Here is a 57,671-nt window from a genome sequence, read left to right as displayed (position 1 = left end):
GGTGGCGTAGCTACTGAGGGCAACAATGATGATAAAACCAAGCAGGATAAGAGTGGTAGACACGTAAACTCCTTGTTTAGACTGCATAAAAACAAAGGCTGAGCGCTTTGTTTTTATGCATATTCTAAGATTTAAAACTTATCTTGATAATCTTTTAGCAGGTCGGCACCGGATTCAAAGCGATCGAACAGGTCATCATCTGAATCGGCTTTAGATTTTGCTGGCGCTTCATCTTCTAGCTCATCGCTGATACCCAATTTAATCATCAGGGCTTCAATCTTGTTCAGCTGCTGATCTAACCACTGTTGGTCGTCATTGCTTAAGTTACGGCCTTCTTCGAGCATATCGAGCAACTGGTTCAGTCTTGGATCTTCTTCCAACTTCAGCAGTTTTTGCTCGTCGGTTAGCTTAGGTTGCTTAACCTTTGGTGTGGCAGGCTTTTCTGTTGCAGTTGGTAAGGCCAATGCCACAGGCTTTTTGCTGCCATGGCGAGGATCTTTGCTCTGCGCAGCCTTTTTCTGTGGTGCTTGAGCATTGATCAGTGCTTCATTATGACGACTGCCAGACTTATTGCCCTTTTCGGCGCGCTTGCCAGTGACTTCTGCACGGTCCTGCTTTTTCACTCTTGGCTGTAATTTAGGGCTATTCTCGCCGCCCTTGCGTGTTTTCTTGCTACGAGACATGATTTTCTCAATTGTTTACAACGTATGGCCTAGCCGATACGGGGTCGACTCGGTACTAAATTCGGTCGGCTGTTATACCAGATTATGATGTTTTTTGCATCAAAACGAGGTCTTTCGCGGCAAATAATAGTTCAAAATCGCTATTACTCGCTAGGTATTCAAAGGTTTGTCTTTGGTAAAAACTCACGTGAGTGAGATTGTTTTTATAATGCCATTTAGCAAAGCCTTCTAAATCAATTAATAAGGGAGTGCTAATCGCTAACCAGCCGCCCGATTTAAGTAAACGGGTCAGTAGACTCCATTCTCTGCTGGGATGCTGAAAATGCTCAAAAACTCGGTAGCAGCAAATAAAATCATACTCTTGCTTAAGCGTTTCGTGGTCTGGCGCGAAGAAAGGATCATACTGCTTGAAAGTGTGCCCCGCCGATTCAATGGTCGCCAGACTGGTTTGATCTAACACGCGGCCAAAATTTAAGCCCGTAAGGCTACCTTTTTGCTGCAATTGTATTTGTGTCAGTAGCGGTAAAATAAATTGCGACAGTTGGCGCTGTTTGGAGGCAATCCGCGAACGGCCATAACGTTGTTTTTCTGCTGCGGGAGGAAGATGACTATTTGCGTCTGCAAAGGTGAGTCCGCATGTCTGGCAAACATAAAAACACCGTTTCTTGTCCTGAAGGAGCAACAGTGTTTGCGTGCTATGACAAAGGGGACATCTGCGCATTGAGTCAACTAGAAAAGTATTAAGGTCTTGATTGTAACAATTATATTGCGGAAGTGCACTTTCGGAGCTAGATGTATGCTGGTGGATTATCACAAAGAAAAACAAAGAAAAAAGGCGGCAGTTAAACTGCCGCCTTACAAACGGTGCATTTTGCACCCTATTCTGATTCCAAGTATCCTTACTTGCTATGCGACTTTCCCGGTCGGTATCCTTCTTTTTTTACTGCTTTCCCTGCATCATTTTAGTTATCGGTCTTCCAGACACTTAATTAGTTTCTGTTGCCATCCAGACCACAGTTTCCGTAGATGGTCTCAAGACACATCTTTATTACAGCGTCATCAATGACGTTAAGTTAACCATCCATGTTGCTTGAAGTACCTTCCAGTGATAACAAGCTTCCAGCCAGTGCATCCAAAGCTATTAGCTTCCTTTGCTACAGTTTGAATCATTCAAACTGTGTCCTGATGGGGCAAGTTACCCTGAGTGTAAGGCGATTTGCTTATCGCAAATTGGCGTTATCGGCCATCCCTTACAAAAATGTACTGACCGGGATTTCAAGGCGAAATCACTGCTCTTATTATTATTAGAGAGTGGTCTTAGTTATATTATTGTTATTGAGAGTCTTTATTCTTATATCTTGAATGTTAATTATACCGAAATCTGCAAGTTATTATTAATTTATTTGTACAAACAGATGGGTTTATCTCGGTACGGGGCTTATTAAACCCAAATCTGTGATCTATGTCAAGCATGAATCTTTATCAGTTTACGTTAACGTAAACTTTGCGGCGATAAAAAAGGGTGAAAGTGCACCCTTTTTTATCGCTAAAACCTATTTCAGGCTAGCAATGTACTTAGATAATGCTTCGATATCACTGTCGCTTAACTTTTTCGCGACATCTTGCATCATGCCGTTGAGGTCGTTGTGGCGACCTGCATCACGGAACTTAGTCAGTTGGATCTTGATGTAGTTAGCGTGTTGACCGGCTAATGCAGGGAAACCTGCTGATTCAGCACCTTTAGCATCTGGACCATGACATGCCATACAAGCTGTGATGCCGCGTGATACATCGCCACCTTTGTAAAGTTTTGCACCTAGCTCAGGAACATCTTTCGCTTCAGCAACTTGGATTGCTTGGCTAGAGAAATAAGCGCTGATATCAAGAATATCTTGATCGCTTAGAGGCATTGCCATACCACTCATGATAGGATCCATACGACCATCTTTACCGCCAGATTGCGCCGCACTACGGAAATCATGTAGTTGCTTTTGGAGGTATGTGGCGTGTTGGCCCGCAAGCTTAGGGTACATATCGATCATACTGTTACCGTCCATGCCGTGACAGGCAGAACAAACGATAACTTTAGTTTTTCCCGCTTCAGCATTACCTTCAGCAATCGCAGGTGAAGATATGGCGGCAACTACAACAGACAGCGCAAGAGCTAACTTTTTCATGGCGTTCCAACTTCTGGTTAAGATTATTATCCTGAGCTTACTAGGGTGACCCGCAAGCGTGGTAAAATATGTTTAATGTGATCGGGGTAATATTTTACACGAAAACGTGGAAAAGTAAGCAATTCTTCATAAATTATGGTATTGCGCAGTAAATATATTGGAGTAAATAGTGACTGAATCTCATATAGATTTTCGCAGGGCGAAGTTTTTAATCAGTGCACCTGACATTGCACATTTGGATCAATATCTGCCCGGCGACGTTGGTGTTGAGATTGCTTTTGCTGGTCGCTCCAATGCCGGAAAATCGAGTGCGCTCAATGCATTAACTGAGCAGAAAAACTTAGCGCGTACCAGTAAAACGCCGGGGCGAACTCAGCTAATTAACGTATTTGAACTCGATGCGCAGCGCCGATTAGTCGATTTACCGGGTTACGGCTTTGCCCAAGTGCCTTTAGCCATGAAATTAAAGTGGCAACAATCCCTCGGCGAATATTTGCAGAAGCGTGCGTGCTTAAGTGGCGTTGTGGTATTGATGGATATTCGTCATCCGTTGAAAGATCTGGATATGCAGATGATCGAATGGGCGGTTGCGAGTGAAATTCCGGTACTCGCATTACTGACTAAGTCCGATAAATTGGCGCAAAGCGCGAAGATGAAAACCGTGAACGAAGTGCGTAAAGCGCTGGTTGAATTTGGTGATTGGGTACAGGTTGAGCCTTTTTCTGCGCTCAAGGGCACGGGCAAACCTAAAGTGCTGAGTATCTTAAATGAATGGTGTCATCCGCAATGGTTGGCCGATGAGTTAGAAAACCAAGACGACGCCGAGTAAGTCATTTGCTTTATGGTCGGATGCCTTGAGTGCATTTGGCCATCTTCCCCTGCGATATCCCGTTATATTCCCTTATAAAACAATCGATTTCCACCCCTCAAATTTTGGGCAAAAAAATAGCCGATAACATTAGTCACCGGCCAAAATTTTAGCTCTTTTGGGGAGAAGCTAAATTCAACAAGACTCAAGCACCATCAAATTACCTTCAATGGTTCTCAATGAAGACAGCATACATCGAATTTACCTTTTATTAAAGTAAATACTCTAAAATTTACTCGCCTTTGTTGAAATCATCCCTAGACTGAAAAAAGAGCAAAAAAAAGCCCCAGCAAACAAGTTGCTGGGGCGCCAGAATTTGGCTCGTCACTATAAGTGAAATAAAGGTCTGAAAGATAGAACATCTTAACCTCTGTACCCTACGCAGAGAATAATACGCTATTTATCTCTAAATGGAAAACAGTTTTTTTGAAAAAGTGATAATTGTGTGCGGTAGATCTCAAGTTTTAGGTGAAAAAAGCAGCGGTGTTTGATCTGATATTTTCACAAAAGACATTTAAACCACTGATTTCGCTAAATTTACCGTATTTTTAGTACAGAACTGATCAATTCGTCAGATTTAATGTTTTTACTCTATTTTGGTGATTGTTCTGGGTTGTATCCATCAGCGAACGATTGTTTAGGCTTGTATGGAGTGTCACGCAGATAGCTGGTTGTGTTTATAGCGGTGTTGAAGCTGCGAGAATTGAGGGGAGATAACATTTAGTGACTGAGAGTATTGTATGGAGAGTCGAATGCTGCTTCCCGCTCTTGAGAGGGGAGCCCATCAGGGGATTCGCCAGAGTAAACAATTTCTCCTCATCTTGTTCTCTGCGATGTCGAGTTTAGCGGCACCTAAAAGTTGCACCAAATACAAAGGCCCATCCTGTAACGGATGAGCCTTAGTACGAGTCAGCAACGAGTGTTAGAAGTTAAAGTCTAGCGTTTGAATGCTAGTGGGCTTGGTCCCAGTTATCGCCAATACCAGCTTCTGCCAGAAGTTCCACATCCAGATTGGCTGCTTTTGCCATAAGTTCACACACCTTGAGCTTGAGTGTTTCGGCTTTATCTGCATCGACTTCGAATACTAATTCGTCGTGGACTTGCATGATCATGGCGATTTCACCTTGGGTATCGGTTTTTATCCAATCGGCAATGCTGATCATGGCTTTTTTAATGATATCCGCGGCGGTGCCTTGCATTGGGGCGTTAATCGCGGCTCTTTCTGCTGCTTGGCGGCGCATAGCATTGCGGTCGCGAATTTCGGGTAAATACAAACGGCGCCCAAATAGCGTAGAGACATAGCCAAGTTCTGCTGCACTGGCTCGTGTTTCTTCCATATACCTTAATACGCCTGGATAGCGAGCGAAGTAAGTGTCGATGTAAGTTTGTGCCTCGTTGCGGGGAATGTCGAGCTGACGCGCCAATCCAAAGGCGGACATGCCATAGATAAGGCCAAAGTTAACGGCTTTGGCGCGGCGACGCTGCTCCGAGGTGACGCTGTCAAAGTCGGTGCCAAATACTTCGGCGGCGGTGGCTCTGTGAATGTCTTTGCCTTCAGCGAAGGCTTTGAGTAAGCCCGCATCTTGGGATAAATGCGCCATGATGCGTAATTCAATCTGCGAATAGTCGGCGGCCAAAATCTTACGTCCTTGAGGTGCAATAAAGGCTTGGCGAATACGACGACCTTCCTCGGTGCGGATAGGAATATTCTGTAGGTTTGGTTCGCTCGAGGATAAACGCCCCGTTGCGGCGTTGGCCTGATGGTAGCTTGTGTGTACCCGACCCGTTTTCGCGTTCACCATTAGAGGGAGCTTGTCGGTGTAAGTACTCTTTAACTTGGTCAGGCTTCTATGCTCAAGGATTACTTTGGGCAGAGGGAAATCCAGCGCCAACTCAACCAGTACTTCTTCCGCGGTAGAGGGGGCGCCCTTAGGGGTTTTTTTGATGACAGGATAACCCAGCTTTTCAAAAAACAGCACTTGTAGTTGCTTTGGTGAGCTTAAATTGAATTTTTCACCTGCAATATCATAAGCTTTTGTTTCTAACTCATCGATTTTACGGGCAAGTTCATCACTCTGTTGGCCGAGCAACATACTATCGATAAACACACCTTGGCGTTCAATATCGGACAGTATTTGGATCAGCGGCAGTTCAATATCGGTAAAGACTGAGGCTAATTCGGTCTCTTTTTCGAGTCTTGGCCACAAATGTTGATGTAGGCGTAGGGTAATATCGGCATCTTCCGCCGCATAGGGCGCAGCTGTTTCCAACGGAATTTGGTTGAAGGTCAGCTGTTTAGCACCTTTACCTGCGATATCTTCAAAGGCGATATTTTTATGGCCTAGGTATTTAAGCGCCAACCCATCCATATCATGGCGTGAGGCGACCGAGTTAAACACATAGGATTCGAGCATAGTGTCGAATATCACGCCTTGGAGTTGTATGCCTGCATTGGCCAATACGCTGATGTCATATTTCAGGTTTTGACCGACTTTTTTGAGCTTGGCGTCTTCGAGTATCGGGCGCAGTTTTTCGAGTGCAGTTTGCTTGTCTAATTGTTGAGGCGCGCCAACATAATCGTGGGCTAAGGGCAGATAGGCGGCTTTACCCGCTTCAAGTGCAAAGGACAGGCCAACCAATTCCGCAACCATATAGTCGAGGCTGGTGGTCTCGGTATCCACGGCCATTAATGGCGCTTGCTTGAGTTTGGCAATCCACTCATCGAGTTGAGCTTCGGTCAGAATCGTATCATATTGGGTTTCAATCGTGACGCTGGGCGTTGATTCTTCTTGGATTTCTGCCGTTTCGACTTTTGCTGTGGCTGTCGTTGGTGCCTTATTATCTAAGACTTCGGCAAGCCAGCGTTTAAATTCCATCTCGCCGTAGCACTTGATCAGCTCATCCCTGTCTGCGGGTTTGGCGGTAAGTTCGTGCCAATCTTGTTCGAGCTTAACATCGGTTTTAATGGTGGCAAGCTCATAGGACAGTTTTAGCATGTCGGCATTGTCGATGATTTTTGCCGCCATGGTTTTTGCGCCCCTAAAGCCTAATTCGGTGACTTTTTCGGGCTCTGCAAGCAAATTGGCGACACTGCCCGCCCCTGTGAGCATAGCTAATGCGGTTTTTTCGCCTACGCCGGGTAAACCGGGAATGTTATCTGCCTTGTCGCCCATCAGCGCCAAGAAATCGATGATTCTGTCTGGACCAACACCATATTTAGCCGCAACCTCTTCAGGGCCCATGATGGTATCTGTCATGGTGTTGATCAGCGTGACATTTTCATCAACCAGCTGCGCCATGTCTTTATCGCCAGTGCTGATAAGTACGGCGCGGTTTTCGCGGCTAGCCTGGCGAGCGATAGTGCCGATAACATCGTCCGCCTCAACACCGGGAATAGAGATTAAGGGCAAGCCCAAGGCACGGATAATACGGTGTAGTGGTTCAATTTGTGAGCGCAGGTCATCCGGCATAGGTGGGCGATGCGCCTTGTATTCTTCATATAAGTCATTGCGGAAGGTTTTGCCTTTAGCGTCGAACACCACAGCGATATGGCTAGGTTGATAACGGCTTAATAAACTGCGAAGCATATTCACTACGCCATAAACAGCACCAGTAGCTTCGCCCTTTGAGTTTGTCAGGTGAGGAGGCGCATAATAGGCGCGATATAAATAAGAAGATCCATCCACAAGGACAAGTGGGTTATTGGCTATGGTAGGCATAAGTAATTTTCGTTTATCGATGACTTAGATGGCGGTAAGCATGCCACAGATACGGTATTTCAGCCACGGCAAATTGACTCTCAGCCTGTGGATAACTCTGTGAGTGAAAAAGTCAACTGTGAATAATGGCGATGTTTACGGCTTGGTGCGATATTTTTAAGTTGTTGATTTTTATATTTTTAAAATATTTGTGTGAGTTCAATACTGTTTCTTGAAAAATCTTCCTGATTTGTGGATTTTTTCTTGACTCCGTAAAATACCTAAAGGCTGCGTTAATTTTCACCGACCCTTAGATTTGACGAACTAAGTTAGCATGATTTTTAAGCAGATCAACCATTTTGTTTACAGTTTGTTAAAACCAAATGACATAAGAAGGATATTTATAATGAAAAAAATCGCAGTATTGCTCAGTGGGTGCGGTGTTTTCGATGGAACAGAGATCCATGAATCGGTTTTAACGTTATTATCTCTGTCGAAAGCGGGTGCTCAATATCAATTTTTTGCTCCTGATATCAATCAGATGCATGTTGTTAATCACTTCACGGGCGAAGTAGACAAGACGGCGACACGAAATGTGCTAGTTGAATCGGCACGTATCGCCCGTGGCGAAGTAAAAGCAACCACCGAACTCGATATTACCGATTTCGATGCACTGATTATCCCTGGCGGATTTGGGGCGGCGAAAAATCTGTGTAACTTCGCCACTAATGGCAGTGAGTGTGAAGTGAATCCACTCGTTACTGATTTTATTAATGAATTTATTCTAGCGAAAAAGCCTGTCGGCTTTATTTGTATTGCGCCAATGATGATCCCGCGTTTATATGGACACGGCGCTAAGGGCACTATCGGTAATGATGTGGATACGGTAGCAGCCTTTAATCTGATGGGCGGCCATCATCAGGCGGCGACTGTGCATGATATCGTGGTGGATGAGGCGAATAAGATTGTCAGCACGCCCGCTTATATGCTGGCGGGGAACATTGCCGAGGCGCACTCTGGTATCGAGAAGCTGGTCGCCAAAGTATTAGAGCTGGCCAAGTAACAGCACCTAAATGCAGCAGGGTAAGCCTTAAGGCTTACCCTGCTTTTTAATCGAGCATGTAAGCAATCGCGGTAAGTTAGCGAGTGGCTTTACTGCGACTATCGAACCAGCCTTGGGCGAGACCTATCAGTAATCCGCCAATATGGGCGCCATTCGCAACTGACACGCCTAAAAAATCCGTAAAGCCTAACACTAGCCAAATCAACATAAATCCCATGTAGGAGGGCGGTAAACCTATCCCTGCTGCGGGTTTGCGGATCCCCATGACCCAAGTGTAACCGGCGACGGCATACACTACGCCCGACAGCCCGCCAAAGTTGGGGCCGCTAACATAGTATTGGACGACATTGGGTAAAGTACCGGCGACCAGTAGCAGGATTAGCAGCGGGGCTGTACCTGTGCGAGTCTCGATTTTTCCACCCAAATACCACCACCAGAGTAAGTTGAAGATGATATGCATGGCCGAAAAGTGCATCAGGCTTGGGGTAAACACGCGCCAGAATTGACTAACACTGGTGTCAGGCACCGCACCGAAATAGGAGAGTGTTTCATAAACCGGGCCGCCGAAGCCTAAATTCATCGCGGCATAAATCAGTACACAGAGGCCAAAGATGATAAGAGTAACTGGGCCTGCACCTGTGATAAATTGCGTAAAAAGCTGTAAAGAAGGGGCGCCATAGTCGAGCTTAGTATGAGTATCACCATGCTCCCACGAGGCTTGTAAGTATTTGTTATCGTAAGGATGAGCGATAAAATGGGCAAACTCTTTACGGGCTTGCTCGGCATCTTGATCGCGGATAACCAGAATAGCGACTCCCTGCGGCAATGGCTGAATCTGGCAGTCTATCTGTTCACCTTTGAGGTAATCGACAAAGGCCTGCGCGGCTCTGCTGTTGGGGAGTCTGCCAATCTCTATCATGCATTGGCCTCATGCCAAGCGCTAAAGCCACCATCTAGGCTATAGACATCATCAAAGCCTTGTTCACAAAGGTATTGCGCGGCATTTTGGCTGCTGATGCCATGGTAGCAAACCACCACTAAAGGACTGTCCATATCCGCTTGGCCAATAAAGTGCGCCAGATTCTCGTTATTCAAATTAAATGCGCCATCAATGTGGCCGTTGTTAAAGCTGTGACCATCGCGAATATCGACGATTTGTACTGGCTTTGACTCGGTCATTTGCACTAATTGATTCACGCTAAGGTGTTTAAAGGAAGACATAATAAAACCTGAAATAACTGAAAAGGGATAAGCGATGGGATAAGTGTGCAACATGGGGCTGCATGTGTACAGCCCCGTGATTGGCATAGCTAAGAGAATTAATCCCAGCTGAGGATGACTTTACCTGATTGGCCCGAGCCCATAGCGTCGAAGCCTTTTTGGAAATCATCAATTTTGTAGTGGTGCGTGATAATAGGCGAAATGTCTAAGCCTGATTGGATCAAGCTTGCCATCTTGTACCAGGTTTCGAACATTTCACGGCCGTAAATGCCTTTGATGACCAGACCCTTGAATATCACTTTGCTCCAATCAATCGCCATTTCGCCACCCGGAATGCCGAGCATCGCGATTTTACCACCGTGGTTCATGGTATCTAACATGGCGTGGAAGGCTGACGGTACGCCAGACATTTCGAGACCCACGTCGAACCCTTCGGTCATGCCGAGTTCTTTCATCACGTCTTTCAGGTTTTCCCGAGCCACGTTAACGGCGCGGGTAGCACCCATTTTACGAGCTAACTCTAAGCGGTATTCATTAACGTCGGTAATGACCACATGGCGAGCACCAACGTGGCGACATACGGCCGCAGCCATAATACCGATAGGGCCCGCGCCAGTGATTAACACGTCTTCGCCCACTAAGTCGAATGACAGCGCAGTGTGCACTGCGTTACCGAACGGGTCGAAGATAGACGCTAAATCATCGCTGATATCATCGGGAATTTTGAAGGCGTTAAAGGCTGGGATCACTAAGTACTCGGCAAATGAACCTTCGCGGTTTACACCCACACCTGAGGTGTTGCGGCATAAATGCGTGCGACCTGCGCGGCAGTTACGGCAGTGGCCGCAGGTGATATGGCCTTCGCCAGAAACGCGGTCACCAATTTTAAAGCCACGAACTTCTTGACCGATATCAACCACTTCACCCACATATTCGTGACCTACCACCATAGGTACAGGAATGGTTTTTTGTGACCATTCGTCCCAGTTGTAGATGTGCATGTCGGTGCCACAAATGGCGGTCTTTTTAATCTTGATCAGCAGATCGTTGTGGCCCATTTCAGGCTTAGGCGCATCGACTAACCAAATGCCTTTTTCGGCTTTTAACTTGCTTAGTGCTTTCATTTTGTAGGGTCCTAAATAATCGCCATTTCTTTAGCGATACGGGTAAAGGCTTCAATCGCTTTGTCGAGTTGCTCACGGGTGTGTGCCGCCGACATTTGAGTACGAATACGGGCTTGTCCCTTTGGCACGACAGGGAATGAGAAGCCGATAACGTAAATATGTTCTGCTAATAAACGGTTAGCGAAATCGCTCGCCAGTTTGGCATCGCCAATCATCACTGGGATAATCGCGTGGTCGGCGCCGCCTAAGGTAAAGCCTGCCGCTGACATTTTTTCGCGGAAATAACGGCTGTTTTCCCATACCGCTTCACGCAGTGCTTGGCCCGATTTGAGCATCTCTAATACATGGATAGAGGCCGTTACAATCGAAGGCGCCAATGAGTTAGAGAATAGGTAAGGGCGAGAGCGTTGGCGTAACCAGTCGATGACTTCTTTTTTACCTGAAGTGAAACCGCCCGATGCGCCGCCTAAGGCCTTGCCTAGGGTGCCAGTGATAATATCGACACGGCCCATCACGCCACAGTGTTCGTGCGAACCACGGCCGTTTTGACCAACAAAGCCCACGGCATGTGAGTCATCAACCATGACTAATGCGCCGTATTTATCGGCTAAATCACACACGCCTTGCAGATTGGCGATGACGCCGTCCATTGAGAATACGCCGTCGGTGGCGATCAGAATATTGCGCGCGCCAGCGGCTTTTGCGGCGATCAATTGCGTCTCTAAATCCGCCATATCGTTGTTGGCGTAACGGAAACGTTTGGCCTTACATAAGCGCACGCCATCGATAATAGAGGCATGGTTTAGGGCGTCGGAGATAATGGCATCTTCGGCATCTAACAGGGTTTCAAACAGACCTGCGTTGGCGTCGAAGCAAGAAGAATACAGAATCGTGTCTTCCATGCCGAGGAACTCGCTCAGGCTGGCTTCGAGTTGTTTGTGGATGTCTTGGGTTCCACAAATAAAACGGACCGACGCCATGCCAAAGCCGTGGCTGTCTAAGCCTTGCTGTGCGGCTTTAATCAGTTCTGGGTGGTTGGCTAAGCCTAAGTAGTTGTTGGCGCAAAAGTTAACAACTTCTTGGTGATTAACTTGAATGGCAGTCTGTTGCGGTGAGGCAATAACACGCTCGCTTTTATATAAACCTTCGGCTTTAACATCGGCAAGCTGTTGATTAATCTGTGCGTAGAATGAGGTAGAGGCCACCTGATATCTCCTTAGTTAACTTTATTCTGATTCTGGGAGTTGCGGCATTTTAACGCTAAACCCTATCGGCCTACAGCCTTTTTTTCATGCAGGTTAGCTAGATAAATTAGTTTAGGGCTAAAGGGGTTGTTACATTATAAAAACTAATGTGCAACATGGTCGGCTACGCTGCACTTTGAGGGTTGCATCACCGCAGAGGGTATAAATTGAGCCCGCATTTAGCACCTTTAACCTGTTGAGTTTAGTGCTAAATGCGACGGCTTGGGGCGATTAGAGCGAATCTTGGGTCGCTAGCTCGTGGTAGTGCTGCTCTAAACGGCTGAAGGTCGCTTGAGATGTTGGGGTGGCGTAGGCCTTAAAAATCATCAATACCCGCAATACACCTTCGTACAGAATGCCTTTAGTGATGGTTGAGGTGCTGGATTGGGTGAGTTGATAACCAATCCAAAAACTCACAATCATCTTAATGGTGTCGGCAAGTTGGGTGATTTTGTCATTGTCGATATTTAAAAAACCGTCCTGCTTGAGTTTATCCAGCACGTGGCTCGAACGCGTTAATACTTGCTGCTGCGCCTGCAGATAACGGCTTTTTAATTCTTCATCGCGGGCGAGAATATCGGCCAGATTGGCGTACATAAAACGGAATTGCCACAGGGTATAAAACATCGCGTCGAAATAGCCGATCAATTGCTCCACATTGACTTGCTCGCCTTCATAGGGTTGGAATCCCGATTCGAGGTGCGCCTCGTAGAGACTGAAGATCGAGCGAATAATGTCTTCCTTATTACGGAAGTGATAATAAAGATTCCCGGGACTCATATTCAGGTGAGCGGCAATATGATTGGTGGTGATATTTCGTTCGCCGTGCTCATTGAATAGCTCAAGGCTGGCATAGATGATTTTGTCGCGGGTTTTCATATATTTTCCAAGTGGCTAGTGAACGCTACAAATTGATTAAAGAAGGCTAACCAACGACCGCTACACTGCTGGTAAATTATCCCTAATTTAAAATCGTATGGATTCATCTCAATGAACAAAAATTCAATACGATTGATATCCCCAAACAATCTCAAGAGGCTGAAACTCGTATCTTGAGGTCGCTTGGGGATATTATGCTAACATTGCCACTATTCATCAGGCAAAAACTCATAAGCACGATTTTTATGAATCGATTTTTTTACAGTGTGCTGCTTTATCTATTATCCCCTCTGCTCATTGTTTATTTGGCGTTCCGTGCCATTAAAAGCCCTGATTACCGTGGCCGCTGGGGCGAACGTTTCGGATTAACACGACTGGCACCAACGGATTTACTGATCCACTCGGTTTCTATGGGCGAGACGCTGGCGGCGATTCCATTAATCCGCCAGATCCAACAGGCGCATCCACAGCTTAAGATTACGGTCACAACCTCAAGCCCGACGGGTTCTGCTGAGGTGCGTAAAGCCTTTGGTGATCAAGTGCAGCATTGCTACTTACCCTTCGATTTGCCTTGGTGTGTGAACCGCTTTCTGCGCCAGTTATCCCCTAAATGGTGCATCATTATGGAGACTGAGCTGTGGCCGAATCTCGTGGCGCTGGCGGCTAAGCGCGGCGTGCGCTTGATGCTCGCTAATGCTAGGTTGTCGGCTAAATCGGCGGCGCAATATGCCAAGCGTCCACAGTTGAGTCGCCCCATGTTGCAACGTTTAGATGTGGTTGCGGTGCAGACGCAAGCCGAGGCACAGCGGTTTATCGACCTTGGGGTGCCTGCTGATAGAGTCACAGTCTGCGGCAGTTTGAAGTTTGATTTAACTATCACCCCTGAACGATTAACCCTAGCGCGAGAGCTAAGGCAGACTTGGGGGAAAGAGACTGCGCCCGTATGGGTGGCTGGGAGTGTTCACCCCGGTGAGTTTGATGCAGTGCTGAGCGCCCATAAGCAGCTGCTCGCTAAATGGTCAGAGGCGTTATTGGTGATTGCACCGCGTCATCCTGAGCAGTTTGCGGCGGTGGCCGATGTCGTTGCCAGCCAAGGTTTTGAATTTGTGCGCCGCAGTGAGGCTCAAGCGATTACTGCCACGACGCAGGTGCTGGTGGGCGATACCATGGGTGAATTGTTAACCTTCTATGGCGCAGCCGATCAAGCCTTTGTGGGCGGGACGTTAATTGAAAATGGTGGCCATAATCCCTTAGAGCCCGTGGCCATGGGCGTACCTGTGATGGTGGGGCCGAATCATTGGGACTTTGCCCAAATTACCCAAATGTTGGCTGACGCGGGCGGCCTGCGAATTGTGAGTTCAGGCCAAGAGTTGGGTGAGAATTTAATTCAGTATTTTGAGCTGCCTGCATTACGCCAACAAGCCGCTGAGGCAGGCCTTGCCGTAGTAGAGGCTAATCGTGGCGCCTTGCAGCGCCAGTTTGCTCTCGCCGAGTCGTTACTCTCGCGCCAAACAGCCTAACGCTATTCAGGTCACTAGGCTTGGGGAATAACTGAGTGATAGCCCGCGAGCAGAGCCGTCCAGTCGGCGGGCGTAAAGGCGAGCGTAGGCTGTTTTCCTTGTTCTTTATTGAAGGAGCGTAGCAACCTATCAAGGTTCGCCTTCTGCCATTGCGCATGGGGCGTTTTGATTTCACCCCTGTCAAAATCAATCAGATAGAAACGTTCTTGTACGCCATCCGTTTGCTGTGGTTGCCACAAAATATTCTTTGCGTTTAAGTCGGCATGGTAAACGCCGCGGCGATGAAATTGGGCAATGGTGGCGCCTAATGCTTGCCACTGCTCTGGAGTCATAGCGCCTTTGGTTAACTTAGCGACCAAGTCTTCGGCGCCATTGACCCGCTCGATAATAATGTCGGCACGGTAGAACAAGCCATCGCGCACAATATTGGCGGCAATAGGTTTAGGCACCGCAAATTGCTCGCGGTAGAGCAAGTCAAGTAGCCTTAATTCGCCCATGGCGCGGGTATTTTCAAGCCCGGTATAGAAGTAGGCATCCTTACTGAATTTCTCCATCAGGCCACCACGCCAGTAATGTCGCAACACCCAATGACGCTCGCTAAAGGCCACAAACCAAGTGGTGTAACGTCCCTTGGATGATCCCACTACCGCGGCTTTTTCACGCCAGAAATCCACCGAAAACCAAGCCGGAGTAATGTCTTCAGGCGTATCTTGGCAAAGTGCCATATAGCCATCTGCGGTATTTATGATTTTGATTTGTGCGTTCATGGGAGATTTGTTGACTTAAGCGTGGCACCTGCGGCCATTCTACATTAAGATCCTTAGCTTGCGCCAAATAACCTTAAGAGCTATTCGCTTGAGTTTAAATCCCAACACCATGAATTCTCTCTGCCTGCTTAGGCTATCGGCTATCGGTGACGTCTGTCATGCCGTGGCTATGGTGCAGGCGATTCAACGCCAATATCCCCAGCTCAAAATCACTTGGGTGATAGGCAAGCTCGAATACCAACTATTAAAGCACTTGCCCGGTATTGAGTTTGTGATTTTCGATAAATCCCAGGGCTGGCGCAGTTACCTTAATCTGCATAAGGCGCTGAAAGGCCGTCGCTTCGATGTCTTGCTACATATGCAAGTGGCGCTACGTGCTACCTTGGCCTCCCTCGCGATTTCGGCAAAGGTTCGGGTCGGATTCGACCGTGCCCGCGCCAAAGAAGGTCAATGGCTGGTCACCAATCATAGAGTCGAACCTTTAGCAGAGCCCCATGTGCTGGACGGCTTTATGGGATTCGCCAAGGCGATTGGCGTGAGCGACATCACCCCGAGTTGGAATATTCCAGTCCCTCAAGCGGATACTGAATTTGCCCAGCGCCAGATTGCCGATGGCGAGAAGGTATTAGTCATTTGCGCGGCTGCCAGTAAAGCCGAGCGAAATTGGCTGCCCGAGCGCTATGCCGCCGTGGCGCAACATGCGGTGAATAAGGGTTATCGAGTCATTCTCTGCGGTGGCCCAACAGCACTTGAAAAGACATTGGCCGACGATATTACCAATGCATGTTCTGCCAAACTCGATAACTTAGTCGGCAAAACCAGTTTGACTCAATTGCTGGCTCTGCTGAAACGCGCCAGCCTAGTGTTAGCGCCCGATACTGGCCCTGCACACATGGCGGTCACGCAAGGGACGCCTGTCATAGGTTTATATGCTCATTCCAATCCAGGTCGCACCGGGCCTTATTTATCGCAGCAATATGTGGTGAGTGCCTACCAAGAGGCTATCGCCTCACAGCAAAGCGGTGAGGTGAAATGGGGCACCCGTGCTAAGGGTGAGCACCTTATGGCGCTAATTAGTGTCGAAGCCGTGATAGAGAAATTTGATCAGGTTATTCAGCAGACACACAGTTAACCACTGTTAGCCTGTCACCCTGAGTTTTAGATTATCGTTTAGGAGAAAAATCATGCGGATAGCCATAGCCATCGACAGTTTAGCGGGTGGTGGAGCCGAGAAGGTCATGATTACCTTGGCAAAGCAGTTTATTAGCCTAGGGCATGAGCCGCATTTTTTGGTCATGGAAGATAATCGTTATTACGAAACGCCAGACAATTTACCTGTTCATCAATGCTTTGCCGACAAAGATAAAGATTATGATCACTTCGGACGTCTAGGGGCGTCGGTCGATAAGTTACGGGCAAAGATTGCCGAGATTGAGTCCCGAGTCGGTAAGTTCGATCTGTTTTTATCTAATCTTGATAAAACCAATTTGATGATGACCAAAACTGGGGTGACACCACTCTATGTGATTGTGCATTCATCGGTTGAAGAAGAGTTGAGTCGTCAGTTTAAGTTAGGTCCCTTCGCCTACTATAAGAAACTACGGGCGAAAAAAGCGCTCAATGGCCAGCATTTGATCACTGTGTCCAACGGCATCGCCAAAGAGATACAAGCTAAGGGGCGTTTGCAGCCTGCATCAATGCGAACTATCTACAATCCATTTGAATTTAATGAGATTGTTGCTCTGTCACAGCAAGATAATCCGCAAATCCCTCAGGGTGACTATCTGATCCACGTGGGACGTTTTGCTAAGCAGAAGCGCCACGATGTGTTGTTTGAGGCCCTTAAACAGACCCAAAATCAGTTACCTGTGGTGCTGTTATGCCATAACCACAAGAAGGCAATTAAAGCGGCGAAGAAATACGGCATCGAGAAGCGCTTAATCATTCCTGGATTCCAGAGTAATCCTTTTCCTTGGATCAAACGTGCGAAAGCACTGGTGCTGAGTTCCGATTTCGAAGGATTGCCGACGGTATTAATCGAATCCTTAGCCTGCGGCACGCCAGTGGTCAGTACCGATTGCCCACATGGGCCGAATGAGATTTTGACCGGCAATTTGGCTCCCTATCTTGTGCCCCGTCGTAATCCTGCGGCCTTGGCCAAGATGATTGACGCCGTGGTCGCCCAGCCGCCATCCCTCGACAATGTGGAGATTTTAGCTAAGGTGGATGCGACTGCGATTGCCGAACAATATCTCGCGTTAGCGAAATAATTTACCCGAGGAGAAAGCGGTGGAAGCGCGCAAATCAAACAAAAGACGTTATTTGTTCTACATAGCACAGAACTATTCCTATGCGATGCTAAGGCCGCTGCAGCAAGTGATTCTGGCGCGTGGCGATGAGGCGTGTTGGTTCCTCGAAGGCCGTGAGGTCGACCCCAAATTCCTTAAAGCGGATGAAAAACGCTTACCCGATATTGATGCCGTTAAGGCATGGAAACCCGATGCCGTGTTCGTGCCGGGTAACGTAGTGCCAAGCTTTATCCCTGGAGTAAAAGTGGGTGTGTTCCACGGTTTTAATGCGGGCAAAATGAATCATAAGGGGCGAGAAGATCACTTCGAAATCCGAGATTGCTTTGACTTGTATTGCACCCAAGGGCCGGCGACGACGCTGCCTTTCCTTGAGCTAGAGAAAAAAATCGGCACCTTTACCGTGGCCGAAACGGGCTGGCCAGCGCTCGATCCTTTATTTATTGAAAATAAAGATAACCCTTACATTAAGCCCGATGATCCTCGGCCTGTAGTGCTGTTTTGCTCGACATTCTCCCCCAGTCTGACCTGTGCGCCTGAGGTATTCGAGCAGATTAAAGCCCTGTCGCAAAAGAGCCAGTGGCGCTGGCTGGTACAATTCCATCCTAAGATGAAGCCAAGTATTGTTGAGCAATACAAGACTCTCGAAAATGAGAATCTCCAGTTTGTGGAAACCGACAACGTGATCCCGCTTCTGCAGGCGGGTGATGTGATGCTCTGCGATACTTCTTCGATTTTATTGATGTTTTTAATGCAGCGTAAGCCTGTGGTGACCTTTAAAAATCAGTCACCGAAGGCGCATTTAATCGATATTAACCGAGTCGAAGAGATTGAACCTGCACTCACTAGAGCGCTTAGCCGCCCCGATGATTTGATGGCGCATATCCATGATTATTGCAATCAAATTCACCCCACGGGAGATGGTCAGTCTAGCCAGCGTGTACTCGCGGCGACCGATGCCTTGATCGATAAGGGAACCGCTTGGCTTAAACCTAAGCCATTGAACCTACTGCGACACTTTAAAATGCGCCGCAAGTTAGGCTATTGGAAATTGTTTAGCTAATTGTTTCATGAATGTCTGATTTGTGTTTTTTACTTGGTTTTGTGATGGCGTATATAATATAGAACTGTATTATCATAAAGTTTATTTTTATGTTATTTTACTGTGCTTGAATAATTGAAAAGACGTCTTTAGGATTGAAGTGAATATGGAAATTTCAAATATACACCCTGTAATTTCTGTTATTATTCCAGTTTATAATGTTGAGAGGTTTTTAAGAAGATGTTTGAAAAGTGTTGTGTCGCAGACATTTAAAGACTTTGAAGTTATTTGTGTTAATGATGGTTCACCTGATAATTGTGATGTTATTTTAGATGAATATAAAAAATACGATGCAAGAATTAAGATTGTAAACCAGAATAATCAAGGTGTATCAGTCGCTCGCAATACTGGCTTAAACGTAGCTCTAGGTGATTACATTTTTTTTATCGATCCAGATGATGCGATACAACCGCAAACATTAGAGATAGCCTATTATTTTGCGCAAAAAAATAAAGCGGATTTGGTTGTTTGGCAGAGTGTTTATTCTGATGGATTCGATCATCCAGATAAAAAGTTTGAAATTGAAAAAATAAATTATAAAGTAATCTCGGACCCTTTATATCATAAAAATAAAAAGCCTTATAAAATTGGATCGGTTGTGTGGAATAAGTTATATAAGAAACAGCTTGTTAAAGGGCTTTATTTTATTCCTGGAGTCAACTATGAAGATATCTCGTACAGTTTCTCCATTTTAGCAAAACGTCCAAAGACAGTCGTTATTCCAACCCCATTATATCTATACACAAGGTATGAGAATTCGATAACACAACAAAAGCCAACTCCAAAGCTTATTCGTGATTATCACATAGTAATCAATTCGATCTACAACACTTACCAAAAAAACTTAGGAAGTAAGGAGTTAAGCCATATAAAAAATACTTTGATGCGGCCTCTTTTAAGTTATCAGCTCAAAAAATGTAAGCAAGCAGGATTGGAACAACAAGCTGAAATGTTACCAGCATTTGCAGAAGAGTTGAGAGATCTTGATAGCAAAGGTTTGCTTACATGGCGCGGGCATCGTCTTTCACGATATATAGCTTATAAAAAACTCATGAAAACTATTTAGTTTTTATGATGATAATAGTCGTTAGTTAATACTCGTATTGTGTATATTTATTGGTATTTTAAAACCACCTCCTTTGGAGATGATGATCGTTCATGTGAGGCTTTGCCCGAAGAATGCTCATACAATTACTGCCTTTGTTACCAGTAATTGTATGAGCAGATACGAGTCATCATCGCATATATCTTACCGTTGTCAGTATCATCAGAAGATATGTAAGGCACCAAGATAAAGTCGCGAAAGAGGAAGTCGAGAGACTGATTCAGTTAGGATATGGAATATTAGTTTTTTAGCCCCCCCCTTCTAGGGGGCTATTTGAAAGCCACCTGCTATAAAGGTGGAGTTTCACAATGGAGTTCTCAATTTTAATTCTTTCCCAGAGCAATATATTGAGCGGCAATATATTGGCTGTTGACGGCCTTTAATATTTCTAGATTGTCTAAAGCTGGTGGTGAGGCCAAACACTCCAGCGCTTTTTGTGCCAACAGCGCAGGTTGGCGAACGGGGACGAGATATTGTGCTAAATGCCCTGTGAGAATTTCATTTGGCCCGTGTGGACAATCAGTACTGACGACAGGTGTGCCACAGGCTAAAGACTCAATCACAACGGTCGGTAGGCCTTCAAAATCTGAGCTGAGTAGCATCAACTCGGCTTTGGCAATCCAAGCGTAGGGATTGTGTTGAAACCCTGGTGTGATGATTCTGTGTTCGACACCGTATTTCTTAGCGAGTTTGCGTGCCTTCTTTGGGCGATTGCACAGCAGGACAAGCTTAGGGGCCGTTGGCATATCCCTGAGTGCCTTAAATAAAATGTCGTGGCGCTTTTGCCGTGTCACACGGCCGACATGGATCATATAAGGCTCGTTTGGGATTTCGGCAATAACTTCCTGAGTCTTTTTACGGATTTCTTCCAATCTAAAGGGATTATAGATGGTCTGAACGCTTTGTGGCTTCAGCCAGGAAGTGGCTCTAAGCTCATCGGCGATGCCATTGGAAACAGTAATGATCTTTTTGCCAATCAGTGCCTTAGCCTTTTTCCAGCGACGCCAGAAATGCACTGGACCACGCTTTAATTCCATCAAGAGTTCTTGCTTAAGGGCGCAGTGGCAAAAGTAATAGCAGGGATCGAAGTCGCAGCCGGAAACAACGACATCGCAATCGGTCGAATTACTTAAAAATAGCGAGAACTTACCCGATTGTTCCGCTTCGGCCACCTTGGCCTTTAGGTGTTGTCTTTGCTCCTGTAGAGTTGGCTTTTGGCCAGCTTCATACAGGTAATGAATCGTCACATTTTCTGGTGGCATAAAATCCCCCTCTTTATGGAACACAAAGAGGTGAACATCTTGCCCGGCTTCCTGCAGCACTTCGGCCTGAGATAAGGCGATTTTGACCGTGCCGTTCGAGAAAAAGTTATGGCAAAAAATGGCGATTTTTTTCATATAAATGCTCTGATTACGTGGACTTAATCGGTTGTGGTGTGGTTTCTATCTGGGTTGATTTGACGAAAACCAGCTACCTACTTAATCCAATATAGCGAGTCGGCATTATATCAGTTCATCCCTTTACATGGGCTTAATCCAAGGAATTCTTGCCAGTATTTCAATTTTTAGCGGGATTTTCAGCGGTTTTTATCGGGATGATTCACTCAAGTGGCTAAAACGAGTAGACTGGCGGCAATGTTTTTTGGGTATCTATCTGAGTCGAGTCAGCAAAGTGCACACAAGAGCGATTTATCCTGGGACCTTCGATCCCATTACCAATGGTCATGCCGATTTGATTGAGCGTGCGGCTAAGTTGTTTAAGCATGTGATTATTGGCATTGCGGCCAATCCATCTAAGCAGCCAAGGTTTACTCTTGAGGAGCGCGTTGAGCTAGTAAACCGCGTCACGGCCCATTTGGATAATGTGGAAGTGGTTGGTTTTTCGGGTCTGCTGGTGGATTTTGCCAAGGAACAGCGTGCGAGCGTGCTGGTGCGTGGTTTGCGTGCGGTTTCCGACTTTGAGTATGAATTCCAATTGGCCAACATGAATCGCAGATTAAGCCCTGATCTTGAGAGCGTGTTTTTAACACCGGCTGAAGAAAACTCCTTTATTTCTTCCACCTTAGTGAAGGAAGTCGCGCTGCATGGCGGCGATGTGAGTCAATTTGTACACCCTGAGGTGGCAAGCGCGTTGACCGCCAAGCTTAACCTCGCAAAAGCTTGATAAAGCTGAGTATTTCCATAAAACCTTTGAGGCATCAGGCCTCGCGATGATAATGAAAAGGATGTTATGAAGGCTTTTTTGACCCCCTCTATCCTCGCTGCTAGCGTTGCATCTGGTTTACTGTTTTCTGCTTCCGTTGCTGCCGCCCCTTGGGTGGATGCCTCGGACATTTATTTAAGAGCTGATATTCAAGCACTGGCCGATGCGGGCGTGATCCGTGTGCCAGTGAATACCTTTCCCTTGATGTGGTCGGGAATTGGTGGTGACTTAGCGAAAGTCGAACCCGAGCTATTGTCTCCCCGATTAGTGCAAGCCTTTGCCCGAGTTAACTTTTACTATCAAAATGCCGTCGATAATCGCGGCAATGCTAGGGTTAAACTCTCGGGGGCGACCGAGCCCGCTCGCTTCCAGCATTATGGCTCAGACTATCGTGAAAAGGGTGAGGTTAAAGCCTCCTACGAATATTTAGGCTCACGTGTGGCCTATAAAACCACAGTTGCTGAGACGTACGATCCGCAAGATAACAAAAACTTTCGTCTCGATGAGTCTTATTTTGCTGTAATCATGGGTAACTGGATTGCGACCTTAGGTACGGTTGAGCAGTGGTGGGGGCCGGGATTTGATTCGGCATTGCATCGCTCTAACAATGCGCGCCCAATGCAGTCACTGTCGCTCAGCCGTAATAATGCCGCCGCCTTCGAAACGCCATGGTTATCTTGGATTGGGCCTTGGACCTTTAAGACCGGTTTTAGCATGGCTGAAAAAGAGCGTGCCGTGCCTAAAATGGCTGAATGGGATATGCGTTTCACCGCCAAACCCCTTCAGCAGCTAGAAATAGGCTTATCTTGGTCAACACTATTTTGTGGTGAAGGGCAGAATTGCGACTTCGATTCTTGGTGGGACTCGGTGGCAAGCAATGCGGTGTGCATCGACGGTTCGGATTCTTGCTTGGCCGATCAACGCCGTGACGCGGGCCATAGAACCCAGAGTATCGATTTACGTTATGCCGACACTTGGCAGGATATCCCCGTTGGTTTGTACCTTGAGCATAGCTGTGAAAACGGTAGCGATTGCGGTTCACTTTGGGGGATAGATACCCATTTCGGTACATCGGGTAAGCAATTCAAGCTATTCATGGAATACTCGGATACCTTTGTCGAGTGTGATGGCAAGCCTAACTGCTTCTATGAAGATCCTGTTTACCTCAGTGGAGCGCGTTACTACGGCAGAGCTTTAGGCTCGACCTATGATAGCGATGCTCAAGTCTTTGTGTTTGGTTTGGTTGGTCAGTTCCATAACAGCCGCGGTTTTACCTCGCTACTGCGTTATGCCAAGTTGAATAAAGACGGTACTAACGTGGCGACAACATGGGCGCCACAGCCACCGAAGGAAGACTTGCTGATGCTGGAACTTTCTTACCGTATGCCGGTGTGGAAGGGCATGTGGAGTTTGGGGGGCACAGTCTCGAGATCGGAATTTGATGTACAAGAAAACGATACTAATGCGACTTTCTTTAGCAGTTTTGAATACCGTTTTTAAGCGCCAATCCAATAAAAAGGCCTGCAAATCAGCAGGCCTTTTTGTTTTCTCAAAGAGCTTACTTCGCATTAAACGCGCGGTACCACTCGACAAATCTGCTCACCCCAGTATTGATATCGACTTGGGGTTTGTATCCCACGGCCTTAAATAGATCTTCGGTATCGGCCCAAGTGGAATGCACATCACCTGGCTGCATGGGTAAAAATTGCTTTTTCGCCTCGATGCCAAGCGCGCGCTCGAGTGCGGTAATAAAGTCGAGCAATTGCACCGGGCTGCCATTACCTATGTTGAATACGCGATAGGGCGCGCTGCTATTAGCCGGTGTACCAGTTTCTACACGCCAGTCCGGTGTTGGGCGAGGAGGTTTGTCTTGTACCCTGATGATGCCCTCAACGATATCGTCGATATAGGTGAAATCACGGCTGAGATCGCCATGGTTATACACATCGATAGTGTCGCCCGCGAGAATGGCTTTTGTGAATTTAAACAAGGCCATATCCGGTCGTCCCCAGGGGCCATACACGGTAAAAAAGCGCAAGCCAGTGGTGGGTAACTGATAGAGATGTGAGTAAGTGTGCGACATTAACTCGTTGGCTTTCTTGGTCGCCGCGTACAGGGATATCGGATGATCGACACTGTCCTCGGTCGAAAATGGCATCTTTTGATTCAAACCATACACAGAGGATGAAGAGGCATACACTAGATGCTCAATCTTATGGCGGCGGCAGCCCTCTAAAATGGTGAGATGCCCAACTAAATTGCTATCGGCATAGGCGAGGGGATTATCGAGGGAGTAGCGCACTCCAGCCTGCGCGGCGAGATGGATAACCCGTTGAAAACCTTGTTCTGCAAACAATGCCGCTATGCCGTCTCTGTCGGCTAAGTCCAGTTTGATAAAACGGAAATTGCTTAAGGCCTCGAGCGGTGCCAGTCGGGCTAGCTTTAGCCCAACATCATAATAGTCATTGAGGTTATCGATACCGACAACTTCATGGCCCTGTGCGCAGAGGCGCTCACTGACTTTAGCGCCGATAAATCCGGCGGCGCCTGTGACTAAGTATTTCATAGTAAACCTTTATATTTTGGACGCTTAGTCGTGATGGAACAGATCCCGGGTGTACACCTTAGCGGCGACATCTTCGAGTTCATTGGCCATACGGTTAGAAATAATCACATCGCACATGGCTTTAAATTCATGTAAATCGCGGATCACCTTCGAGTTAAAAAACTCCCCTTCCTTGAGTACGGGCTCATAGACCACGACTTCGATGCCCTTGGCCTTAATGCGTTTCATCACTCCTTGTACCGCCGAGGCGCGGAAGTTGTCTGAGTCGGATTTCATGATTAAGCGATAGATCCCCACTCGCTTCGGTTGCTTACTGATAATAGCGTTGGCGATAAAATCTTTGCGGGTTGTGTTGGAATCGACAATGGCGCTGATGAGATTGTTAGGCACATCGTTATAGTTGGCCAGCAATTGCTTAGTGTCCTTGGGCAGGCAGTAACCGCCATAACCGAAGGAAGGATTGTTATAGTAATCGCCGATGCGCGGATCTAAGCATACACCTTCGATAATCTGGCGGGTGTTGAGCCCTCGGCTCTCCGCATAGGTGTCCAACTCATTAAAGTAGGCGACGCGCATGGCTAAAAAGGTGTTGGCAAACAACTTAATCGCCTCAGCCTCAGTGCTGTCTGTGAGTAAAATCGGAATATCTTGCTTAATGGCGGCGCGAGCAAGCAGATCGGCAAAGGCTTGGGCGCGTTCGGAACGTTCACCCACTATGATCCGCGAGGGGTGCAGGTTATCGTAAAGCGCCTTACCTTCACGCAAAAACTCCGGTGAAAATAAGATATTGTCACTGTTGAGTTTACTTCTCAGCCCTTCGGTAAAACCCACTGGCACAGTCGATTTGATGACAATGGTGGTGTCAGGATTCAGGGCGAGCACTTCCTTGGCCACCCGTTCGACCGACTGAGTATTAAAGTAGTTGGTTTGTGGGTCGTAATCCGTAGGAGTGGCTATGATGACAAAATCGGCTTCTTTAACGACGCTTTTGTCGCTCGTGGCACTGAGATTTAAGGCTTTATGCTGCAGGTATTCTTCAATCAGACTGTCGGCGACCGTTGGTTTACGCGCATTAACTAACGCGATGCGCTCGGGCATCAAATCAATCGCTACTACTTGGTTATGCTGGGCGAGTAAAACCGCGTTCGATAGGCCAACATAGCCCATTCCAACTACAACTATGTTCATAGGTTTTATACAGTTTGGCATTTTGTTTCCCAAACTAGCATTTTCTGCGGCATTAGAATATGTCATTTCGATGAAATCCACAGTTCCAAATTAAGTGCTCTTTTCTCGATTTTCACCCGTATACAATGCTGGGCTCGCGTTCCGTTTAATTCATAACATCCTATCAATGCAGATTTTTGTTTGCCACAATCCTATGTTACCGTACTCATGGTTATTAAGCTTGGAGCCTTAACGTGATTTCAGTCGTGATCCCCGCCAAAGATGAAGTGGGCAATATTGGCCCATTAATGAAAGAGATATGCCAAGCCCTGCAAGGGTTGACTGAGTTTGAAATTCTTGTTGTCGACGACGGTAGTCAGGATGACACTTTTGGTGAAGTTATGCACACCGCAGAGGTGATGCAATGCGATGCCAAAGCCATTCGTCACGAGCGCAGTACGGGCCAGAGTACCGCTATTTCCACTGGCGTTTTACATGCCCGCGGTAAATACATTGTCACCTTAGATGCCGATGGGCAAAACGACCCTGCGGATATTCCCGCCATGTTGGCCCAATTGCCGCAAATTCATGCCGAACACTTTTGTATTGCCGGTTATCGCAAAAACCGTAAAGACACGGCGTGGAAGCGATTCCAGTCCCGCTTTGCGAATAAAGTGCGTGATGCACTGTTACACGATGGCGTACCCGATACCGGATGTGGCTTAAAACTCTTCCCCCGCGAAACCTTCCTGCGCATGCCTTACTTCGACCATATGCACAGATATATCCCAGCACTGGTGCGCCGCATGGGGGGCGAAGTGTTTATTTCTGTGGTTAATCATAGGGATCGCCAAGTTGGCGTGTCTAAATATACCGCTTGGAATCGGGTCTGGGTCGGGATTGTCGACATCATGGGCGTCATGTGGCTCGGTCGCAGGGCGAAAATCGCTAAGGTCGCCCGTAGCGAAACCAGCTGGCACGATTAAGATGAAGCGACTCTATAAGGCGATTTTTATCGTCTTTATTTTGCTGGTGTTAATGTTTGCGGCCCAGCAAGGGTTATTCGAGCATGTAACCGATAGCAATTGGGTAGCACATTTTATTGCCGCTCAAGGGGCCTATGCGCTGGCGGTGTTGCTGATGGTTGGCGCCTTGTTTACCGCTGTCGGTGGGCCGAGGCAGGTGATCGCCTTTGTATTCGGCTTTGCCCTCGGTGGCATTTATGGTGGCTTATTTTCCACCTTAGCGGCATTGCTGGGTTGTGTGCTGGCGTTTTATACCGCGAGATTAACCATTCGAAGCAGTCTGCAACGACGTTTTGGCAATCGTTTACAAAAGTTTGAGGCGCTGATCATTCAGCGGACTTGGTTAAAAGTCTTAATGATCCGTCTGTTGCCTGTGGGCAGTAATCTGCTGACGAATCTCTTTGCGGGGGCGACACATATCCCCGCGGGGGGATTTATGTTTGGCAGCGTGCTGGGTTATTTACCGCAGATGCTGATTTTCAGTTTTGCGGGCGCGGGCATTGGCTTATCTGATCATAACCAACTGGGGATCAGTATCGGGCTGTTTATTATCTCGAGTCTTATCGGCGCTTACCTTTACCGTTCTAGCCTGCGTAAGCAGGTGGATGAATTGGAAAACTAAATAGGGATTAGGAATGGATGCATTGAATCGTCGTTTCAATAGCGAAGATTATTACCAAGTACTCTGGCCGCTGCTGTTGATGAGTTTGCTGATCTTGCTGGTTGGCATAGGTTTTCGTTCCCCTTGGCCCGCCGACGAGCCGCGGTTTGTTGAGGTCGCGCGGGAGATGGTTGCCTCGGGTCAATGGTTATTCCCTACCCGGGGCGGGGAATATTATCCCGATAAGCCGCCAGTATTTATGTGGGCGATTGCCCTGTTTTATCAACTCACAGGGTCGTTAAAACTCTCCTTCTTACTCCCCAATGCCTTTTGTGGCTTGCTGACGGTATTTCTTGTCTATGATTTGGGTGCCAGATTGTGGAATGTGCGGGTTGGCCGCAACGCTGCACTATTGCTCCTTATCGTGCCGCAGTTTTTGATGCAGGCGAAAAATGCCCAGATAGATGCCATGGTGATGTGTTGGATAACCGTAGGATGTTACGGATTAATCAGACATTTTATGCTTGGGCCTAAGTGGCATTGGTATTTTATTGGCTGGGCATTTATGGGGCTTGGGGTGATCACTAAGGGGGTTGGTTTCTTGCCCCTATTGTTGCTCATTCCGATTGGGGTTTACGCCTTCAAAGATAAGACCCGTTTCGAGGGCCGCTTAACTTGGCTTTGCCTCGCAGGGCCGTTGGCCATGCTGGCCGTGATTGCCTGTTGGTTAGTGCCAATGGTGATGACGGTTCAAGCCCATGGCACGCCCGAGATGGTGGCCTATCAAAATAATATTTTGTTTAAGCAAACGGGCGAGCGTTACGTCAATGCTTGGCACCATATCAAGCCTTGGTATTTCTTCGTGCTGAGCGTGATCCCTTGGATGTGGTTCCCGATTTCGTTGCTGGTGGTCGCCTATTGGAAACAGTGGCTGCAAAAGGTGAAAGCCGATCCTACCATCGCGATTCTGCTGATTTGGGTCGGGCTCGTGGTGCTGTTTTTCAGTATCAGTCCGGGCAAGCGCAACGTGTATATTCTGCCCGCATTACCTATGTTGGCCCTCGCGGCATCGGCGGTATTAACGGGTGTTTCACCCAAAGCTTGGTTTGAAAAACTAGTCACTGGTGTGCTGTGGTTTTTGGGGGCGCTCGTGTTAGTGGCTGGCGTGCTGGCATTTATCCATTACCCTGCACTTGTCAAAGCGCTGGCGGACTATACCGATGATCTCACTGGCATTGGTTACTTGTTTATTGTGCTCGGGGTGCTTTGGTGTGCCTTGCTGTGGCTGGCGCGTCGTCAGTTTGCCTTGGTTAAGGTGGGGTTAGTTTCCGCCTTGGGCTGGGTGCTGGTGAGCACTTGGGGTTACGCTATGCTCGATGAAATGCGCACCCCCAGAAGCCTGATGCTACAAACAGCCGAGGTGATAGGTGAGGATGCCGAACTTGGTTTAGTAAACTTTAAAGAGCAATTTATTCTGTTCTCGCCCATGAGTGTGACGCACTTTAGTTATCTTGCGCCGGTAGAAGAACAAGAGCGAAACGCGTGGCAATGGATGCAGGAGAACAAACAGCGTTATGTGTTAGTGCCTAGCGGTGCTGAGCTGAGTTGTTTCGATATCAAAGGCGGTAAGAGCATGGGGATTGCCCACCGTGACGAATGGATTTTGTTATCTGCGTCAGAGCTTAAGCCTCAGTGCCAAGCGCCAGAGCGTGAGTACCGTTACTTTACCGACCATCCAGGTCGTTGGTTAAAAGAGTAATCAACAGCCATATCGAAGAAGCTAAAAAATGCCTGCAATTGCAGGCATTTTTATCGGCGAGATTAACGCGTCTGGCAGATGCCGCAAAATACTGTGGTGCGTTGACCAAGACGGATTTCGCTGAGTAGATTGCCGCACTGAGTGCAGGTTTCGCCGCCGCGGCCGTAAACATGCAGCTTTTGCGCGAAATAGCCGGGTTTACCCTCGGCATTGGTGAAGTCCTTAAGCGTAGTGCCGCCCTGCTTGATGGCGTGGGCGAGGATTTGTTTGACCTCGGCAACCAGTACCGTTAAGCGTTCAATATCTATCTTGCCGGCCTCCGCCTCGGGGTGTATCCCTGCGGCAAACAGTGCTTCGTTTGCATAAATATTCCCCACACCCACCACAATATGGTTATCCATCAGGCAGAGTTTGATGGCCTTCTTCTTGCCCGCCAGTGCGGCAGCTAACTGATTGACGTTAAAGGCGTCGGTTAAAGGTTCTGGCCCGAGTTTTTCCAGTAGCGGATGGGCTTCCTCTGGCAATTGGCACCATAACCAAGCGCCGAAACGTCTCGGATCGTTAAAGCGCAGAATTCGGCCATTGGCGAGGACAAGATCGATATGATCGTGCTTCTCCACTGGCGTATCATGGGGCAGGATCCGCAAGCTGCCCGACATCCCCAGATGCACTATGCTGGTGCCAGCATCGGTATCGATTAACAGGTATTTAGCGCGGCGGCGCACTTGGCGTATGGTTTGGCCGATGATCTGTTTGGCAAGTTCGGGAACGGGCCAACGCAGTGAGGCGTTACGGATTACGAGGTCAACCACGGTTTGTTCGACAAGATGTGGGGCTATGCCCTGACGGGTGACTTCGACTTCTGGTAATTCCGGCATGATTGAGTTCTTTTAGGTAATAAATTAGCTGGTGGATTTGGCATCGAGGATTGGTTGTAAATCGGCCCTTAGGCTGGGGGGCACTAAGTACCAGTTGCCTGCGGGTGATTTGAGTACACCGTCCTCGGGGAAATAAATCCAACGTTGCGATTGGCGGATCTCGGCAATTTGGATCACCAGTTCCTGCGGTTTGCCTGTGGGTTGTGGTGCCTCGCTGAGGGGCGAGACTCTTAGGCCTTGCCAAGCCTTGGCCCATTGGGCGCAGTTGAGCACCAGCGGATCGCACTCCCAACCTGAGGCTTGTTTATGCAGCCACACACCATCTAGCTGCAACTGTGCCAGCGGCGCATTGTCATCAAACAACAGCTGGGCATCACTCGGCACATTATGGGTTTTCTTGTCCATAAACGTCAGCACCGCAATGATAAAAATGCAGGCAAGAATAATGATGTTATTCCACTGTTTACGAGTAAGCGCCATAGGAAGAGTGACACAAAAAATGGGACTGATGCCATGAGTGTATCACGGCAAAATAGAGATGCTAGCCCTAGGACGAAGGGGTTAACCGCCAGTGCTATTCATAAAGCGCAGGATTTGCACGCCACTATTATCGAAAACATGCTGCTTAGGTTTGAGTTTGATACCTTGGAGAATCGCGGTTTTAAGGCGCTCAATGTCCCCGGGATATTCTCGCACAATGCTTTTTAAATCAATGGAGTGTTCATTACCTAGGCAGAGCAATAATTGCCCCTCTACGGTTACGCGCACTCTATTACATTCGTGGCAAAAGTTGTGGCTATGGGGTGAGATAAACCCGATATGAATCGGACTATCCGCCATGGTGTAGTAACGCGCGGGGCCACCTGTGCGTTTATTGGAAAGTTGCAGGGGATAATGCTCGTTAATCATGGTCTTAACTTCATCACTGCTGCAATGACGCGCGTCTTTGCGCTCGTCCATTTCACCCAGCGGCATTTCTTCAATAAAGGCGATATCTAGGTTTCGGTCACGACAAAAATTAACCAGATCAATCACTTCATGGTCATTTTGCTGTTTAAGGATCACCGCATTGATTTTAATGCGCTCAAAACCTGCGGCGATGGCCGCATCAATCCCTTCGATAACACGTGCTAATTTGCCGTTGCGCGTCAGTTGGGTAAAGAGCTCGGGGTTAAGGGTATCTAGGCTGATGTTTAAGCGCTTAAGACCCGCATCAAACATAGGTTTGGCAAACTTACTGAGCCTAGAACCATTAGTGGTCATCGATAAATCTTTGAGCCCTGGGAGCTTGCCCAGTAAGTGCACCAGTTGATCGCAATCGCTACGCACCAAGGGCTCGCCGCCGGTGAGGCGAATTTTAGTCACCCCAAGTTCCGTAAAGGCTTGGGCAATCCAAGCCAACTCTTCGAGGTGCAGAACATGATCTTTGGGCAAGAAGCAGGGGTCTTCCGTCATACAGTAGACACAACGGAAGTCGCAGCGATCCGTCACTGAGAGTCGTAAATATTCGACCTGACGGCCAAAGGCATCCACGAGTTGGCTCATAGGGACTCAGTGGCTCTTATAGAAGATCGGCAAAAGGTTGAATAAACACGGTTTCACCCGCATTCACCGCCTCAGCATCATCTCCAATGATAATAAGGCAATTGCCTTTGACCATAGAGCTGAGCATGCCCGAACCTTGGTTACCTGTGCTGGTTACGTGCAGCCTGCCATCATTACCGAGGCGATAAATTCCGCGGATAAACTCAGTACGGCCCGTGCGGCTACGCAGGGTTTCATCGGTAATCGCCGGGAATAACGGCGCCTGCCAGTTTGTTTCACCGCCGAGTTTACGAAGCGCAGGTTGCACAAATTGCAGGAACGACACCATCACAGCCACCGGATTGCCGGGCAAGCCGAAGAATAGGCTATCACCGACCTTACCAAAGGCGAGTGGGCGACCGGGGCGCATATTGATCCGCCAGAAGTCGATATTGCCAAGGCGTGCCAGCACGGCCTTGATGTAGTCGGCATCGCCAACGGAAACACCGCCTGAGCTGATCACTACATCGGCCTGCGCCGCGGCTTTGGTTAAGGTCGCTTCGAGTGCGCTTTCGGAATCTTCAATAATACCTAAGTCAATGACTTCACAACCTAAACGTTTTGCCATCGCCTTGATGGTGTAACGGTTCGAGTCATAGATACAGTTTGGATTCAAAGCCTCGCCGGGTTGGCTGACTTCATCCCCGGTTGAGAACACGGCCACGGTCGGGCGACGATAAACCGTTACACGGTCAAGGCCGAGGGAGGCTAATAAGCCCTGTTCGGCGGCGCTTAGGCGTGTGGCTTGGGTGAGGGCAACTTGGCCTTGGCCTATGTCTTCACCCGCAAGGCGAACGTGTTGGCCCTGTTGAATACGGCCATCGAAACTGACCTTGGCATTGGCCTCGTTAGCCAGCTCTCGAGGTTGAACTGTATCTGCGCCTGCGGGTACGGGCGCGCCCGTCATAATGCGCACGGTTTCACCCGCTCTGAGTGTACCCGAATATTGATGACCAGCTAAGACTTCACCGACTAAGGTAAAGCTTGTAGGCAGCGGATCTTGATAGGCGAAGGCATAACCATCCATCGCCGAGTTGGTTTGTTGCGGCACATCCACGGGCGAAATACTGTCGCGGGCGAGCACGCGGTTATCTAACGCATCTAAACCTACCTCTTCCACCTCAGAGACTGGGGCGACATGGGATAAAATCTGCGCCAAGCCTTGGCTCACGCTGAGGTTTTTATCGCTGCCCAAGGTGCAGGCATCGACAGTCGCTATTGGTAATGCGGGGTTGGGTGCTTGCCAGCTATTGGCATATTCCATCACAAAGTCAGCAATTTGCGCGACATTGTTAAGGTCGAGTCTTCTTAGCTCGCTCGGCAGCTCTGTGTCATCACAGCAAGCGATGGCGAGAATATTGTCGTCTTGGGTATAGATAAACGGCTTACCGTGGGCGGCGCGGTGCAGCTCAATTTTCGGTAATGTGAGTTTTTTAAAGCCTTCGACTAAGACGATATCGACTTTATCGGCTTCAATTTGCTTGAGTAGGTGGACTAACTCTGGGTCGCCATCGCGGGCATCTTCGGTCATTAGCGCCCAACGCACATGGGAGGCGACTAGCATTTGCCGTGCACCGGCTTTGCGCATCTCGTAACTGTCTTTACCGGGAATATCGACATCGAAATTGTGGTGAGCATGTTTGATCACCGCCAGACGCAGGCCGCGCTGATTTAATTCGGGGATCAATTGCTTGAGTAGGGTGGTTTTCCCCGTGCCGCTATAGGCACAAAATCCGAGAACGGGAATAGATAGCGGATTGACGAAGGGAGTACTCATTTGCACCTCTAATCTAGGAAATTTGAAGCCTTAGCTTTGGTTTATCTCTGCAGCCAGTCGTTGTTTTTGTTCTGGCGTGTTCACATTGACGAAGGCATTGGGTTGATCGGCAAAGGCCGCCACGGCAAAGCGGTGTTTTGCATACCAAAAATCAATTTTACGCTCACCCGCTTCGAGAAAGGCGGTCATCGACTCGCGCAGGCTCGGCTTTAGTAACATCACCACCGGCTGCTCACGCTCACCATCGCTGGCAACGGCAAGTTCAGCATTGTTTGCCTCAATGGCGGCCAATAAACGGGCGACTAAATCCCGCGGCAGCAGCGGACAATCGCAGGGCACCACGAGCAGATAGTCTGCTTGGGTGTGACCCATAGCAGTGATCATGCCCGCCAAGGGGCCGAGAAACCCAGTATGCTCATCGCTCAACACCGTAAAACCGAACTCAGCATAACGTGTTTGGTTACGATTTGCGTTGATCAGGATCTCCTTAACCTGAGGTTTTATCCGCTCGATAGTGTGTTCAATCATGGCCTTGCCGTTTAGCTCGACGAGGCCTTTATCGTCCCCGCCCATACGGCGCGCCATACCACCGGCAAGAATTACGGCATCAATTTGCAACGACATATAAAGATCCCTGTGTGGAGTTTGTGGGCGTTTGCTGACGGGAGGTTATCACCTGTTGGTCTTCAATGTGCCACTGCTGCTCGCAAATGGCGGTGAGCGCACAGTTTTGGTGGCTGCTTAATAGCATTCCCGTTCCTTGCTGTTTGAGCTGTTGGATCATTTGCAGCACTAAGGCTTGGGAGTCCTTATCCATATTGGAGGTCGGCTCATCGAGCATCAGTAACTTTGGCTGCAAAATCCAAGCTCGGGCGATGGCGAGTCGTTGCCTTTCGCCGCCGGATAAATTGCTGGCTCTGGCCTGTAATAGCGAGCCTAGTTGCGCCATCTCAATTGCTTGGCCAATTCTGCGTTTGGCTTCGGTTTTTGAGGCCGCAAAGGGTAAGCCGTAGGTCAGGTTGTAATTGACTGTACCATCGAATAGATAGGGATGCTGGTGGAGGTAAACGGCTTTGCCCAGCAAAGAGTTGCGTGTCCACCATGCGTCCTTTTTAAAGCCGCTGACTTCAATCTTGCCCTTAGATGGCGGCTGTAAACCCGCGAGGATCTTCATCAGGGTCGACTTGCCCGAGCCGTTGTCACCCTGCAAATAAATGACGTTCCCTTGGCACAACTCTAGGCTATGGGCTTTGAATAATAAGCGCGGGCCAAAGGACATTTCCAAGTCACGGGCGATCAGTTTGGCTTGGGTCATAAGTTAATGGCTCCTTGGCGTTTCTTTGCCGCGTAAACTACCTAAGGCAAAGTTGAGGATCAAGGCCAAGATTAGCAGCACTAATCCGAGGGCGATAGCTTGGGCGAAATCGCCTTTACTGGTTTCCAGTGCGATAGCCGTCGGGATATTACGTGTTACGTTTAAAATGTTGCCGCCGACCATCATAGAGCAGCCGACTTCGGTGAGAATACGGCTAAAGGCCGCGACGATCGCCAGCAATAATGGCATACGCAGTTCGCGGCACACGGTCCAGACCGCGCTAAACCAAGAGGCGCCTAAGGTGCGAGAGGTTTCCCATGCGCGGCGATCGACACTGGTGAAGGCCGCTTGACTCATGGCTATCATCACGGGGGCGCAAATCATCATTTGGCCGAGGATCATCCCTTCTTGAGTGAACAACCACTTTAAATCCCCAAGCGGGCCGTTGCGGGTCAAGATGAGATACACCAACAGGCCGATAACGACCGTGGGGATCGATTGCAATGTTTGTACTAAGTTAGTGACAAACCACTTTCCGGGGAAATGGGCAAACGCCAACACAAAACCGAGCACCATAGAGGGGACTAAGGTGATGAGCAGCGCCGCGAAAGAAACCGAAAACGAGACAGAGATGATGGACCAAACGTCGGGGTCCAATGAAAACAGCAGGCTTAACGCCTGCTGTAACAGTGCTAGCCAGCCTTCGCTCATTCGCTATAGGTTGCCTTGAACAGTTGCTCGCCTTCAACTTTGAAGTTGTTGATCATGGCTTGACCTTCTTTGCTGATCAGCCAGTCACTGAAGGCTTTGGCGCCTTTGTGGTTCAGATCTGGGTATTTAGCTGGGTTGATCAGAATCACTTGGTATGGGTTCGCCAGGGTTTTACCGCCATCGAAATCGACACCTAAGTCCAGCTTAGTTTTGTACGCCACGAAAGTACCACGGTCAGACAGAGTGTAACCTTGTAATTCGTTTGCCATCAGCAGGGTTTTACCCATGCCTTGACCTACTGAAGTGTAACCTTTGAAGTCAGGAGTCACGCCTGCGGCTTTCCATACTTCTAACTCTTTGATGTGGGTGCCAGAGTTGTCACCACGAGAGACGAAAGGTAAGCCTGATTTGGCGATTTTCGCGAAGGCTTCTTCGGCAGTTTTGCTTTCACGTAGTTTTGCTGGGTCGTTTTTAGGACCTAACACCACGAAATCGTTTTCCATAATGCCACGTGGCTCAACACCAAAACCGTCGGCAACAAATTTTGCTTCAGCACTTGGGGCGTGGGTCATCACTAAATCCACATCGCCTTGCTCGCCCAGTTTCAGCGCTTTACCCGTACCCGTTGCGATAACTTGTACTTTGTAGCCTGATTCACTTTCAAACTTAGGCAGTAATTCTTTTAGCAGACCTGAGTTTTCAGTACTGGTGGTGGTGGCTAACTTGATCACTTCAGCCGATTGAGCGGGTAACACTGTGAGCATGCTGGCTGCAACAACCAGGCCCAGTAATGACTTCATATGGGATTTCACGTTTAGCATGGATACTCCTTGGCGAAAAATAGGGTTCCGACTCAATTGCCTACTGAGTGGGAGGTTCCGTAAATTGTAATGCGTTCGATTGAAAGCAAATAGGATGCCAAACCAACAATGACGCATTTACGTTCACAGCTTGATCTAAATTGTGACCCTGATCTCAGGCTCAACAAATAGTTTGCAGACAAATTGTCTCAGCGCATGCTTCTTATGGTTCATAGTGACCTATTTGTCTAGTTTCAATGCTAGAATTGGTCGCAATTGAGTCAAAATGTCCAGAAGTGAGCACTATGAGCCAGATAGATAATAACCTCAAGCCCCTTCCTTCCGCTGTGTCTGTCCTGATCGTCGATGACGAGCCGGGGATGCGTAGCTTTTTGAATAAGGCGCTCTCGAAAAAATTCGCCTTAGTCGAAACGGCGGGCAGTATTGAAGATGCTGAGCAGTTACGTAGTCGCTGCCACTTCGACCTATTGATTGTCGATATCCGTTTACCGGGTCGCTCGGGAATCGAGTGGCACGAAGCCTTAGATGAACAAGGCCGCCGCTCCGATGTGATTTTTATGACAGGCTATGCGGATTTAGAAGTCGCGATTAAAGCGCTGCGGGCTGGTGCCTCAGACTTTATTATGAAGCCCTTCCACCTCGAGCAGATGATGTCGGCGGTTGACCGTTGTATTGAACGCCGTTTGCTGCGCCGTGAAAACTTAATGCTGCGCCGTGAAGTCTCTATCGGCTATTCCTCCACCATTATCGGTAGCAGCGAGGCCATGAAGTCGGTCAAGCAAGTGATTGAGCGCGTGGCACCGACCAATGCCGTGGTGTTAATTCAAGGCGAATCGGGCACGGGTAAAGAGCTGGTCGCGCGCCAATTACACTTACTCAGCGGCCGCCAAGGGCCATTTGTGCCCGTTAACTGCGGCTCTATCGCGCCAGAACTACTGGAGAGTGAACTCTTTGGCCATACGGCAGGGGCATTTACTGGCGCTAAGGGAAATCGCGAAGGCTTATTCAGTTTTGCCTCCGGCGGCACTATTTTCCTCGATGAAATTGGCGAGATGCCGCTCAAGATGCAAACAGCGCTGCTCAGGGTATTAGAACAGAAGGCGATTCGCCCCGTCGGCAGTGAGAAGGAAGTGAATATCGATGTCCGGGTGATTGCGGCCACTAACCGCACGCTGGTGGATGAAGTCGAGGCGGGTAACTTCCGTCGTGATCTTTATTATCGATTAAATGTGCTGGATATTTTAATTCCTCCCCTGCGTGAGCGTCCGGAAGATGTGGTCGAATTGACCCATCACTTTACTCGTCAATTGGCAGCCGAATTGGGTGTGCGCGAAGTCGTGTGGAGCCATGAGGATATGGTGAAGCTGCAACAGCACGAGTGGCCAGGCAATATCCGTGAACTGCGCAATATGATTGAACGCTGCATTCTGCTCGGCAAGCCACCAGCGGAATACTGGAAACAACAGGTGAAGACAGAGTCTTCGGCCTCCCAAGGTTATCCCTTAGATTGGCCGTTGAAAGAAGTGGAAAAACACCATGTGACCAGCGTGGTGGATCTGCACTCTGGCAATAAATCGGCGGCGGCGAGGGACTTAGGCGTTTCCCGTAAGACCTTAGATCGCAAGTATAAAGAGTGGTTTGACGTTAGCGACGAGCAGGAGTTCTAAGTGTCGTTTTTTACTCACTTTTTTGGTGTCAGTTGGCAGCAAATGCAGGCCAAAGTGCGTTATCGCATTCTGATCCTCACCTTGCTGCCGATTTTGCTCACCTTGGTGAGTTTAGTGTTTATCACGATTTACTGGAATATCAGTTACACAGGCAAGCAACTGTTTATGAAAGTAAAAGCCGATCTGGCTGTGGCTGAAAATACCCTGCAACAGGTGCAAGTTCGTCAGGAGAAACAGCTCGAACGAGTGATGACCTCATGGACTTTTCAAAATGATTTTCGGCCCATTCTTAGCGGTGAGTTGGCCCACAGGGCGAGCATAGATACCTTTCTGAATGAGCAGAAAAAGCAACTCGATTTAGACTTCTTGCGACTTGTGAGTGTTGCCGAAGCGGCGTCCGACCCGGATTTACGGCAAATATTACCGAAAATGGGGGGGCTCTTACCCTATTCGGGATTGATGGTGTTATCGCCCGATCGTTTAGCCCGCATCGACCCAGACTTAGCCCAAAGGGCGGCGATCCCACTGCTGGCGACATTGCGGGCGCAGAGCCCGAATAAGCAAGTGGAAGACCGTGGTTTACTGAGCCGCAGTTTGCTACCTATTCCCGACTTTGAGGGCAAAGTGGCTTGGTATCTCGATGGTGGTGTGTTGTTTAATCGGGATACCCGCATCGTCGACCATATCCGCGACCTCGTCTACGACAAGGGCACGCTGCCGGAGCGTTCCATTGGTACTGTGACCATCTTCCTCGACAATATTCGCGTTTCCACCAACGTGCCTTTGCACTTTTTTCCACAGCCGAATGAAACCCAAGGGCGGGCGCTCGGCAGTTTAGTGTCGGAAGAAGTGCGCGAAAAAGTGCTGAATCACGGCGAGTTATGGGTCGACCGCGCCTTCGTGTTTAATGATTGGTTTATTTCCGCCTATGCCCCCTTAGAAGATATCCGCGGGCAACGTGTCGGTATGATCTATACCGGATTCTCTGAGTCGCCCTTTATCCATAACTACCTGCTTAATATCATAGAACTAGGCACAATTCTGATGCTGGTGCTGCTGATCTCCGGCTTGTTGGTGTACCGCGGTGCCTACAGCTTGTTGCAACCGATTGAGCGCATTCACCATGTGGTGCAAGCGGTGCAGTCTGGTCGCAATGTGCGTATTGGCGCCTTGGGGCTGGACAGGGATAACGAATTGTCGAATCTTGCCGAGCAGTTCGACCGTATGCTCGACTTATTGCAGCGGCGCAACGCGCAAATCCAAGCCGCCGCCGAACAACTCGAGATGAAGGTCGAGGAGCGGACTCGTAGCCTGCAGGATAAGACTTTGGAATTGCAGCGCAACGTGGCGCTACTCAATGAGACTCGTCAGCAGTTAGTGACCAATGAAAAGTTAACTGCGCTGGGTGAGCTAACCGCAGGGATTGCCCATGAGATCAATAATCCAACGGCGGTGATCCTCGGTAATATGGAGCTGCTGCGTTATGAGCTTGGAGATAATGCCGAGTCGGTAAAAGAAGAAATCGACCTTGTTATCCAACAGGTTGGCCGCATTAGCACTATTATCCGCAGCCTGCTGCAATACAGTCGCCCTGGTGAGTTTAACGCTCCCTTAGAGATGCATCCTATTACGCCTATCATCGAGGAAATGCTGGTATTAGTACGGCACTCGATTCAAAAACAAGAAGTGGTGCTGATAACTGAACTGAACGCCAGTTGCCCAGTACAGGTTAACCGTCCACAGTTGCTGCAAGTGCTGATTAACCTTGTGGTGAACGCCGCCCATGCGATGGACGGTAAGGGCAGGATTTGGGTGCGAACCTATGATTGGCTGCAGCAAGATATGCCGATTGGGGTGAAAATTGAGGTCGAGGACGAAGGCTCTGGGATTGCGCCTGAGCAGCTAGGGCGGATTTTTGATCCCTTCTACACCACGCGTAAAGACGGCACAGGCCTTGGATTATCCTTAAGTTACGGCATTATCAAGCGTATCGGCGGCACCATAGAAGTGAGTTCTGTACTGGGTAAGGGGTCTATCTTCACTATTGGTTTGTACCATGAGGCGAAGGAAGATCAGCAAAACAACCCCTACGATGGCTTACATTTTTCCGGCCAAAGCACCGAAATGTCATCTTAAAAGCGACTCTGCACAAAACGCTATGAGATTGATTCACTGAATAAAAAGCAAAAAAAAGCCGGATGATGAATCCGGCCACAAAAGAGTGTGTGTGAGCAATGTCGTGCTTGCAAACTCAGGAGCACTTTAACAACGTCAGATTACCAGTCATCCGTGTTAAAGATGAGTTTTGGAACGCAAGTTAACGATAATCATTCTCAATTAGGTTTGCAAGCTATTTCTCGCAAAAAATACACATTTTTATGTAAATCGCCTTTAAGCAGTCGCAATCGACTTGCTTAAATGCAGTTTATGGTCGATCAGGCTTTGCGGATCGGCCTTCAGTTCAGTAATCAAGTACTGGTTTCTAATCAACAGATTGAGCATAGCGGGGAAGCGGTTCATGGTCTTAACCTGGATCAGCTTGTAGCCTTGGCGGCTCGCCCAGGTTTCTTGGTATTCCAATAGGCTTTGTGCCAGACCTAAACGTCTAAAGTCGGTCGCAACACCGCCTAACCAACTGTAAAACACGGCATCAGCCTGTTCGTATCCCAGCTTAAAGCCTGCCAATTCACCTTCCACATAGGCTAAGAGAATCAAGCAAGTCTTATCCGAGAGACGTTCAGCCAGTGTTTCGCTGGTCAGAGGGCGATCGAGTTCAGGGATTTGCTTGCTCAGTTCGATAAGCTGCGTGGTCAACTCAGGTGTCAGAGCTGTCAGTGCTTTGATTTCAATTGAATACATAATTTTCTCTCACAGAAAATCAGCCCCAAATGTGCATAAACACAGTGGGGCTGAACAAAAAACTGCTCAAATTATAACAGGTCTGGCCAGTTGAGTTAGTCAGGAAAATGATTTTTGTGGACTGGTTTGCAAGATCTTGTCTTGTAAGACCTTCAGCAGGACGCCGTAGGCGGGCAGGAATAACCCTAAGCTCACGAGTAACTTGAAGCTGTAATCCACGGCCGCGATTTCGGGCCAGTTGGCCGCCATAAAGCTGTCTGTTGAGGCATAAAAAGCGACACTGAAGAACACTAAGGTGTCGACTAAGTTACCGACAATGGTCGATGCCGCAGGCGCGACCCACCAAGAACGGCTCTGGCGTAGGCGAGCGAAGACTGTGATATCCATCAGCTGGCCAATCAAATAAGCCGCGAAGCTGGCGAAGGCGATGCGAAACACAAAAGTGTTCCATTGGCTTAAGGAATCAATCCCTTGGAAGCTGCCTTGATGGAATACCACACCCATGACATAGGAAATCATCAACGCGGGCACCATGGCCTTGAGAATGATGCTACGGGCAGGTGTTTGTCCAAAGATGCGCACTGTGAGATCGGTCGCCAGATAGACAAAGGGAAAACTAAACGCGCCCCAAGTGGTGTGAAAACCAAACAATTGAAACGGTAGTTGTACCAAGTAGTTGCTGACGCAAATAATCAGTATGTGAAATCCCACTAATAGCAGGAGTGCGCGGCGAAGCTGCGCAGGGGTTAACATTAACATATGTGGCCTTTTTAGTTGTGTAGGGCGGGGTGAGGGAACCCGCTAAATGATCTGTTGTTATTTTACCCAATATCAGCGTGCTGAAATCGGGGTCGCCATTATAGTGACCAGGTTCGAAGATGCAAGCTTACTGTTTATATTCCAAGCAATTTAGCCTTAAGTCTCGAGGAGAAGTGGTAGATAAGGTCACAGCACAGGCAGGGAAATTATCCTACACTGTTAAGAAATGGGAGGAGAACGCGATGCGATCATTTCTTGCGGCCTTGTGTTTTAGTTTATTGAGTTTGTGTACCTACGCGACACCAGCTAAGCCCGTGGTAATTCATCTGGTCACCGCTTCGTGGCAGGGTTTCTCCAATCCTGATGAGACGGGTTATTACTTCGATATTCTCCGCAAGGCGTTTCCTGCTCCCGATTGGCAACTCGATGTGCAGTTTATGCCCTTTGCCCGCACGCTTTATATGGTTGAAACCAGCAGAGTGGATATGATCCTCAGTGTTTACAAGGGGGATGTGAAAAACAGCCTACTGAGTGAAAATCCCGTTGAACTCGATTCTATCGATGCTGCTGTTACCTCACAAATTGCGGCGACTTGGTCGGGGATGGAGAGCTTATCCCACAAGAAAGTGCAGGCCATGCTGGCCTATCGCTATAACATGCTGACGACGATCCCGATGTTTTATGAGGAAGGCAGCGACATCTTAAGCATGCTAAATAGTGTGAATGCGGGACGAACCGATGCCGTGCTGGATTACAGAAAGAATATGGAGACTCTCGTCCCCCAATTGAAGGCGCCGCAGCAGTTTGTGATTATTCCTGGGGTGCTCACCGCCGAAACCTATTTCGCCTTTGCCAATACGGAAAAAGGACGGATGTTAAAACAACATTTTGATATTGAACATAAAAAGCTGATTGATTCCGGTGAGCAGGAACGACTCTACACTGAGGCTAAGGCCAATGGCTATTGAGCTTGCTGCTAGAGTTCGATCAAAATTGACATAATCGTCGCTAGCTTATTTTCCAGCTCCTGCCATTCCGCCTCGGGATCTGAACCCGCAATAATCCCCGCTCCGGCAAACAGATTGATCTTGCCGGGTTCAATCAAGGCGCTGCGAATCGCCACCGAAAACTCACTCTCATACTTATTGAAATAGCCACAGGCACCGGCGTACCAGCCGCGCATATAGCCTTCACGCTCGCGAATAAAGTTCATTGCAGACTGTCTGGGAAGGCCACCCACCGCAGGTGTTGGGTGCAACGCCTGTAACAATTGGAAGTCATTCACCCCCAGCTTTAACTCGGCACGAATGGCACGGTGCAAGTGTTGAATATGGTTTAGCTTAAAAATCGTCGCGGTTTCTTCGGCGCCCACATGTTGGCTCAAGGGGGAGAGCATGCTGACGATATGGCGGCGAACCAGCTGGTTTTCTACGCTGTTTTTATTGTCCTCGAGCAGTGCGTTGGCCAGCGCCGTGTCTTCCTCTTGGTTTAAGCCACGTACTGTGGTGCCGGCAAGTGCCTCGGTAAACAGTTCCTGCTGGCGACGGCGAAATAACCGCTCTGGCGAGCAGGAAATATAAGTGCGATCTGGGCTAAATTGGAAGCCAAATTGGAAACTATTGGGATTACGCCCCTGCCAGCAGGCCAATACCATCCAAGGGTCAACCTGCGCATTAACCTCAAGCTCAGTGTGGCGCGATAGCACCACCTTGGGCGTCTCTTGATTAAACTCAGGCTCAACCACTTGTTCGACTAAGGTTTTCCAGCGTGGAAAGTCGGGAGTATCGTTGCGACTCAACAGGGTCAGTTTATTCGGTGGTGCCAAAGGCCTTGCTGGCATCACGGCTTCAATCGCGGCAATGGCGCGATTGATTTCCTCTTCTGGAGTGCTATCGGCAAAGTTCAGATTCACCCGTAAACTGAACTGATTGTCGCTGCGCCTAAATTCGATACGCGGTAACACAAAGCGACTGTTACCAAACTCGGGCCAAGATTCGATGCTGCGGTCAAACGCCACGCCGCCGTAGTAGCGGATCTCAGGATTGCTGGATAAAGTGCGCTGCTGTTCGTAGACGTTCGCTAATGTTTTATCGTCGACACCGGTTTCAAACTTAAAGTCTTTACAGGCGCCAATCGCCGCGACTTCTTCAACCTTGTCGCGCCCATGCCAGTAAATACGCGGATATTGGTGTTGGGATGCCAACCACGAAATCAAAGGGATAGAGACAGTTGTTAAGGATAACTGCACTATCGGCTCCGTCGGTGGAACCTGCTTCAATTGAATGAGTTTGTCGATGAGAGACTTAAGGTCTTCAGACAGGGCGTGAGCGGGCAAATAAAACTCCAAAGGTAACGAGATGAAGGTAGTGGCTGAAGTTCCGGCAGTCAGCGATAAGTTAATCCATTCTTTTTAAAGTCATTTACACCAAGTGGGTGAGAACGTGTAAATAAGAATCTTTCGCTCAAATTAAAGGCCGAGGCCGCGAGTGTCAAGATGCAACCCACGAGTGTGTGACTTTTGCCATAGTCTCATTTCGAGACGCTAAAAAATGTGACCTAGATGGGTCTTTTTGTCGATACCGTCGTCTGTGTTGGACATTTTGTCTCTTTGTGACAGATGGCGTTTTCCATTTGTTGCAATTAGTCGATCTGAGTTGGTTTTTGATTGTTTTTCAGTTGAGGCGGAAATTCCTCAGACCACAATAGGGGGCACATCCTAAACTTCCTGTATGACAACAATAATATGATTACCAGAAATACCGCCTTTAGAGTGTCGTCCTTAGCGCTTGCGATTGGGTTGAGTTTTACCGCCTCCGCTGATGAAATCGCCCGCGATCCCCTGCTGAATGTGAATGAAGTCATTGTCGTCCATGGCGAAGGTGCCGATGCCGAGCAATTGGCGACCACCCATTGGAGCATAGACGAAGCCGAAATCCGTGCTTTAGGTGCGCAAACCTTAGATCAAGTACTGAAGAATGTGCCCGGGGTGTATATCCGTGTGGGCGGTGATGGTACTCCTAGGGTCGATATTCGTGGTTTTAAGACACGCCATGTCACTTTACTGGTGAACGGCGTGCCCATGAGCAGTGCCGATGATGGCCAGTTCGACCCAAGCGTGATCCCAACCAGCCAAATTGCCTCGGTTGAAGTGTCGGTCGGACCGACCTCAGTGCTGTACGGCCCAAGCGGTGCCGGTGGGGTGATCAATATTATTACTAAGCAGGGCAGTACTGCGCCTGCTCTGTCTGGACGCTTGGAAGCGGGCAAAGACAATACCTTCAACGGCGATATCAGCGCCGCTGGCTCGGGTGATGATTGGCAGGGATTGGTGAGTGTTAGCCGTCAACAGACCGATGGCTACCCTATGTCGAACGATTTCGAGCCGACCCAATATCAAGACGGTGAGCTACGTGCTAACTCAGATAAAGAAGTCACCAACGTCTATGCCCAAGGCAGTTACTGGTTATCGGATAAGACCCAATTGATTGCCAACATGGCGCTGCGCAATGGTGAATGGGGTAAACCTGCCCGCGATGGTACTGGTAGCGGCAAACTTAAGTATGAACGTACCGACGATTACGATTCACATACCTTCCAGCTTGGCTTAGCCCATCAGTTTGACGATACCTTTACTCTGCGTGGATTTGGTTATCACAACCAAAGCGATACCTTAGAAGCCGCCTATGCCGATGAAACCTATCAGGCATTGACGCAAACTCAAGATGGCCGCTCCGTGGTGCAAGGGGTCAATTTACAGCTGATCACCGATTTCCATAAGGCAGGGCTGTTAACCACCTCTGTGATTGCTGAAGAACAGAGTTGGAAGTCAGTCGTCGATACTTACTCAAGCGATACTGGCAGTGGCACGGGGAATAACTCGGGCACAGGCACGGGGTCTGGTTCTGGCAGCGGCTCAGGTAGCGGCAGTGGAACTGGCTCTGGCGGTGGCACAGGTAGCGGCGGCGGAACAGGCTCTGGTGGTGGCACGGGTAGCGGCGGCGGAACAGGTTCTGGTGGTGGCACGGGTAGCGGTGGCGGAACAGGTTCTGGCAATGGTAGCGGTGGCGGTTCCGGCGGTGCTGAAAACCTAAACGATTCTGCATGGTTATATACTGCTGCGGCCGAATATCAGTATCAGTCAGAACATAACTATGGCTTCACCTTGGGCGGGGCTTTCCATTCACTCGATACTTCAGACGGTACGGATGATAACTACTCGGCAATGGCCTCTAGCTACTGGCAGGTGGTACCCGATTCACGCTTGAGCCTGAGTGTGGCCCGTAAAGTGCGTTTCCCCTCTATGGTGAACTTGTACTCGCAATCATCGGGTAATAGTGAGCTAGAAGCGGAAGAATCTAAACATGTCGAGCTGGGTCTGGAGCAAAACTTACCGGCTAGCACCGACTTCTCGCTCTACGGTTATTACACGGATGCGAAGAACTATATAGCCAAAGATACCGATGGTTTCTACCAAAATATGGGGCGCTATGAGTTCAAAGGGATTGATTTCCAAATTAACAACCATGCGATTGAGCATTTAGATCTGAGCTTCTCCTACAGTTTCTTAGATTCGAAAGAAATGGAAGGCGACGATACCTTAGATGCGCTGCAATACCGTCCTAGTCACCAGCTGCGCTGGCAGATGAGTTACGAGTTCCCCTTCGAGACGCAAATTCACCTGAATGTGGAGCGTATCCTCGATCAGGTTTATGCGACGCAAGTGAAAGTGAACGGGCAGAACCAGTATCAACAACAGTCGCTGGATAACTACACCTTAGTGGACATTAACTTAGTGCAGCCGCTGATCGCCGATAAGTTAGAAGTTTATCTGCGCGCCACTAACCTATTGGATGAGAACTACTACCAGAGTGAAGCCCTGCCTCAGGCTGGCCGTCAGTTCTTTGTGGGTGTGAACTGGCAAATTTAAGATGAAATTACTCGAGCTCGAAGGTGTCAGCTTTAACTATGGCAGCCAATTAACTCCTGTATTACAGGAGGTCAGGCTAGGGATTAGCGCTGGTCAATGCCATTGTGTCAGCGGGCCGACGGGTTCGGGTAAATCCAGTCTATTAAACCTGCTTGCGGGTGTGCAGAATCGCCCGCATGAGGGTGATATTTGGCGTCATCCCGAGCTGGTCACTGGCTTAGTGATGCAGGACCCTCAAACTCAGCTACTGAGGCAAACCGTGGGCGCCGAAGTCGCCTTCGCCTTAGAGAATCTCGGCATTCCCGCCGAGAATATGTTGCCTAAGGTGCAGTTAGCGCTGCGACGCGTTGGGTTGTTTCTGCGGCTCGATACCCCAGTCAGCACTCTTTCCCTCGGCCAAAAATACCGTTTGATGATCGCCGCTCAGCTGGTATGCGAGCCGCATTTATTGCTGCTCGATGAGCCATGGGCGCAGCTCGATGATCAGGGTGTGGCTGAGCTATTGGTAGTGCTGCGCAATCTTATTGCCGAAGGTATGGCGCTGGTGTTAGTGGAGCATAATGCGGCGGCGTTTGCCGAGATTATCCAGCATTATTGGCAATTGGTGGCTGGCCGTTTATCCGCAGGCATCTACACAGTTAGCGATACTCAACCGATTGATACGTCAGTTAAACCTTGGGGTTCTGCTCACGTTGGTAAAGTGCTGGTCAGCGCCGAGGCATTCGATTTCTGTTTCGACGGTAGCCAGCCCTTGTTTAGCTGTCCGCAGGGGTTTCAGTTACATGCGGGTGAGATAGTGACTCTGGTCGGGGATAATGGCTCGGGTAAAACTAGCCTACTAAAATCCTTAGCCGGGATGCTCAACCTAAAGCTGCGTTTGCCGCTTAAAGTCTTAGGTCGTAAACCTAAATTGGGCATCTATGGTGCCGAGTTAGGATTATTAATCCAAAGACCGAGTCGACAACTGTTTGAAACCAGCGTGTTAGCCGAGATGCAGTTTAGCCTGAATCGTTTCGAACTCCCTAAAGAGCGTGCCGAGCAAATGCTACTCGATCTCGAGTTGATGGCGCTTGCGGAACAATCTCCCCATAAATTGTCCTACGGGCAGCAGCATTTGGTTGCCTTGGCATCCTTGGCCTGCTTGCAGCCTAAGGTACTGCTACTCGATGACCCGCTTGCTGGCATGGATAAGCACTATTACCGAAAAGTCTGGTTCCTGCTCAAGCGTCTTAGGGCGCAGGGCTGTGCGATTCTAATGAGTAGTCACAGAGTGGTTGAGCATAGTGCCGTGTCTAGGCAGCTCAGTTTACACAATGGCTTGCTGACGGAAGACGCCATGGCGATGGAGGAGCGCTATGTGGGTTAGTTGCCGTCGCTGGCGACTACGAGCCCGCAGGCGTTGGAGTCGCGAACGCCAAGAAACTACGCTATGTGCGCTATCGCTATTGTTGGTCTGTGTGCTCTCTGCCTGCGCCTTTGTGTTACCCGCCGATTTATTGCTGCCGCTGATGGCGATCAATGGCTTGCTCGTGCTCCATGGTTTAGCGCGCCGCGGCAGCATCATGGGGGTGGTTAAACTCGGCGCGATTCAACTGACAATTACCTTGAGTCTGTATCTGTTGCTCTATGGGGTTGGCCATTTGGCTCAAGGCGCCGTGGTGGTCGGGCGGATTATTCTAGCGACTATCCCCGGCTGGTGGTTGTGTATTACGGCGGCGCCCGAGCGTATCGGCGAAGTGTTAAGTGCCTTTTTGCCAACTAAATGGGCCTTTGTGATGGCAGCTTCCTTGAGTCTGCTGCCCTTTATGGCGGACGAAGTACGCGAGATTTACCAGATCCAATGTCTGCGCGGCGCACGCATTACCCCTAAGGCGTTGCGGAATCCCAAAAACTGGCCTGAGCTAGTGTATTGCGTGCTGTTTCCCGTATTAATCCAATTACTTAAATTATCTCGTCAGATGGCGATTGCGGCCCAGAGTCGTCACTTTGGCAAGAGTATGCGTGTCACCCATTGGCACTCACCGAGAGACAAAAAATGAAGAAAAAACTCCCTCTGAGTCTACAGGACTCGTTGTTTATTGGTTTTTGCGCCACCTTGCTGGTGGCCTTGACGGGAATGTTAAGGCTTAAGCTTGGGATCTCAGGTCACAGCATGTTTTTAATGAGCTTCTTCTACTTGATTTGCTACGGCGTGCTTGGGCGTTTCGGCAGCATGATTGCCTGTGGCGGGATAGCAGGCTTAGTCGCCATGGCGCTCGGTGTCGGCAAGGGCGGCCCAATGATTTTATTGAAGTTTATCTTACCGGCGATTGCGATGGATCTGGTGGCCTTGTTGCTACCGCTCACATTAAGCCTGCATTGGCGCTGCGTGATCTTAGGCGTTATTGGTTGTATGGCCTGGGCGGTAAAAGTTGCACTCACTAATGCGTTGGCGGGCATGGCCTTCGACGTCGTGCTTATCCAATGGGGCGCGAGCGTGCTTAAGGGCGGATTCTTTGCCACCTTAGGTGCTTTGCTGGTGCCGCCTGTGCTGCATAGGCTTAAGGCCCATGATCTCCTCCACCGTGACAAGTTTTAATTGCTAGGAATACCGATGAAAAATTGGCTTATTTGTATCGACGATACCGACGACATTGGCACTAAGGGAACAGGCGAGATAGCCGAGGAGATTGCACATTTGCTCGCGCAGCACTCGGGTGGCAAGGCTTCCTTTGTGACGCGGCATCAGTTGTTTGTGCATCCTGATATTCCTTACACCTCCCACAACAGCGCCATGTGTTTTGCGTTGCAGTCGCCATTATCGCAGGCGGAGATCCATCGTCTGGCGGTCGTGCATTTAGTCGCAGAGTCTGCGCCTAAGGCGGATCCTGGCATTGCAATTTTGGATGTTGATTCCGACTATGATGTGAATGCGCTGATGGACTTTGGGCTCAGAGCCAAGCGCGAAGTGATCACCAAAGTGGCCGCTTATCAGCTTGCTGAGCATTTACAGATCCAACTCACCGAGCACGGTGGTACTGGCCAGGGCGTGATTGGTGCTTTGGCGGGATTAGGGCTGCGTTTAATGGGCAGTGATGGGCGCGTTAAGGGACAAATCAAACTCGGTCAGCTTGAAGAAGTGTCCCTCGAGTTAACTGTGGCAGACATTCTCGAGCAAACAGGCCTCGATGCGGTAATGAGCACAGATAAAACCCGTTTAGCGGCGAATGAAAAGGTTCAACTCAAAGGCAAAGTGAAGGCCGTTTATCTTGAGCATCAATTTGTATTGCTAGTTAGCCGTGACGGTGAGCAGTGGCGTAATGCGGGCAAACAAGCATTGCAGGACTATTGAGGTGAAGATGAACCAAGAACTTCTCAACCAGTTTGAATACGAGACCGAACGTTGGATTTTTCGAGCGGGTTTGCAGCAATATCCTGAAGCGAGGCGAGCGGCACAGCTGTGTTCTCGCTTTGCGCCCGACGATGAAGATGAGCAGGTCGATGATGAAATGCGCTCCTGCTATAACTGCCAATATCGTCGTTGGATGGTGACAAGCTTCGAATGTATGATGCTAAAAAATACCGTATTATTAACCAATTAGCTTTTGGTTGAGCAATACCCCATCATTCTGCTTGGTTTTTATCTGGTTCTTTGATGCTCGTCATCAAAGCATATGGTGCTTTTCCCTCCCTCGGCTTAGAATGCAGGATAAACTGTCCTATACTACCAAGAGATAAGTCACAGCTAATATGCCCAATAGGGCGGCAAGCTGCGTAGTAAATAGCAGTCATTTTCTCTATGCCTTGGGGTTGCTAGATATGAGTGAGTCGGCAGAATCAGTTGACCTAATCAAATTGCCCGTGTCGCAATTGACACTGGGTATGTTTGTCAGCGCGATAGACAAAAGTGATCAAGGTCGGCTCGCGATTGCGAATGCAGGACAAATCAAGCATAAGGATGCGATTGCTAAATTAACGAGGAGTGGGATCAAATTTGTTTGGGTCGACACTGAACGGTCGGCCGAACACTGCGGTTTTAAGCGCAAAGCCAGTAACGATGGGTCTGCAGGAGTTAAAAAGCCGTTAGCAACCCGCGAGAATCAGCAAAAGCAGGCACAGGTCATTCTGACAGAGGCTAAGGATTTGATCCGCAAAGTCTTGTCCGAAACCTTTGAGGGTAAAGCGATAGAGGTTGCCCCCTTCGAGGCTCTAGCCGACAGCATGATTGAATCGGTCTTGTTGGATGAAGACGCGCTGAGATGCATGTCAGCGCTGCGTTCAAAGGATGCTTATCTGCTTGAGCATTCGGTGAATGTGGCCTTCCTGCTGGTGACTTTCGGTAAATACCTTAAACTCGACCGTTCGATTCTCAGGGAGATGGCAGTCGGTGGTATTTTGCATGATATTGGCAAGATCAAGGTCGACAACAAAGTTCTGCACAAACCTGGCAAACTCACCCCTGAAGAATTCGAACATATGAAGCTGCATCAAGTGTATGCACTTGAAATTATGAACGAAACAAAAGGCTTATCTCAGGTCAGTAAAGATGTTTGTCTGATGCACCATGAAAAGCTCGATGGCCGTGGCTATCCTCGGGGATTAAAGGCCGAGGAAATCCCGCTCCATGGTCGCATGAGTTGTATCGTCGATATCTTCGACGCCTTAACCGCCACTCGTTGCTACAAAGAGGCCATGAGCCCAGCGGCGGCCTTTAAGATCCTACTGAGTCTGACGCCATTCCACCTCGATCAAGAGCTGGTCTACGAGTTTATTCGCTGTGTCGGCGTGTATCCTGTTGGCTCTTTGGTCGAATTGTCCGACGGGCGCGTGGGTATCGTCTGGGCCTCGAAGGACAGGGACGCATTACACCCGATCGTAAAATGTTTTTATTCTTTAAAAGCAAAACGTTATACCGAGGTGGTTATGGTCGATCTGCTCAAGTCAGATCTGCATATTGAACGCGGTGTGTCGCCAAGCTCGCTGGATATCGATCCTAAACCCTTCTACTGATGCCTATTGCCGCACCTGATATCTGCCATGATGTCAGGTGCCATTCATTGCCCAGATTAGGGGAAAGGCCGTACACTGAGCCAAAATTTCCCAAGGGCTTTGTTATGAACAGTGTACGCAATTCTCTTCTTCCCATTCTCGTTATTCTGCTGTCTTTGGCGCTGTTAATTCCCGGCGTGACTCAGCCCATTTTGAGCCTCAACGGCAGCATAGATAAGGCCAAACTCACTGAACAAGGGATTGAACAAGTTGCACAAAGCTTCGATGAGGATTCGGGGCGTGACAGTGCCCGCGGCATGTTGAATATGGTCAGTGGCCTATTGGGGCTGAATAACCTCAAGGGTGAAGTGGAGGTATTACAGCAAACACGCAGTATTTGGAGCACAGTCACCGAATTATATAATACCGGCAATGGCTTAGTGGCTGGGTTGGTGATGCTGTTTAGTATCATTATCCCCGCCATGAAACTCAGCCTAATGTTGGTACAACAAACCGTGAGTTCGGTTGCGTTGCAGTGGCGCATTCATCATATCGTCTCTGCGCTGGCGAAATGGTCTATGGCCGATGTGTTTGTGGTGGCTCTGATCATTACCTTTTTGGCGGGCAATGCCTCGGGTGGCATGGGCGAAATGTTAAAGACCAAGGCGCAGTTTGAGAGTGGATTCTACTTCTTTACCGCCTACTGCATTCTCTCCATTGCCAGTGGTTACTTAGTGCGTCGTCCAACCCCGATTCTGTAGTCAAGGGCATACAGCAGGTTCTGTATGCCCTTTATCGTTAGGAAAGCGTGCCGTTTTGATAGATGGGCATAATCCAATAACGACAGGGATTGTGTTTACACACCTTTGTTAGCGCCTCAAGCAAAGCGGTTTGCTGGCTTGCGGGGTGCATAATCTCAAACTTACAAAACTCCCGATAACCTTCCACCTGTTCCTTGATATTGAAATGGCTGTGCTCTCGGCTAAATCCGCAAATATTGCCTAGACTAAAGCCGGATAAAAACTCCAACTCAATCAGAGTATCGACTATATCGTCCTTGATATCGTTTTGGGCGATCAGGACTAGCAGTTGTTCCGTGCTCATCGGCGTTTCTCCAGCCAAAAATACAACATGGGCAGTAAATACAGCGTCGTGATAGTGGAGGTGAGTAAGCCACCGATCACCACAATGGCCAAGGGTTTTTGGATTTCAGCACCGGGACCTGAGGCGAACACTAAGGGGATCAAACCAAACATGGCGGTGGTGGCCGTCATCAAAATGGGTCTGAGTCGCCGCGCGGCGCCCTGTTCGACTCGCTCCCTGAGGCTACCGAATAAGTATTTGGTTTGTTCGTAATAACTGACCATCACCACGCCGTTCAGCACGGCGACACCTAGCAGGGCGATAAAGCCCACCGAGGCGGGTACCGAGAGGTATTCCCCCGAGAGATATAAGCTAACGATACCGCCCATCATGGCGAACGGGATGTTGGCGAGGATTAATCCCGATTTTGCCAGCGAGCCGAAGGTGGTGAATAAAATCAAAGTGATCAGCGCGATAGCAATAGGGATCACCAGCAATAAATTGCTGGTGGCGCGCTGCTGGTTTTCAAACTCACCACCGAAGCTAACGCTATAGCCACTGGGCAGTTTGATCTCCTTGGCGATTTTGCTATTAAGCTCCTCCACAAAGCCCACAATATCCCGCCCTTGGACGTTGGTGGTGATCACCGAAAAGCGATTTCCCTGTTCCCGCTCGATCAGGATAGGGCCTTGTTTATAGCTCAATACCGCCACGTCTCTTAGGCGTTTTAGGGAATGATCTGGCATTACCAATAACTGATTTTGCAGTTCGTTAATATTGCTGATCTGCGCCTGATTATTGGCGATAAGCACGGGCGTGCGCTTCTTCCCTTGCAGCACTTCGGTAACAACCACGCCTTCGAGTTGGCTTTTGAGGTAGCGGGCAAACTCCATAGTGCTCATCCCAAACCCTCGGGCCAGCTCATTATCTAAGGTGAGATTGATAAAGGGGCTGCCTTCAATCATCGCCATCTTAACGTCGACACTGCCCTGAGTGGCGGTGACCAGTTGTTCTATCTCTCCGGTGAGTTTGCCTAAGGTCTCGATATCATTACCGAATACTTTAATCGCGACATCCCCAATGCTGCCAGTGAGCATTTCGGAGACGCGCATCTGTATCGGTTGCGTAAAGTTAAAGTTCACGCCGGGATATTTAAGCAGCACAGTGCGGATGGCATCGATAAGCTGCTCTTTGGTCGCAAAACGCCATTCGCTGCGGGGCGCCAGCTCTAAAAACACATCGGTTTCGTTCAGCCCCATGGGATCTAAACCAATCTCATCGGCGCCGGTGCGCGCCACCATCTGCTTGATTTCGGGGATTTGGCTTAGCAGGGTTTGTTGGATCTGTTTATCTATAGCGATGGAGGCGTCGAGGGAAATCGAAGGGGATTTCTCTAACTGGAGAATGATGTCGCCCTCATCTAAGGTCGGCATAAAGGTTTTCCCCACCAGACTAAACAGGCCGAGACTGACGATCAGCAAGCTAAAGGCGGTAAGCATAAAAGGTTTTTGCCAACCAAAGCAGGCTTTTAGGCTGATAAGGTAAAGATGCTTGAGCTTTTCGATGGCCTTAGGTTCTTTCGCGGCCTTTTCGTTGACTAGGTACGAGGCTATCACGGGGATCACTGTCAGGGATAACACCAGCGCCGACAGCATGGCAAACACTATGGTGATTGCAACTGGGGTAAAGAGTTTGCCCTCTAAACCACTGAGGGTAAGCAGTGGCGAGAACACTATGATCACGATAACCGTGCCCGACACCACAGGAATGGCGACGTCTTTGGTGGCGCGAAAGATCAAGTGCAAACGCGGCAAACGCTGTTTAGTGGCGATTAAATTCACCATGTTTTCAACTACTACCACGGAGGAGTCTACCAACATGCCGATGGCGATAACGAGGCCGCCGAGGCTCATCAGGTTCGCGGACAGATTGAAGTAATCCATCATTAAAAAGGTGAATAGCGCGGCCAGTGGCAACGACAGGGACACCACTAACGCGGCGCGCACATTCCCTAAAAACAGCGCCAGCAATACGATGACCAGCACAACGGCCTCGAATAGTGCATTGGAGATGGTCTCAATGGCGGTATTGATCAAGTTAGCGCGGTCGTAAAAGGTATTTATCTGGCTGCCTTCGGGGAGCGTCAGGCTGATTTGCGCCAGCTTTTCTTTAATATTGTTAACCACTTGTGCAGTATTGGCGTCCTTGAGGGCGATGATTAAGGCTTCGGCGGTTTCGTTGCCATCCTTAGTGACGGCGCCGTAGCGCGCAAGGTGGCCTATCTGGATATCGGCGAGATCCTGCAAGCGATAGACCTTAGCATTATCGGCTTTGATCACTAGTTGTTTGAGCTCGTCGATATCATCGATGCGTCCCTCGGAGCGCACTATGATGGTGTCAGTACCTATGGTGAGCTTACCGGCACCTTCGTTGTGATTATTTTCCACAATCGCCTGTTGCAGCGCGGCAAAGCTCACGCCCGCAGCCGCCATAGCCGCAGGATTGGGGCTGATGCTAAAACTCTTGGCATAACCGCCAAGGATATTCACATCGGCAACGCCGGGCACAGTGCGCAGCAGTGGCCGAATTTCCCACTCGAGTAATTGCCGTCGCTCCAGCAGGGAAAGATTGGGGTTTTCGAGTGAAAACATAAATATTTCACTCAGCGGCGTGCTCATGGGCGCCACACCGCCACTCACGCCTTCGGGAAAACTGTCCCAGACCGCAGTGAGGCGCTCGCTCACCTGTTGGCGCGCCCAATAGATATCCGTACCTTCTTCAAAATCGAGGGTGATATCGCTAATGGCGTACTTAGTGGTCGAGCGCAGAATCGATTGCCGCGGAATGCCGAGTAGCTCGGTTTCAATCGGGACAGTAATCTGGGCCTCGATTTCCTCCGGCGTCATGCCCGGAGCCTTGAGGATAATCTTCACTTGGGTTGGGGAAATATCCGGAAAGGCATCCAAGGGAATGGCAAACCAAGCGCGTGCGCCAGCCAACATGAGGATCAGCGCCACAATCAGCACAAAGAGCCGCTGAGTGAGCGAAAAACGGATCACAGAGGTGAGCATCTTATTCGCCTCCTAAACCGAGCATGATGCCTTTCACCGCAGCAACCGACTGGGATAGGACTTGCAGCTGACTCAAATCTTGATCGCTGGCGACAATATATTGCTCCGGCGTCGAACCTAAGATATCGACCGTTAGCGCATTGAGCTGATTATCGGACAGAGTGAACACTTGGCTGTCCTGCTCCCAACTAAACACACTGTTTTTGGGGAGTAAATACACGGCTTTTTGATACTCGGGAACCACAGTCATTTGCTGACCTAACAACAGGTTACATTCCTGCGGCACCGCCGATGACCAAGCCGTGACAAAGGCGCCTTCGGCAATCGCCGACAGTGACTCAATTGCGATATGGCATTGATTAATGTTGATGGCCGATAGGGAATGGGACTGGCCCGTGGGCACATTCACTTTGACGCGGATGCTGTTATTGGGCACCAGTGAAAACAGCTGCTCCCCGGCCATATAAGGGCCGCTGATGGCATTGAGTTTAACGATACCGTCAACGGGCGCGGCGACCACTAAAGAGTCGGTAGCCGCATCCGTGCTGTGGACGCGCTCCATAAAGTGCTGCATATGCTCGTATTCGAGGTGAGTCGTAAAATAGTCCTGACTGATCTCACGCCATTTTTCGGCGCTAATGCTGCCATTGGCGAGCAAAGGTTTGTTACGCTCATAGCGACTCTTGGCGAGTTGATACAGGCTCGCCGCGGCCTCGACTTGGGCGAGGTAGTGGAACACTTCTGGCCCTGTGAGTTTGACTATCGCTTGGCCTTTACTGACGCGCTGGCCTTGGCCGACGAGAAAGTGCACCTGCTGGATATTCTCGGGCGTGCTGATCCAGTAGTCATTGCCGGGGAGGATTTCAACCTGCGCGGGCAGTGGGCTGCCCTCATAACTGGCGACTCTTTGTGGCTGGGTGTAACTGAGGTCGAGATTGCCTAAGGCGCTAATGGCTAAGCTTTCGGCCTGCGCCGAACCTACAACACTCGCGGATAAACAGAGAAGGCATGCGCCGTACTTGGCCATCATAATGAAATTCCTAAGGCTTGTAGTTGTTGAGAATGCAGTTGTTGCAAGCTGACGCGGTTGAGCGCCAAGCGGGATTCGGTGTCGAGCGCCTCCATATAGCGGCGCAGCCAGACTTCATAACTCACCTGATCTTGATCTTTTACCTTGGCGAGTTCCTCGGTAATGGTGCGGCTGAGGGCGAGCGCTTGGGTGAGTAGGCGCTGTTGCTCGACGAGGTTAGTTTGTTGGCGGACTAATTGATCCCACTGGTTTTTAAGCTCGAGTGCGCTGCGGTCAAGATTGAGGCTTTGCTCGGTATTCGCTTGTTGCCATTGGGATAAATCGCTCTGGGACAGCGCCGAGCCCAAGGTTAACGGCACTGACACGGCTATGCCTAACTGTTGATCATCCATTCCCGCATCTGCGGTATTTTTTGCCGTGAGTGAGACGGTCCAGGGATCGCGCTCACCCGCTTGTTGAGTTTGGATCAGCAGCAGGTGTTGCTGTTGTTGCAGCTTCAACAATTGCCATAGAGGATGTTGGGCTAAGGCCTCGGCGCCATTGCCAAGCAGGCGGTCAGTTTCCTCAATCGCGCTCGGCATCCGTTCTTGGCCCGTCAGCTGTTGATACAGGGCTAAAGATTGGGCTTGTTGCTGCAGAATGTCAGCGCGGCTTAAGGCGATATCGACACTTTCCCGCTCCAGCAGCAGAGTGTTGGCCTGTGGCAGTTCCCCGGCATCGGTCAGTTGTTTTTGCTGGCGATGGAGTTTATCGAGCAACTGCTGTTTACGCTCAAGCTGCGACAGTTTGACTTCGCTTAGGCGGTATTCCCATAGGCTCTGCCTTAATAATCCTGAGAGATACAAGCCTTGCAGCGCCGTTTGTTGTTGATGAATTTGCTCGGCGAGCTGTTTTATTTGCTTATCGCTGCTGTGTAGCGCGGGGGATTTAAATGGCAAATTGACTGAGAGTTCCTGCTCGTAGCTGTTACTATTATCCAAACTCCCGAGGTGACTTAAGCTAATACTCGGCAGGCCTGTGAGCCAGGTCGAGCTGGTTAAATTGGCCGCTTGGGAATTCGACGAAGTGATATGAGCCAACCTCGCTTGGCTACTCGACAGCGCTTGGGAAAGTTCGGCTTCCGCCGCAAGACACAGGAAACTAC

The 57,671-nt window shown here is 49.1% G+C and carries 52 protein-coding genes (2 of these 52 cut by a window edge); 23 read left to right on the top strand and 29 right to left on the bottom strand.

Annotated features, from left to right (window positions below):
• The 4 genes from N7386_RS21230 to N7386_RS21215 form a co-directional block, all read right to left on the bottom strand.
• Positions 1–63: the start of a DUF2489 domain-containing protein gene (locus N7386_RS21230; RefSeq protein ID WP_279770910.1), read on the bottom strand. The gene continues 405 nt to the left of window position 1, outside the view; 63 of the gene's 468 nt are visible here — the first part of the coding sequence; its start codon is at positions 61–63; its stop codon lies off the left edge, out of view.
• A gap of 68 nt (positions 64–131) precedes the next feature.
• The gene (gene yihI, locus N7386_RS21225; protein WP_279770908.1) at positions 132–683 is read right to left on the bottom strand and encodes a Der GTPase-activating protein YihI; all 552 of its coding nucleotides are present in this window, start codon (positions 681–683) and stop codon (positions 132–134) included.
• An 82-nt stretch (positions 684–765) separates the two neighbouring features.
• Complete coding sequence (locus tag N7386_RS21220) at positions 766–1,404, bottom strand: class I SAM-dependent methyltransferase (RefSeq protein WP_279771092.1); 639 nt, start codon at positions 1,402–1,404, stop codon at positions 766–768.
• Between the two features lie 832 nt (positions 1,405–2,236).
• On the bottom strand, positions 2,237–2,860 hold the full coding sequence (locus N7386_RS21215; RefSeq protein ID WP_011624628.1) for a c-type cytochrome: 624 nt from the start codon (positions 2,858–2,860) through the stop codon (positions 2,237–2,239).
• A gap of 169 nt (positions 2,861–3,029) precedes the next feature.
• On the opposite strand from N7386_RS21215, the gene yihA reads away from it, so the two are divergent.
• Positions 3,030–3,689: a ribosome biogenesis GTP-binding protein YihA/YsxC gene (yihA, locus tag N7386_RS21210; protein WP_011624627.1), complete on the top strand. Its 660-nt coding sequence runs from the start codon at positions 3,030–3,032 to the stop codon at positions 3,687–3,689.
• 989 nt (positions 3,690–4,678) lie between these two features.
• Here yihA and polA read toward each other — a convergent pair.
• Positions 4,679–7,447 (bottom strand): DNA polymerase I, encoded by a 2,769-nt coding sequence (gene polA, locus N7386_RS21205; protein ID WP_279770905.1) that lies wholly within the window; start codon positions 7,445–7,447, stop codon positions 4,679–4,681.
• 385 nt (positions 7,448–7,832) lie between these two features.
• Between polA and elbB the strand changes: the two genes are divergently transcribed.
• Positions 7,833–8,489: an isoprenoid biosynthesis glyoxalase ElbB gene (gene elbB, locus N7386_RS21200; RefSeq protein ID WP_279770903.1), complete on the top strand. Its 657-nt coding sequence runs from the start codon at positions 7,833–7,835 to the stop codon at positions 8,487–8,489.
• A 76-nt stretch (positions 8,490–8,565) separates the two neighbouring features.
• Here elbB and glpG read toward each other — a convergent pair whose 3' ends face one another.
• The 5 genes from glpG to N7386_RS21175 form a co-directional block, all read right to left on the bottom strand.
• A complete protein-coding gene (glpG, locus tag N7386_RS21195; protein ID WP_279770901.1) occupies positions 8,566–9,408 on the bottom strand; it encodes a rhomboid family intramembrane serine protease GlpG in 843 nt (280 codons plus the stop codon).
• Positions 9,405–9,710: a thiosulfate sulfurtransferase GlpE gene (gene glpE / locus N7386_RS21190; protein WP_011718813.1), complete on the bottom strand. Its 306-nt coding sequence runs from the start codon at positions 9,708–9,710 to the stop codon at positions 9,405–9,407. The genes glpG and glpE overlap by 4 nt, the downstream gene beginning before the upstream one ends.
• Positions 9,711–9,808: 98 nt before the next feature.
• Positions 9,809–10,834, bottom strand: coding sequence for an L-threonine 3-dehydrogenase (gene tdh, locus N7386_RS21185; RefSeq protein ID WP_249556548.1), 1,026 nt, complete (start codon positions 10,832–10,834; stop codon positions 9,809–9,811).
• 11 nt (positions 10,835–10,845) lie between these two features.
• Positions 10,846–12,039, bottom strand: coding sequence for a glycine C-acetyltransferase (locus N7386_RS21180; RefSeq protein WP_208660685.1), 1,194 nt, complete (start codon positions 12,037–12,039; stop codon positions 10,846–10,848).
• Positions 12,040–12,309: 270 nt separating this feature from the next.
• Positions 12,310–12,957, bottom strand: coding sequence for a TetR/AcrR family transcriptional regulator (locus N7386_RS21175; protein WP_011624620.1), 648 nt, complete (start codon positions 12,955–12,957; stop codon positions 12,310–12,312).
• A gap of 245 nt (positions 12,958–13,202) precedes the next feature.
• Here N7386_RS21175 and waaA point away from each other — a divergent pair, with 245 nt between their 5' ends.
• Positions 13,203–14,477 (top strand): lipid IV(A) 3-deoxy-D-manno-octulosonic acid transferase, encoded by a 1,275-nt coding sequence (gene waaA, locus N7386_RS21170; protein WP_086902521.1) that lies wholly within the window; start codon positions 13,203–13,205, stop codon positions 14,475–14,477.
• A 14-nt stretch (positions 14,478–14,491) separates the two neighbouring features.
• Here waaA and N7386_RS21165 read toward each other — a convergent pair whose 3' ends face one another.
• Positions 14,492–15,244, bottom strand: a complete 753-nt coding sequence (locus tag N7386_RS21165) for a 3-deoxy-D-manno-octulosonic acid kinase (protein WP_086902508.1) — start codon at positions 15,242–15,244, stop codon at positions 14,492–14,494.
• An 88-nt stretch (positions 15,245–15,332) separates the two neighbouring features.
• Here N7386_RS21165 and N7386_RS21160 point away from each other — a divergent pair, with 88 nt between their 5' ends.
• From N7386_RS21160 to N7386_RS21145, 4 genes are all read left to right on the top strand, one after another.
• A complete protein-coding gene (locus tag N7386_RS21160; RefSeq protein WP_279770893.1) occupies positions 15,333–16,376 on the top strand; it encodes a glycosyltransferase family 9 protein in 1,044 nt (347 codons plus the stop codon).
• Positions 16,377–16,428: 52 nt separating this feature from the next.
• Positions 16,429–17,514, top strand: a complete 1,086-nt coding sequence (locus tag N7386_RS21155; RefSeq protein WP_088586427.1) for a glycosyltransferase — start codon at positions 16,429–16,431, stop codon at positions 17,512–17,514.
• Positions 17,515–17,533: 19 nt separating this feature from the next.
• A complete protein-coding gene (locus tag N7386_RS21150) occupies positions 17,534–18,613 on the top strand; it encodes a CDP-glycerol glycerophosphotransferase family protein (protein ID WP_109277653.1) in 1,080 nt (359 codons plus the stop codon).
• Positions 18,614–18,758: 145 nt separating this feature from the next.
• Positions 18,759–19,718: a glycosyltransferase gene (locus tag N7386_RS21145; RefSeq protein ID WP_126512180.1), complete on the top strand. Its 960-nt coding sequence runs from the start codon at positions 18,759–18,761 to the stop codon at positions 19,716–19,718.
• 362 nt (positions 19,719–20,080) lie between these two features.
• On the opposite strand, the gene N7386_RS21140 is transcribed toward N7386_RS21145, so the two are convergent.
• Positions 20,081–21,154 carry a glycosyltransferase gene (locus N7386_RS21140; protein WP_279770889.1) on the bottom strand — a complete coding sequence of 358 codons (1,074 nt, stop codon included), beginning with the start codon at positions 21,152–21,154 and terminating at the stop codon, positions 20,081–20,083.
• A gap of 274 nt (positions 21,155–21,428) precedes the next feature.
• Between N7386_RS21140 and coaD the strand changes: the two genes are divergently transcribed.
• Together coaD and N7386_RS21130 are read left to right on the top strand one after the other, a co-directional pair.
• Complete coding sequence (coaD, locus tag N7386_RS21135; protein WP_011718800.1) at positions 21,429–21,920, top strand: pantetheine-phosphate adenylyltransferase; 492 nt, start codon at positions 21,429–21,431, stop codon at positions 21,918–21,920.
• A gap of 66 nt (positions 21,921–21,986) precedes the next feature.
• On the top strand, positions 21,987–23,459 hold the full coding sequence (locus tag N7386_RS21130) for a capsule assembly Wzi family protein (protein WP_279770887.1): 1,473 nt from the start codon (positions 21,987–21,989) through the stop codon (positions 23,457–23,459).
• A 58-nt stretch (positions 23,460–23,517) separates the two neighbouring features.
• Here N7386_RS21130 and N7386_RS21125 read toward each other — a convergent pair whose 3' ends face one another.
• Entirely contained in the window at positions 23,518–24,525 is a 1,008-nt protein-coding gene (locus N7386_RS21125) for an NAD-dependent epimerase (protein WP_279770885.1), read from the bottom strand.
• A gap of 24 nt (positions 24,526–24,549) precedes the next feature.
• Entirely contained in the window at positions 24,550–25,713 is a 1,164-nt protein-coding gene (locus N7386_RS21120) for a nucleotide sugar dehydrogenase (RefSeq protein ID WP_279771091.1), read from the bottom strand.
• 233 nt (positions 25,714–25,946) lie between these two features.
• Between N7386_RS21120 and N7386_RS21115 the strand changes: the two genes are divergently transcribed.
• Genes N7386_RS21115 through N7386_RS21105 form a run of 3 tightly spaced genes read left to right on the top strand, consistent with a single transcriptional unit; the run spans position 25,947 to position 29,077 of the window.
• Positions 25,947–26,678: a glycosyltransferase family 2 protein gene (locus N7386_RS21115; RefSeq protein ID WP_011624605.1), complete on the top strand. Its 732-nt coding sequence runs from the start codon at positions 25,947–25,949 to the stop codon at positions 26,676–26,678.
• Between the two features lies 1 nt (position 26,679).
• Positions 26,680–27,339 (top strand): VTT domain-containing protein, encoded by a 660-nt coding sequence (locus N7386_RS21110; protein ID WP_109287642.1) that lies wholly within the window; start codon positions 26,680–26,682, stop codon positions 27,337–27,339.
• Positions 27,340–27,352: 13 nt separating this feature from the next.
• Entirely contained in the window at positions 27,353–29,077 is a 1,725-nt protein-coding gene (locus tag N7386_RS21105; protein WP_279770882.1) for a glycosyltransferase family 39 protein, read from the top strand.
• A gap of 62 nt (positions 29,078–29,139) precedes the next feature.
• Here the strand turns inward: N7386_RS21105 and mutM are convergent, their stop codons facing one another.
• The 8 genes from mutM to N7386_RS21065 form a co-directional block, all read right to left on the bottom strand.
• Positions 29,140–29,955, bottom strand: a complete 816-nt coding sequence (gene mutM / locus N7386_RS21100) for a bifunctional DNA-formamidopyrimidine glycosylase/DNA-(apurinic or apyrimidinic site) lyase (RefSeq protein WP_011624602.1) — start codon at positions 29,953–29,955, stop codon at positions 29,140–29,142.
• 24 nt (positions 29,956–29,979) lie between these two features.
• Positions 29,980–30,435: a hypothetical protein gene (locus N7386_RS21095; RefSeq protein ID WP_279770880.1), complete on the bottom strand. Its 456-nt coding sequence runs from the start codon at positions 30,433–30,435 to the stop codon at positions 29,980–29,982.
• Between the two features lie 81 nt (positions 30,436–30,516).
• On the bottom strand, positions 30,517–31,500 hold the full coding sequence (gene moaA, locus N7386_RS21090; protein ID WP_279770878.1) for a GTP 3',8-cyclase MoaA: 984 nt from the start codon (positions 31,498–31,500) through the stop codon (positions 30,517–30,519).
• A 16-nt stretch (positions 31,501–31,516) separates the two neighbouring features.
• Entirely contained in the window at positions 31,517–33,316 is a 1,800-nt protein-coding gene (locus N7386_RS21085; RefSeq protein WP_279770875.1) for a bifunctional molybdopterin-guanine dinucleotide biosynthesis adaptor protein MobB/molybdopterin molybdotransferase MoeA, read from the bottom strand.
• 30 nt (positions 33,317–33,346) lie between these two features.
• On the bottom strand, positions 33,347–33,940 hold the full coding sequence (gene mobA, locus N7386_RS21080) for a molybdenum cofactor guanylyltransferase MobA (protein WP_279770873.1): 594 nt from the start codon (positions 33,938–33,940) through the stop codon (positions 33,347–33,349).
• Positions 33,924–34,631 carry an energy-coupling factor ABC transporter ATP-binding protein gene (locus N7386_RS21075; RefSeq protein ID WP_279770870.1) on the bottom strand — a complete coding sequence of 236 codons (708 nt, stop codon included), beginning with the start codon at positions 34,629–34,631 and terminating at the stop codon, positions 33,924–33,926. Before N7386_RS21075 ends, mobA begins: the two co-directional genes overlap by 17 nt.
• Before the next feature lie 3 nt (positions 34,632–34,634).
• Positions 34,635–35,342, bottom strand: a complete 708-nt coding sequence (locus N7386_RS21070) for an ABC transporter permease (protein WP_011624596.1) — start codon at positions 35,340–35,342, stop codon at positions 34,635–34,637.
• Positions 35,339–36,163: a substrate-binding domain-containing protein gene (locus tag N7386_RS21065; protein ID WP_011624595.1), complete on the bottom strand. Its 825-nt coding sequence runs from the start codon at positions 36,161–36,163 to the stop codon at positions 35,339–35,341. Before N7386_RS21065 ends, N7386_RS21070 begins: the two co-directional genes overlap by 4 nt.
• 284 nt (positions 36,164–36,447) lie before the next feature.
• On the opposite strand from N7386_RS21065, the gene N7386_RS21060 reads away from it, so the two are divergent.
• The gene (locus N7386_RS21060; protein WP_011718787.1) at positions 36,448–37,830 is read left to right on the top strand and encodes a sigma-54 dependent transcriptional regulator; all 1,383 of its coding nucleotides are present in this window, start codon (positions 36,448–36,450) and stop codon (positions 37,828–37,830) included.
• On the top strand, positions 37,831–39,966 hold the full coding sequence (locus N7386_RS21055) for a cache domain-containing protein (RefSeq protein WP_088212780.1): 2,136 nt from the start codon (positions 37,831–37,833) through the stop codon (positions 39,964–39,966). It begins immediately after the preceding gene.
• A 255-nt stretch (positions 39,967–40,221) separates the two neighbouring features.
• On the opposite strand, the gene N7386_RS21050 is transcribed toward N7386_RS21055, so the two are convergent.
• Both N7386_RS21050 and N7386_RS21045 read right to left on the bottom strand, forming a co-directional pair.
• On the bottom strand, positions 40,222–40,689 hold the full coding sequence (locus tag N7386_RS21050) for a GNAT family N-acetyltransferase (RefSeq protein WP_011718785.1): 468 nt from the start codon (positions 40,687–40,689) through the stop codon (positions 40,222–40,224).
• 99 nt (positions 40,690–40,788) lie between these two features.
• A complete protein-coding gene (locus tag N7386_RS21045) occupies positions 40,789–41,448 on the bottom strand; it encodes a 7-cyano-7-deazaguanine/7-aminomethyl-7-deazaguanine transporter (RefSeq protein ID WP_039977624.1) in 660 nt (219 codons plus the stop codon).
• Between the two features lie 242 nt (positions 41,449–41,690).
• Between N7386_RS21045 and N7386_RS21040 the strand changes: the two genes are divergently transcribed.
• A complete protein-coding gene (locus tag N7386_RS21040; protein ID WP_279770864.1) occupies positions 41,691–42,416 on the top strand; it encodes an ABC transporter substrate-binding protein in 726 nt (241 codons plus the stop codon).
• Positions 42,417–42,424: 8 nt separating this feature from the next.
• Here N7386_RS21040 and N7386_RS21035 read toward each other — a convergent pair whose 3' ends face one another.
• On the bottom strand, positions 42,425–43,783 hold the full coding sequence (locus N7386_RS21035; RefSeq protein ID WP_279770862.1) for an isochorismate synthase: 1,359 nt from the start codon (positions 43,781–43,783) through the stop codon (positions 42,425–42,427).
• A 408-nt stretch (positions 43,784–44,191) separates the two neighbouring features.
• Between N7386_RS21035 and N7386_RS21030 the strand changes: the two genes are divergently transcribed.
• The 8 genes from N7386_RS21030 to N7386_RS20995 all read left to right on the top strand — a co-directional run bounded on the left by N7386_RS21030 (position 44,192) and on the right by N7386_RS20995 (position 52,104).
• Complete coding sequence (locus N7386_RS21030; protein WP_279770860.1) at positions 44,192–46,375, top strand: TonB-dependent receptor plug domain-containing protein; 2,184 nt, start codon at positions 44,192–44,194, stop codon at positions 46,373–46,375.
• A 1-nt stretch (position 46,376) separates the two neighbouring features.
• Positions 46,377–47,741, top strand: coding sequence for an ABC transporter ATP-binding protein (locus N7386_RS21025; RefSeq protein WP_279770858.1), 1,365 nt, complete (start codon positions 46,377–46,379; stop codon positions 47,739–47,741).
• The gene (locus tag N7386_RS21020; protein ID WP_279770856.1) at positions 47,731–48,414 is read left to right on the top strand and encodes an energy-coupling factor transporter transmembrane component T; all 684 of its coding nucleotides are present in this window, start codon (positions 47,731–47,733) and stop codon (positions 48,412–48,414) included. The genes N7386_RS21025 and N7386_RS21020 overlap by 11 nt, the downstream gene beginning before the upstream one ends.
• Entirely contained in the window at positions 48,411–48,953 is a 543-nt protein-coding gene (locus tag N7386_RS21015; RefSeq protein ID WP_279770855.1) for a core component of ECF transporter, read from the top strand. The genes N7386_RS21020 and N7386_RS21015 overlap by 4 nt, the downstream gene beginning before the upstream one ends.
• 15 nt (positions 48,954–48,968) lie before the next feature.
• Positions 48,969–49,706, top strand: a complete 738-nt coding sequence (locus tag N7386_RS21010; protein ID WP_279770853.1) for a DNA-binding protein — start codon at positions 48,969–48,971, stop codon at positions 49,704–49,706.
• Positions 49,707–49,713: 7 nt separating this feature from the next.
• Positions 49,714–49,956: a hypothetical protein gene (locus N7386_RS21005; protein WP_172590723.1), complete on the top strand. Its 243-nt coding sequence runs from the start codon at positions 49,714–49,716 to the stop codon at positions 49,954–49,956.
• 217 nt (positions 49,957–50,173) lie between these two features.
• A complete protein-coding gene (locus tag N7386_RS21000; protein WP_088212790.1) occupies positions 50,174–51,364 on the top strand; it encodes an HD-GYP domain-containing protein in 1,191 nt (396 codons plus the stop codon).
• A gap of 104 nt (positions 51,365–51,468) precedes the next feature.
• A complete protein-coding gene (locus N7386_RS20995) occupies positions 51,469–52,104 on the top strand; it encodes a paraquat-inducible protein A (protein WP_249556527.1) in 636 nt (211 codons plus the stop codon).
• A 37-nt stretch (positions 52,105–52,141) separates the two neighbouring features.
• Here N7386_RS20995 and N7386_RS20990 read toward each other — a convergent pair whose 3' ends face one another.
• The 4 genes in view from N7386_RS20990 to N7386_RS20975 are tightly spaced (at most 1 nt apart) and all read right to left on the bottom strand, a layout consistent with a single transcriptional unit that may run on beyond the window.
• Positions 52,142–52,447: a DUF3240 family protein gene (locus N7386_RS20990; RefSeq protein WP_279770847.1), complete on the bottom strand. Its 306-nt coding sequence runs from the start codon at positions 52,445–52,447 to the stop codon at positions 52,142–52,144.
• On the bottom strand, positions 52,444–55,497 hold the full coding sequence (locus tag N7386_RS20985) for a CusA/CzcA family heavy metal efflux RND transporter (protein ID WP_279770844.1): 3,054 nt from the start codon (positions 55,495–55,497) through the stop codon (positions 52,444–52,446). Before N7386_RS20985 ends, N7386_RS20990 begins: the two co-directional genes overlap by 4 nt.
• 1 nt (position 55,498) lies before the next feature.
• On the bottom strand, positions 55,499–56,527 hold the full coding sequence (locus tag N7386_RS20980; RefSeq protein ID WP_279770842.1) for a membrane fusion-like protein: 1,029 nt from the start codon (positions 56,525–56,527) through the stop codon (positions 55,499–55,501).
• On the bottom strand, positions 56,524–57,671 hold the 3' portion of the coding sequence (locus tag N7386_RS20975) for a metal transporter (protein ID WP_279770840.1). The gene runs 55 nt beyond the window's last position; the window shows 1,148 of its 1,203 coding nt (coding positions 56–1,203); its start codon lies beyond the right edge, outside the window; its stop codon occupies positions 56,524–56,526. The genes N7386_RS20980 and N7386_RS20975 overlap by 4 nt, the downstream gene beginning before the upstream one ends.

Origin of the sequence: Shewanella sp. GD04112 (assembly GCF_029835735.1) — a bacterium.
Taxonomy (GTDB): domain Bacteria; phylum Pseudomonadota; class Gammaproteobacteria; order Enterobacterales; family Shewanellaceae; genus Shewanella.
The sequence above is the reverse complement of the archived record's forward strand: the minus strand, read 5'-3'. Positions and strand labels throughout refer to the sequence as shown.

Bases quoted from the DNA above. Each gene is read 5' to 3' on its own strand.
- yihI (WP_279770908.1), bottom strand. From the start codon at position 683: ATGTCTCGTAGCAAGAAAACACGCAAGGGCGGCGAGAATAGCCCTAAA.
- N7386_RS21220 (WP_279771092.1), bottom strand. From the start codon at position 1,404: ATGCGCAGATGTCCCCTTTGTCATAGCACGCAAACACTGTTGCTCCTT.
- N7386_RS21215 (WP_011624628.1), bottom strand. From the start codon at position 2,860: ATGAAAAAGTTAGCTCTTGCGCTGTCTGTTGTAGTTGCCGCCATATCT.
- polA (WP_279770905.1), bottom strand. From the start codon at position 7,447: ATGCCTACCATAGCCAATAACCCACTTGTCCTTGTGGATGGATCTTCT.
- elbB (WP_279770903.1), top strand. From the start codon at position 7,833: ATGAAAAAAATCGCAGTATTGCTCAGTGGGTGCGGTGTTTTCGATGGA.
- glpG (WP_279770901.1), bottom strand. From the start codon at position 9,408: ATGATAGAGATTGGCAGACTCCCCAACAGCAGAGCCGCGCAGGCCTTT.
- glpE (WP_011718813.1), bottom strand. From the start codon at position 9,710: ATGTCTTCCTTTAAACACCTTAGCGTGAATCAATTAGTGCAAATGACC.
- tdh (WP_249556548.1), bottom strand. From the start codon at position 10,834: ATGAAAGCACTAAGCAAGTTAAAAGCCGAAAAAGGCATTTGGTTAGTC.
- N7386_RS21175 (WP_011624620.1), bottom strand. From the start codon at position 12,957: ATGAAAACCCGCGACAAAATCATCTATGCCAGCCTTGAGCTATTCAAT.
- waaA (WP_086902521.1), top strand. From the start codon at position 13,203: ATGAATCGATTTTTTTACAGTGTGCTGCTTTATCTATTATCCCCTCTG.
- N7386_RS21165 (WP_086902508.1), bottom strand. From the start codon at position 15,244: ATGAACGCACAAATCAAAATCATAAATACCGCAGATGGCTATATGGCA.
- N7386_RS21155 (WP_088586427.1), top strand. From the start codon at position 16,429: ATGCGGATAGCCATAGCCATCGACAGTTTAGCGGGTGGTGGAGCCGAG.
- N7386_RS21145 (WP_126512180.1), top strand. From the start codon at position 18,759: ATGGAAATTTCAAATATACACCCTGTAATTTCTGTTATTATTCCAGTT.
- N7386_RS21140 (WP_279770889.1), bottom strand. From the start codon at position 21,154: ATGAAAAAAATCGCCATTTTTTGCCATAACTTTTTCTCGAACGGCACG.
- N7386_RS21130 (WP_279770887.1), top strand. From the start codon at position 21,987: ATGAAGGCTTTTTTGACCCCCTCTATCCTCGCTGCTAGCGTTGCATCT.
- N7386_RS21125 (WP_279770885.1), bottom strand. From the start codon at position 24,525: ATGAAATACTTAGTCACAGGCGCCGCCGGATTTATCGGCGCTAAAGTC.
- N7386_RS21120 (WP_279771091.1), bottom strand. From the start codon at position 25,713: ATGAACATAGTTGTAGTTGGAATGGGCTATGTTGGCCTATCGAACGCG.
- N7386_RS21110 (WP_109287642.1), top strand. From the start codon at position 26,680: ATGAAGCGACTCTATAAGGCGATTTTTATCGTCTTTATTTTGCTGGTG.
- N7386_RS21105 (WP_279770882.1), top strand. From the start codon at position 27,353: ATGGATGCATTGAATCGTCGTTTCAATAGCGAAGATTATTACCAAGTA.
- mutM (WP_011624602.1), bottom strand. From the start codon at position 29,955: ATGCCGGAATTACCAGAAGTCGAAGTCACCCGTCAGGGCATAGCCCCA.
- N7386_RS21095 (WP_279770880.1), bottom strand. From the start codon at position 30,435: ATGGCGCTTACTCGTAAACAGTGGAATAACATCATTATTCTTGCCTGC.
- moaA (WP_279770878.1), bottom strand. From the start codon at position 31,500: ATGAGCCAACTCGTGGATGCCTTTGGCCGTCAGGTCGAATATTTACGA.
- N7386_RS21085 (WP_279770875.1), bottom strand. From the start codon at position 33,316: ATGAGTACTCCCTTCGTCAATCCGCTATCTATTCCCGTTCTCGGATTT.
- mobA (WP_279770873.1), bottom strand. From the start codon at position 33,940: ATGTCGTTGCAAATTGATGCCGTAATTCTTGCCGGTGGTATGGCGCGC.
- N7386_RS21075 (WP_279770870.1), bottom strand. From the start codon at position 34,631: ATGACCCAAGCCAAACTGATCGCCCGTGACTTGGAAATGTCCTTTGGC.
- N7386_RS21070 (WP_011624596.1), bottom strand. From the start codon at position 35,342: ATGAGCGAAGGCTGGCTAGCACTGTTACAGCAGGCGTTAAGCCTGCTG.
- N7386_RS21065 (WP_011624595.1), bottom strand. From the start codon at position 36,163: ATGCTAAACGTGAAATCCCATATGAAGTCATTACTGGGCCTGGTTGTT.
- N7386_RS21060 (WP_011718787.1), top strand. From the start codon at position 36,448: ATGAGCCAGATAGATAATAACCTCAAGCCCCTTCCTTCCGCTGTGTCT.
- N7386_RS21050 (WP_011718785.1), bottom strand. From the start codon at position 40,689: ATGTATTCAATTGAAATCAAAGCACTGACAGCTCTGACACCTGAGTTG.
- N7386_RS21045 (WP_039977624.1), bottom strand. From the start codon at position 41,448: ATGTTAATGTTAACCCCTGCGCAGCTTCGCCGCGCACTCCTGCTATTA.
- N7386_RS21040 (WP_279770864.1), top strand. From the start codon at position 41,691: ATGCGATCATTTCTTGCGGCCTTGTGTTTTAGTTTATTGAGTTTGTGT.
- N7386_RS21030 (WP_279770860.1), top strand. From the start codon at position 44,192: ATGATTACCAGAAATACCGCCTTTAGAGTGTCGTCCTTAGCGCTTGCG.
- N7386_RS21025 (WP_279770858.1), top strand. From the start codon at position 46,377: ATGAAATTACTCGAGCTCGAAGGTGTCAGCTTTAACTATGGCAGCCAA.
- N7386_RS21020 (WP_279770856.1), top strand. From the start codon at position 47,731: ATGTGGGTTAGTTGCCGTCGCTGGCGACTACGAGCCCGCAGGCGTTGG.
- N7386_RS21015 (WP_279770855.1), top strand. From the start codon at position 48,411: ATGAAGAAAAAACTCCCTCTGAGTCTACAGGACTCGTTGTTTATTGGT.
- N7386_RS21010 (WP_279770853.1), top strand. From the start codon at position 48,969: ATGAAAAATTGGCTTATTTGTATCGACGATACCGACGACATTGGCACT.
- N7386_RS21005 (WP_172590723.1), top strand. From the start codon at position 49,714: ATGAACCAAGAACTTCTCAACCAGTTTGAATACGAGACCGAACGTTGG.
- N7386_RS21000 (WP_088212790.1), top strand. From the start codon at position 50,174: ATGAGTGAGTCGGCAGAATCAGTTGACCTAATCAAATTGCCCGTGTCG.
- N7386_RS20995 (WP_249556527.1), top strand. From the start codon at position 51,469: ATGAACAGTGTACGCAATTCTCTTCTTCCCATTCTCGTTATTCTGCTG.
- N7386_RS20990 (WP_279770847.1), bottom strand. From the start codon at position 52,447: ATGAGCACGGAACAACTGCTAGTCCTGATCGCCCAAAACGATATCAAG.
- N7386_RS20985 (WP_279770844.1), bottom strand. From the start codon at position 55,497: ATGCTCACCTCTGTGATCCGTTTTTCGCTCACTCAGCGGCTCTTTGTG.
- N7386_RS20980 (WP_279770842.1), bottom strand. From the start codon at position 56,527: ATGATGGCCAAGTACGGCGCATGCCTTCTCTGTTTATCCGCGAGTGTT.